49 protein-coding genes and 1 pseudogene are annotated in these 53,981 nt (G+C 58.2%); 36 read left to right on the top strand and 14 right to left on the bottom strand.

Going from position 1 to position 53,981, the window contains the following annotated elements; all coding sequences use genetic code 11:
* Positions 1–554 (top strand): AMP-binding enzyme (locus tag PMI18_RS24220; protein ID WP_007896368.1); only part of this gene is annotated, 554 nt, incomplete at its 5' end.
* Between the two features lie 246 nt (positions 555–800).
* Here the strand turns inward: PMI18_RS24220 and PMI18_RS24225 are convergent.
* A complete protein-coding gene (locus PMI18_RS24225; protein WP_007896366.1) occupies positions 801–1,676 on the bottom strand; it encodes a LysR substrate-binding domain-containing protein in 876 nt (291 codons plus the stop codon).
* Positions 1,677–1,798: 122 nt separating this feature from the next.
* On the opposite strand from PMI18_RS24225, the gene PMI18_RS24230 reads away from it, so the two are divergent.
* Together PMI18_RS24230 and PMI18_RS24235 are read left to right on the top strand one after the other, a co-directional pair.
* Positions 1,799–2,149, top strand: a complete 351-nt coding sequence (locus PMI18_RS24230; RefSeq protein ID WP_007896363.1) for a RidA family protein — start codon at positions 1,799–1,801, stop codon at positions 2,147–2,149.
* A gap of 46 nt (positions 2,150–2,195) precedes the next feature.
* Positions 2,196–3,587 carry an FAD-dependent oxidoreductase gene (locus PMI18_RS24235; protein ID WP_007896361.1) on the top strand — a complete coding sequence of 464 codons (1,392 nt, stop codon included), beginning with the start codon at positions 2,196–2,198 and terminating at the stop codon, positions 3,585–3,587.
* Between the two features lie 188 nt (positions 3,588–3,775).
* Here PMI18_RS24235 and PMI18_RS30050 read toward each other — a convergent pair whose 3' ends face one another.
* The 3 genes from PMI18_RS30050 to PMI18_RS24245 form a co-directional block, all read right to left on the bottom strand.
* Positions 3,776–3,907, bottom strand: coding sequence for a Dabb family protein (locus PMI18_RS30050; protein WP_443200863.1), 132 nt, complete (start codon positions 3,905–3,907; stop codon positions 3,776–3,778).
* A 294-nt stretch (positions 3,908–4,201) separates the two neighbouring features.
* Positions 4,202–5,311, bottom strand: a complete 1,110-nt coding sequence (locus PMI18_RS24240) for an MFS transporter (RefSeq protein ID WP_007896360.1) — start codon at positions 5,309–5,311, stop codon at positions 4,202–4,204.
* Between the two features lie 135 nt (positions 5,312–5,446).
* Positions 5,447–6,388, bottom strand: a complete 942-nt coding sequence (locus tag PMI18_RS24245) for a LysR family transcriptional regulator (RefSeq protein ID WP_007896359.1) — start codon at positions 6,386–6,388, stop codon at positions 5,447–5,449.
* A 498-nt stretch (positions 6,389–6,886) separates the two neighbouring features.
* Here PMI18_RS24245 and PMI18_RS24250 point away from each other — a divergent pair, with 498 nt between their 5' ends.
* From PMI18_RS24250 to PMI18_RS24265, 4 genes are all read left to right on the top strand, one after another.
* Positions 6,887–8,263: an MFS family transporter gene (locus PMI18_RS24250; RefSeq protein ID WP_007896356.1), complete on the top strand. Its 1,377-nt coding sequence runs from the start codon at positions 6,887–6,889 to the stop codon at positions 8,261–8,263.
* Between the two features lie 131 nt (positions 8,264–8,394).
* The gene (locus tag PMI18_RS24255; protein WP_007896355.1) at positions 8,395–9,291 is read left to right on the top strand and encodes a LysR family transcriptional regulator; all 897 of its coding nucleotides are present in this window, start codon (positions 8,395–8,397) and stop codon (positions 9,289–9,291) included.
* A 126-nt stretch (positions 9,292–9,417) separates the two neighbouring features.
* Complete coding sequence (locus PMI18_RS24260; protein ID WP_007896354.1) at positions 9,418–10,083, top strand: RraA family protein; 666 nt, start codon at positions 9,418–9,420, stop codon at positions 10,081–10,083.
* Between the two features lie 228 nt (positions 10,084–10,311).
* Positions 10,312–11,658 carry an MFS transporter gene (locus PMI18_RS24265; RefSeq protein ID WP_007896353.1) on the top strand — a complete coding sequence of 449 codons (1,347 nt, stop codon included), beginning with the start codon at positions 10,312–10,314 and terminating at the stop codon, positions 11,656–11,658.
* A gap of 178 nt (positions 11,659–11,836) precedes the next feature.
* On the opposite strand, the gene PMI18_RS24270 is transcribed toward PMI18_RS24265, so the two are convergent.
* Positions 11,837–12,760: a LysR family transcriptional regulator gene (locus PMI18_RS24270; protein WP_007896352.1), complete on the bottom strand. Its 924-nt coding sequence runs from the start codon at positions 12,758–12,760 to the stop codon at positions 11,837–11,839.
* 267 nt (positions 12,761–13,027) lie between these two features.
* Here PMI18_RS24270 and PMI18_RS24275 point away from each other — a divergent pair, with 267 nt between their 5' ends.
* The 7 genes from PMI18_RS24275 (at position 13,028) to PMI18_RS24305 (ending at position 19,304) form a co-directional block, all read left to right on the top strand.
* Positions 13,028–14,002: a threonine ammonia-lyase gene (locus tag PMI18_RS24275; RefSeq protein ID WP_033035907.1), complete on the top strand. Its 975-nt coding sequence runs from the start codon at positions 13,028–13,030 to the stop codon at positions 14,000–14,002.
* A 65-nt stretch (positions 14,003–14,067) separates the two neighbouring features.
* On the top strand, positions 14,068–14,532 hold the full coding sequence (locus tag PMI18_RS24280) for a RidA family protein (protein ID WP_007896350.1): 465 nt from the start codon (positions 14,068–14,070) through the stop codon (positions 14,530–14,532).
* Positions 14,533–14,722: 190 nt separating this feature from the next.
* Positions 14,723–15,610: a transporter substrate-binding domain-containing protein gene (locus PMI18_RS24285; RefSeq protein WP_238542586.1), complete on the top strand. Its 888-nt coding sequence runs from the start codon at positions 14,723–14,725 to the stop codon at positions 15,608–15,610.
* 544 nt (positions 15,611–16,154) lie between these two features.
* Positions 16,155–17,069 (top strand): glutamate/aspartate ABC transporter substrate-binding protein, encoded by a 915-nt coding sequence (locus tag PMI18_RS24290; protein ID WP_007896347.1) that lies wholly within the window; start codon positions 16,155–16,157, stop codon positions 17,067–17,069.
* A gap of 86 nt (positions 17,070–17,155) precedes the next feature.
* Complete coding sequence (locus PMI18_RS24295) at positions 17,156–17,902, top strand: amino acid ABC transporter permease (RefSeq protein ID WP_007896346.1); 747 nt, start codon at positions 17,156–17,158, stop codon at positions 17,900–17,902.
* Positions 17,902–18,573 (top strand): amino acid ABC transporter permease, encoded by a 672-nt coding sequence (locus PMI18_RS24300; protein ID WP_033035905.1) that lies wholly within the window; start codon positions 17,902–17,904, stop codon positions 18,571–18,573. Before PMI18_RS24295 ends, PMI18_RS24300 begins: the two co-directional genes overlap by 1 nt.
* Positions 18,570–19,304 carry an amino acid ABC transporter ATP-binding protein gene (locus PMI18_RS24305; RefSeq protein WP_007896343.1) on the top strand — a complete coding sequence of 245 codons (735 nt, stop codon included), beginning with the start codon at positions 18,570–18,572 and terminating at the stop codon, positions 19,302–19,304. Before PMI18_RS24300 ends, PMI18_RS24305 begins: the two co-directional genes overlap by 4 nt.
* A 38-nt stretch (positions 19,305–19,342) precedes the next feature.
* On the opposite strand, the gene PMI18_RS31705 is transcribed toward PMI18_RS24305, so the two are convergent.
* Positions 19,343–19,468 (bottom strand): hypothetical protein, encoded by a 126-nt coding sequence (locus tag PMI18_RS31705; protein WP_274517912.1) that lies wholly within the window; start codon positions 19,466–19,468, stop codon positions 19,343–19,345.
* A 137-nt stretch (positions 19,469–19,605) separates the two neighbouring features.
* Here PMI18_RS31705 and PMI18_RS24310 point away from each other — a divergent pair, with 137 nt between their 5' ends.
* The 18 genes from PMI18_RS24310 (at position 19,606) to PMI18_RS24395 (ending at position 39,295) form a co-directional block, all read left to right on the top strand.
* A complete protein-coding gene (locus tag PMI18_RS24310) occupies positions 19,606–20,145 on the top strand; it encodes a thiamine pyrophosphate-binding protein (RefSeq protein WP_007896342.1) in 540 nt (179 codons plus the stop codon).
* A complete protein-coding gene (locus PMI18_RS24315; RefSeq protein WP_007896341.1) occupies positions 20,133–20,729 on the top strand; it encodes a thiamine pyrophosphate-dependent enzyme in 597 nt (198 codons plus the stop codon). The genes PMI18_RS24310 and PMI18_RS24315 overlap by 13 nt, the downstream gene beginning before the upstream one ends.
* A 65-nt stretch (positions 20,730–20,794) precedes the next feature.
* On the top strand, positions 20,795–21,958 hold the full coding sequence (locus PMI18_RS24320) for an acyl-CoA dehydrogenase family protein (protein ID WP_007896339.1): 1,164 nt from the start codon (positions 20,795–20,797) through the stop codon (positions 21,956–21,958).
* Between the two features lie 18 nt (positions 21,959–21,976).
* Complete coding sequence (locus PMI18_RS24325) at positions 21,977–23,179, top strand: CaiB/BaiF CoA transferase family protein (RefSeq protein ID WP_007896338.1); 1,203 nt, start codon at positions 21,977–21,979, stop codon at positions 23,177–23,179.
* Between the two features lie 37 nt (positions 23,180–23,216).
* Complete coding sequence (locus PMI18_RS24330; protein ID WP_007896337.1) at positions 23,217–23,966, top strand: electron transfer flavoprotein subunit beta/FixA family protein; 750 nt, start codon at positions 23,217–23,219, stop codon at positions 23,964–23,966.
* Entirely contained in the window at positions 23,967–24,923 is a 957-nt protein-coding gene (locus PMI18_RS24335) for an electron transfer flavoprotein subunit alpha/FixB family protein (RefSeq protein WP_007896336.1), read from the top strand. It begins immediately after the preceding gene.
* A 25-nt stretch (positions 24,924–24,948) separates the two neighbouring features.
* Complete coding sequence (locus PMI18_RS24340) at positions 24,949–25,791, top strand: FAS1-like dehydratase domain-containing protein (RefSeq protein ID WP_007896334.1); 843 nt, start codon at positions 24,949–24,951, stop codon at positions 25,789–25,791.
* Entirely contained in the window at positions 25,788–26,603 is an 816-nt protein-coding gene (locus PMI18_RS24345) for an HpcH/HpaI aldolase/citrate lyase family protein (RefSeq protein WP_007896332.1), read from the top strand. The genes PMI18_RS24340 and PMI18_RS24345 overlap by 4 nt, the downstream gene beginning before the upstream one ends.
* Before the next feature lie 61 nt (positions 26,604–26,664).
* Positions 26,665–28,056: an aldehyde dehydrogenase family protein gene (locus PMI18_RS24350; protein ID WP_007896327.1), complete on the top strand. Its 1,392-nt coding sequence runs from the start codon at positions 26,665–26,667 to the stop codon at positions 28,054–28,056.
* Positions 28,057–28,347: 291 nt separating this feature from the next.
* Positions 28,348–29,340 (top strand): SphA family protein, encoded by a 993-nt coding sequence (locus PMI18_RS24355; protein WP_007896326.1) that lies wholly within the window; start codon positions 28,348–28,350, stop codon positions 29,338–29,340.
* 59 nt (positions 29,341–29,399) lie between these two features.
* Positions 29,400–30,626, top strand: a complete 1,227-nt coding sequence (locus PMI18_RS24360) for an MFS transporter (RefSeq protein ID WP_007896324.1) — start codon at positions 29,400–29,402, stop codon at positions 30,624–30,626.
* A gap of 31 nt (positions 30,627–30,657) precedes the next feature.
* Positions 30,658–32,109, top strand: a complete 1,452-nt coding sequence (locus PMI18_RS24365; RefSeq protein ID WP_007896323.1) for a carotenoid oxygenase family protein — start codon at positions 30,658–30,660, stop codon at positions 32,107–32,109.
* 330 nt (positions 32,110–32,439) lie between these two features.
* The gene (locus tag PMI18_RS24370) at positions 32,440–33,291 is read left to right on the top strand and encodes a fumarylacetoacetate hydrolase family protein (RefSeq protein ID WP_007896322.1); all 852 of its coding nucleotides are present in this window, start codon (positions 32,440–32,442) and stop codon (positions 33,289–33,291) included.
* A 3-nt stretch (positions 33,292–33,294) separates the two neighbouring features.
* Entirely contained in the window at positions 33,295–34,116 is an 822-nt protein-coding gene (locus PMI18_RS24375; RefSeq protein WP_007896321.1) for an IclR family transcriptional regulator, read from the top strand.
* Between the two features lie 21 nt (positions 34,117–34,137).
* Positions 34,138–35,793 carry a bifunctional 3-(3-hydroxy-phenyl)propionate/3-hydroxycinnamic acid hydroxylase gene (locus PMI18_RS24380; protein WP_007896320.1) on the top strand — a complete coding sequence of 552 codons (1,656 nt, stop codon included), beginning with the start codon at positions 34,138–34,140 and terminating at the stop codon, positions 35,791–35,793.
* A gap of 16 nt (positions 35,794–35,809) precedes the next feature.
* Positions 35,810–36,658: a VOC family protein gene (locus PMI18_RS24385; protein WP_007896319.1), complete on the top strand. Its 849-nt coding sequence runs from the start codon at positions 35,810–35,812 to the stop codon at positions 36,656–36,658.
* Between the two features lie 76 nt (positions 36,659–36,734).
* Positions 36,735–38,213, top strand: coding sequence for an aldehyde dehydrogenase family protein (locus PMI18_RS24390; RefSeq protein WP_007896316.1), 1,479 nt, complete (start codon positions 36,735–36,737; stop codon positions 38,211–38,213).
* An 83-nt stretch (positions 38,214–38,296) separates the two neighbouring features.
* A complete protein-coding gene (locus tag PMI18_RS24395; RefSeq protein WP_007896313.1) occupies positions 38,297–39,295 on the top strand; it encodes a helix-turn-helix domain-containing protein in 999 nt (332 codons plus the stop codon).
* A gap of 76 nt (positions 39,296–39,371) precedes the next feature.
* On the opposite strand, the gene PMI18_RS24400 is transcribed toward PMI18_RS24395, so the two are convergent.
* Together PMI18_RS24400 and PMI18_RS24405 are read right to left on the bottom strand one after the other, a co-directional pair.
* The gene (locus PMI18_RS24400) at positions 39,372–40,727 is read right to left on the bottom strand and encodes a dicarboxylate/amino acid:cation symporter (RefSeq protein ID WP_007896312.1); all 1,356 of its coding nucleotides are present in this window, start codon (positions 40,725–40,727) and stop codon (positions 39,372–39,374) included.
* A gap of 106 nt (positions 40,728–40,833) precedes the next feature.
* Positions 40,834–41,889, bottom strand: a complete 1,056-nt coding sequence (locus PMI18_RS24405) for a tartrate dehydrogenase (RefSeq protein ID WP_007896310.1) — start codon at positions 41,887–41,889, stop codon at positions 40,834–40,836.
* Between the two features lie 138 nt (positions 41,890–42,027).
* Here PMI18_RS24405 and PMI18_RS24410 point away from each other — a divergent pair, with 138 nt between their 5' ends.
* Positions 42,028–42,939 carry a LysR family transcriptional regulator gene (locus PMI18_RS24410; RefSeq protein WP_007896307.1) on the top strand — a complete coding sequence of 304 codons (912 nt, stop codon included), beginning with the start codon at positions 42,028–42,030 and terminating at the stop codon, positions 42,937–42,939.
* Between the two features lie 54 nt (positions 42,940–42,993).
* Here the strand turns inward: PMI18_RS24410 and PMI18_RS24415 are convergent, their stop codons facing one another.
* Genes PMI18_RS24415 through PMI18_RS24425 form a run of 3 tightly spaced genes read right to left on the bottom strand, consistent with a single transcriptional unit; the run spans position 42,994 to position 48,733 of the window.
* Positions 42,994–44,391, bottom strand: a complete 1,398-nt coding sequence (locus PMI18_RS24415; protein WP_007896304.1) for an efflux transporter outer membrane subunit — start codon at positions 44,389–44,391, stop codon at positions 42,994–42,996.
* On the bottom strand, positions 44,388–47,534 hold the full coding sequence (locus PMI18_RS24420) for an efflux RND transporter permease subunit (RefSeq protein ID WP_007896301.1): 3,147 nt from the start codon (positions 47,532–47,534) through the stop codon (positions 44,388–44,390). The genes PMI18_RS24415 and PMI18_RS24420 overlap by 4 nt, the downstream gene beginning before the upstream one ends.
* Positions 47,535–47,536: 2 nt before the next feature.
* Positions 47,537–48,733, bottom strand: a complete 1,197-nt coding sequence (locus tag PMI18_RS24425) for an efflux RND transporter periplasmic adaptor subunit (RefSeq protein ID WP_007896299.1) — start codon at positions 48,731–48,733, stop codon at positions 47,537–47,539.
* A gap of 113 nt (positions 48,734–48,846) precedes the next feature.
* Between PMI18_RS24425 and baeS the strand changes: the two genes are divergently transcribed.
* The gene (gene baeS / locus PMI18_RS24430; RefSeq protein ID WP_007896296.1) at positions 48,847–50,265 is read left to right on the top strand and encodes a sensor histidine kinase efflux regulator BaeS; all 1,419 of its coding nucleotides are present in this window, start codon (positions 48,847–48,849) and stop codon (positions 50,263–50,265) included.
* Between the two features lie 3 nt (positions 50,266–50,268).
* Entirely contained in the window at positions 50,269–50,952 is a 684-nt protein-coding gene (locus PMI18_RS24435; RefSeq protein WP_007896293.1) for a response regulator, read from the top strand.
* An 18-nt stretch (positions 50,953–50,970) separates the two neighbouring features.
* Here PMI18_RS24435 and PMI18_RS24440 read toward each other — a convergent pair whose 3' ends face one another.
* The 3 genes from PMI18_RS24440 to PMI18_RS24450 all read right to left on the bottom strand — a co-directional run bounded on the left by PMI18_RS24440 (position 50,971) and on the right by PMI18_RS24450 (position 53,473).
* The gene (locus PMI18_RS24440) at positions 50,971–51,420 is read right to left on the bottom strand and encodes a hypothetical protein (RefSeq protein ID WP_007896291.1); all 450 of its coding nucleotides are present in this window, start codon (positions 51,418–51,420) and stop codon (positions 50,971–50,973) included.
* A gap of 107 nt (positions 51,421–51,527) precedes the next feature.
* The gene (locus tag PMI18_RS24445) at positions 51,528–52,793 is read right to left on the bottom strand and encodes a HAMP domain-containing sensor histidine kinase (RefSeq protein WP_007896288.1); all 1,266 of its coding nucleotides are present in this window, start codon (positions 52,791–52,793) and stop codon (positions 51,528–51,530) included.
* On the bottom strand, positions 52,790–53,473 hold the full coding sequence (locus tag PMI18_RS24450; RefSeq protein ID WP_007896287.1) for a response regulator transcription factor: 684 nt from the start codon (positions 53,471–53,473) through the stop codon (positions 52,790–52,792). The genes PMI18_RS24445 and PMI18_RS24450 overlap by 4 nt, the downstream gene beginning before the upstream one ends.
* A gap of 222 nt (positions 53,474–53,695) precedes the next feature.
* Here PMI18_RS24450 and PMI18_RS24455 point away from each other — a divergent pair.
* Positions 53,696–53,981 (top strand): annotated as a pseudogene (locus PMI18_RS24455) (outer membrane protein assembly factor BamA); the annotation flags it as partial.

Here is a 53,981-nt window from a genome sequence, read left to right as displayed (position 1 = left end):
ACTCGTGGCCAGGCCAGGCGCGCACGCTGTTTGGCGACCATGACCGCTTCGTCGATACCTACTTCAAGACCTTCCGGGGCATGTATTTCACCGGCGACGGTGCGCGTCGTGACGCAGACGGTTACTACTGGATCACCGGTCGCGTGGATGACGTGCTTAACGTATCCGGCCACCGCATGGGCACCGCCGAGATCGAAAGCGCGATGGTCGCGCACCCGAAAGTCGCCGAAGCGGCGGTGGTCGGTGTGCCGCATGACATCAAGGGGCAGGGCATTTATGTCTACGTCACGTTGATCGGTGGCGAAGAGCCAAGCGAGCAACTGCGACTTGAGCTGAAAAACTGGGTGCGCAAGGAGATCGGCCCGATTGCTTCGCCGGATGTGATTCAGTGGGCGCCAGGGCTGCCGAAAACCCGTTCGGGCAAGATCATGCGTCGGATTCTGCGCAAGATTGCGACGGCGGAATACGATGGGTTGGGGGATATTTCGACCCTGGCCGATCCGGGTGTGGTGCAGCATTTGATTGATACGCACAAGACCATGAACGTCGCGTAAACACTGGTATTGAGTCACTCAAGCCCCGCCCGGCATTGCGCCTGGCGGGGCTTTTTAAGGCTTGGTCAAAGGCAGTCATTATTGGCCGTTGTTGATGTGGTGCCTGACAGATCGCCATCGCGAGCAGGCTCGCTCCCACAGGGGATCTGCGCCTGGCACAAATCTTATGCTCACAGGAGATCAACTGTGGGAGCGGGCTTGCTCGCGAAGAGGCCCGCACTGCCAACACGAAAACACCAGACAATCTCACTCGCCCAACCCTTCTCGAACCATGTCAAAAAAGGTCGTCAGGATACGTCGCGAACTCTGTGCCCGCAGACAAACCAATGTCTCGGTGAAGTGCCGCTGACAGTCAACGATCGGCAAGCCGCGAACCCGGGAGTCCGAGCCCAGCTCGGCTGCCGAGACGACCCCGACGCCCATGCCAATCGCCACGGCCTCGCGTGCCGCTTCACGCCCTTCCACTTCGATTGCCTTGCAAATGTGCAAACCCGCCGCCGCCATCTCCTCCTCCAGCGATAACCGTGTGACCGAACCTTGCTCGCGCAAGACCATGGGTGTGTTGTCCAGGTCGGCAAGGCAGATGGAATCCCGTTGCGCCCAGGGATGGTCATGGGCGACGAAGGCGAGCATTGGATCGCTGCGCAGGTGCAGCGTCATCAGGCGATCGTCCTCAATGTTGCGCCCCAGCAAGGCGATGTCGGCCTGGTGGCTGAACAACCGCTGCAGGACCTCGTCGGTATTGGCGGTTTCGATCTTCACCTCAACGCCGGGGTAACGGCTGCAGAAGCGTGAGACATAGGGCAAGACGTGCACCGGCGCATCCACGGCAAGGTTCAGGGTTCCCGTCGACAGGGTGCGGTAGTCCGTCAGCATGTCGTGGGCATCAATACTGATATCGAACAGGCGCTGGGTCAGGCCGAACAACCGCTCGCCCACTTCCGTCAGGCGCACCAGGCGCTTGTCGCGGTAGAACACCATCACCCCGTAATAATCCTCGAGCTTGCGCACCTGGTCGGATACCGCGGGTTGTGACAGGCAGAGTTGCTCGGCCGCCCGAGTGAAGCTGCCATTCATTGCAACGGCGTGAAACGCCTTGAGTTGGGTATGGGAAATCGTCATCGGCGCACCTCGCTATAGGTTCAGCTTATCTTGCCATACGATAAATCGATTTTATTTATGGACGATGAACTGCAAGCATGATTTTCACAAGTGCCGTCCTTCGTACCCATCAGGAATGCTTTATGGAAATTGAACGTTTCGCTGTGGCAAAACGCCGTTCGGACATGGTCCGGTACGACAACCATCTCTACATCGGAGGCCAGGTCGCCTCGGACCTCAGTGGTGATATCGGGGCGCAGACCCGCGAAGTGCTCACCGGTATCGAGCAGCTTTTGCTCAGCGCCGGCAGCAGCCGTGAGCGGGTGCTTTCGGTGCGCATCCTGCTCGCCCATCGCGAGGACTATGAAGGGCTGAACAGGGTCTGGGATGCGTTTTTCCCTGAAGGCCATGCGCCCACACGCGCTTGCACGCTGGCTGAGCTGATCGACCCCGGTTGGCGCGTGGAAATGATCGTGGTCGCCGCGTGCGGCTGATTGTGTCCTGAACCCTGCCTCTAACCGATCCAACGGAGATGACCCCATGCGCCCCTACTGGCTGGACCAGGCCCTGAAAAACCAACCCGCTACGCCCTGCCCTCCGCTGCAACAGAACACCCGCGCCGACGTCTGCATCGTCGGCGGTGGCTATACCGGTTTATGGACCGCCATCATGCTCAAGGAACAGAATCCCGAGTTGGACGTGGTCATCGTCGAATCCGATATCTGCGGTGCCGGTGCCAGTGGACGCAATGGTGGCTGCGCGCTGTCCTGGTCGGCCAAGTACTTCACCCTTGAGCGTTTGTTCGGCGTCAAAGAGGCGATACGCCTGGTCAAGGAATCGGAGCAGAGCATCTACGCCATCGGCACCTTTTGCGAAAAATACTCGGTGGATGCCGACTACCGTCTCGACGGCACGCTCTACACGGCGACCAACCGCGCCCAGGTCGGCTCGACCGACGGGGTGATCGCCGCACTGGAGCGCCATGGCATTAACTCTTTCTCCAAATGTGCGCTACCTGACGTGCAACGCATGGCCGGCTCGACTCGGCACATCGAGGGCTGGTTCTCGCCAGCGGCGGCCAGTGTGCAACCGGGCAAGCTGGTCCGTGGGCTGCGCCGGGTCGCACTGGAACTGGGCGTGCGTATTTTCGAGGGCACGCCGATGACCGGTCTGGAAGAGGGAATGCCGGCCATCGTCAATACGCCCAAAGGGAAAGTGACCTGCAACCGGGTCGTGCTGGCGATGAACGCCTGGATGGCCCGTGCCTTTCCACAGTTCTCGCGTTCGGTGGCCATCGTCTCCAGCGACATGATCATCACCGAGCCGCGACCTGATCTGCTCAAGCGGATCGGCTTGACCAGCGGAGTCACCGTACTCGACTCGCGGATATTCGTGCACTACTACCACAACACTCCGGACGGCCGAATCATGCTCGGCAAAGGGGGCAACACCTTCGCCTATGGCGGGCGCATCCTGCCGGTATTCGACCAGCCATCACCCTACGCAGGGCTGCTGCGCAACACGTTGACGGCGTTCTTTCCGGACTTTGCCGATGTCGGTATCGCCGCGACCTGGAATGGTCCTTCCGATCGCTCAGTCACCGGGGTGCCTTTCTTCGGCCGCATGGGCGCAAGCGGCAATATCTTCTATGGTTTCGGATATTCCGGCAGCGGTGTCGGTCCGTGCCATATGGGTGGACAGATCCTGTCGTCGCTGGTACTGGGCCTGGACAACCCTTGGACACGCTCGCCGCTGCTGCAAGGTCCGCTTGGCCATTTCCCACCGGAGCCGGTCCGCTACCTGGGTTCATTGATGGTGCGTAATGCCATTCGGCGCAAGGAGCAGGCCGAAGACCACAACCGCCCTCCTCGTCGACTGGATGTGCGTCTGGCGAAATTTGCGGCAGCCGCCGGCAAGGCGGACAAGGGATAACGCCTCGAACCAAACGGAATTTACGCATCAACAGGAAACTCCACCAGGTTCTTCGCCGAGCGTGGCCGACAGTATGCTAACCGCTGGTTGCTGTCGGAGGTGAGTGGATTCAACCGGTCGATAGCTGCCCTTGATGACAGGCAGCTATCGGGAGGGTTGGTCGCCGACGACTAGTGCGTCGGCGGGATCTACGAGCACACGTAGTCGACCTGATGCCGCGCGAGGCGTGTATTGCCCAGCTCGCCCCTCACCCGCAAATGTTCAGGGTGGGAGGCATAGGCATCCAGTGCTTCCTGCGAATCAAACTCGCTGTAGAGCACCACGTCGAAGCGCGGCCTCTACAGGACCCAGCCACAAAGCGGTACCTTCAGGTCCAGGTTAAGGGAAGATGGCAGCAGCCATTTACCCGACTCGGCTTATGGCGCTTCATTGCGCTTCGGCAAGGCGCTGTAGCCCGAAGGCGACTGTTCAAGCGTTTAAGCAGTCGCCGAACGTTCGAGGAAAACGTCGCGGGGCATCGATACGCTTGGCTTCGATTAGGTCGCACTCAACCAAGGCAGCTCGTTGCTGCGCAGAATCACCGATGCCGCCGTGAGTGCTCAGCGCTGTTCTTTTCAAACCAGCCGAATGAGCAAAAACACCAAAAGCACATTCAATACGGCCAGCGAACTCAGGCCCGCTAGCACGCCGCTAGCGCCCCAGGTCTGCAACAGGTATCCGCCAGCGAGCGGGGTCAAGGCCTGACCGATGAGCGAAGGCCGAGCCATGCGTCCCATCAGCAAAACATAATGGGTGGGCGACATCAGGGCCAGTGGCAGCAGGCCTCGCACGATCGCCCGCAAACCATTGCCCGCGCCGTAGATTACCAACCCCAGCGCGGTCATTGCCGGCGCGATGGTCACCAGCAACAGACCGATTGCCACGAATACCACGCTGATCAACGTCGTCCAGATAGGGTGTCGCTTTCGCGAAAACACTTGTAGAACGCGTGAGCCGACCTGGCTCGGCCCCAGCAAGGCGCTCAGTCCGATGGCGGCTGCAAGCGAGTAGCCCTGCCCCTGCAACAATGAAATCAGCTGGACAGATATCGCCGTCATGATCACTGCACCCAACGCGAAAATCAGCGTAAGCAACAGGTAGATCCGCCGGTCGATTGAGAGGTTTTCATCACTCATTGCATGGCTTTTTGCGAGTGGCCCCGCGCCACGCGCCAGTACCCAGAGATAAAGCGGTGCCACGGCAATGACCAATAACACCCCATAAGCCACGCACGTCGCGCGCCAGCCAATGTGCTCGATGACCAGCGCGACCGCAGGCCATGACAGCGTTGTCGCAAACCCTGAAATAAGCGTGATCCCGGTAATCGCACTGCCCGCCCGCTCCCCGTATAGAGAACCTAAAGCGGCGAATAGCGCTTCATACAGCCCCAACGCCATACCGACGCCAATCACTGCCCAAGACAAAAGAAACATCGGCAACGAGGTCGAACTCGCCATCAGAAACAACCCGATGGCGACGCCCAGGCCGCTACTGGCCAGGATGGGGCGGCCGCCGTAGCGGGCGATAAGCCGGCTGGTCAATGGTGCCAGCAGCGCGGACACCAGAATGCTCAGAGACAGCGCGCCATACACCCATTGGCTGGCCCAACCAGTCTCTCTCATGATCGGATCGGCCATGACGGCCATCAGGAAGAACGAACCTCCCCAGACCAGCACTTGCAGCATCCCCAATATAAAAATGCCGAATACGCCAGGTAGTCGCGTTTGATGGTTCAAGACAGTGTCATCAGTGGTGAGAAAAAGCAGAAGTCGTGAGCAGTTGCGCAACTACGGGTAGGGGTTAACCGATTGGCCGATGGCTCAAAGCATGTGTCCAGCCCAGATCTTGCGATTGACCAGGTCGGCAGCAATTTCGATGAAGGCGTCTCCGACGAATTTGGCAGCCGGGCTGACGCGCCTGTCCGCCGGAAAAACCTGAACCAGTTTGCGCATGGGCACCGGATCGATCAGCGGCGCCGCACACAGCATGCCGGCTTCGACTTGGGCGTAAATCGACGCCAGTGGCAACGCCGTCATACCGAAGCCATTGCGAACCAGATCGATCATCGCGCCGAACGAGTCAGCCTCAACACTGGTCTTGAGCTTGATCCCGACGTCTCTGGCACAGTTATCCAGGATGACCCGAAGGCCATGTCGGGCGCTTGGCAATACCAGTTGCTGCTCGGCCAGGGAGGCAAAGGTTACCGGCGTGTCGATGCGCAGGTTGGCGCTGGCGGGGCCGACCAGCAGCAGGTTTTCCATCATCACCGGCACAATCCTGAGCGTATGCAGGGGTTGCGGATCGTAGGAAATGGCCAGTTCCAATTCGCCGCGCTGCACCCAGTCCAGCAGATAGCCGCTGTAGGCCGAGGAAAATCGGACGGCCAGATTGGGATGCGCCTCGCGGATCTTGCGCACCAACGGTACGGTGACAATCTCGGCAACCGTCGGCGTCGTACCGATGACCACCGTTCCACGAAAAGACGATCGGCCACCGACAACCGAGCTTCTGATCGATTCCATTTCCTCCATGATTCGGGTGGCATGAGCCAGCACTTCCCGACCGACGTCGGTAATTTCCATCCCGCGCCCGTGTCGTTCGAACAGGTAGGCGCCGAGCTCTTTCTCCAACATTCTGATTTGTCGGCTAAGGGCCGGTTGCGCGATGTGAAGCCGATCCGAGGCCTTGCTGAGACTGCCGAGTTCGGCCACATGAATCAGGGTTTTGAGTTGAACGACATCCATTACCAGGCCAGTCAGCATCGGGGTCGGCGCGATATGCGTCGAAAGTGCTGTGAGTGTAATCGCATTTGCGCACCTTGGAATGCCCCGCGAACCGCGTGTCGTGAGGCCTCAAGGCTTTCGAGCTGCCTGTATGCCCCAGCCCGCCGGGGCTGCACGCCAAGCTATAGAATTTAGGTATATCAGTTAGGCCTGCCTGACGGCTTATTACCCTCCTCACTCTGCGGTAGCGTGCAATCAACGTCGGCGCCAAAGAGCGCTCGACTCACTACAAGAATAAGATTCGAGGGCTCGCGCCATGATGTTCAACGCTTCGTATTACCTGACCTGTCCGATTTCCCCGGGCCACATACAGCTCGCCACGCTCGTGCATCCTCCCTCCTCCTTCTCTTCAGAAAATCCGGCCGTGAGCGGGTTCGCGCCTCGTCGTTAAGCCCAACAACCCATCGAGCCAGTCACGTTCGGACGCGCATCAGCGTGCTCCTCGTATCGCCTCGCCTTGAAGAAAGGGTGAACAACATGTCCGCATCAATCACAGACGCCAAAGATCACGCCGCCGAAACCGCTCCGATGAAAGCGCCAAACCGCGTAAAAGCCATCATGGGTGCCTGCTCGGGCAATCTGGTGGAGTGGTACGATTTTTTCATTTACGCCTACACCGCCATTTACTTTGCCGCTTCGTTTTTCCCCAAGGGGGACACCACCAGCCAACTACTGGCAACTGCCGGGGTTTTCGCCGTCGGCTTTTTCATGCGCCCGCTCGGTGGCTGGATTTTCGGCTGGATCGCTGACACTCGCGGCCGCAAGGTTTCGATGATTATCTCGGTGTTCATGATGTGCGCCGGCTCGCTGCTGATCGCCGTCATGCCGACCTACGCGACCATAGGGGTCGCGGCACCGATTCTGCTCGTGGTGGCCAGGCTGATCCAGGGCCTGTCCGTCGGTGCGGAATATGGCACCGGCGCCACCTACATCAGCGAAATCGCGACACCGGGCCGCCGCTGTTTCTATGGATCGTTCCAGTACTTCACCATCATTGCCGGGCAGTTGTTGGCCTTGATGACCGTGGTCATTCTCCAGCAAACCCTGACCGGCGATGAGTTGCGTGAATGGGGCTGGAGGATTCCGTTTTTCATCGGCGCCCTGAGCTCGATCGTGGTGGTGTATCTGCGGCGCGCCATGCATGAAACCGCGACCAAAAAAGACATGAACCGCAAAGACGCCGGCTCTCTGCGCGGCATGTTCAAACACAAACGGGCAGTCGCCCTGGTCGTGGCGTTCACCATCGGCGGTTCGCTGTACTTCTATACCTTCACCACCTACATGCAGAAGTACCTGGTGATCTCCGCCGGTTTCAGCCCGGAGACGGTGAGTTTCATCATGACCGCCGCCCTGGTCGGTTTCATGCTCTGCCAGCCACTGTTTGGCTTGCTCGCTGACCGTATCGGGATCAAGGCGCACATGCTGATGTTTTCCGGATTGGCCATGCTGCTGGTGATCCCCCTGCTCTATTCGCTGCAGTCGGTTAGCAGCCCGTTTACAGCGTTCCTGCTGGTGTTTGGCGGCCTGGTCATTGCGTCGCTCTACACCCCGATTGCCGGGATCGTCAAAGCTGAACTGTTCCCGCCTGCGGTGCGTGCGCTGGGCGTAGGCTTTCCGTATGCCGTCGGCAACGCCGCATTCGGTGGCACTGCCGAGTACGTGGCCCTGTCACTCCGATCACAGGGTGTCGAGGCGTATTTTTTCTTCTATGTCGCGGCGGTAGTGACCATCACCTTCATCGCGGCGATGTTGATGCCGAATCTTTCGCGCTATGGGTACATCAGCGGTAGCGGTGAGATCGAAGAGCGCACTGGGCTCAAGGGTTGTTCAAAACCGAGTGCTGCCAGGGTCTGACCCTTACAACGGCACGATTGAAAAGCGCCCATCGGGTACCCGGCCATGGCCGGGTTTTGCTGTTTATCAGCTGCGCCAACTCGATGCTCTCAGTCAATAATGGAGCACTTTTTCTCAACTGAGCCCGAGTAATGATCACGTTCAAGCAACTGGAAGCTATTTACTGGATTGTGGAACTGGGTAGCTTCGAATCCGCCGCCATGAAACTGAACATGTCCCAGTCGGCCATCTCCAAGCGTATTCAGGAGTTGGAGGATGCCTTCGACATGCCGATTTTTGATCGTTCAAAACGCAGTGCGCGCCTCACGGAAAAAGGCACGGAGTTGTTCGAGCAGGCCACGGAGATTCTGCGCCAGCGCGATTACCTGCTTGAACGCATAAGCTCCAAGGAAGTGCTGGTCAGGCGCTTTCGCATCGGCGTCACCGAGCTGACCGCCATGACCTGGCTCCCAACACTGATCGAAGGTATACGTAGCGCTTATCCCAAAGTGGCACTGGAACCCTCGGTCGAGCTCAGCACCGAACTGGTGGCTAAACTGGAGAACGATCAGCTCGACCTGATCATCGTTCCCGACATTTTTGCCGACGCGCGTTTCGTCAGTACCCCCTTGAGCTCGGTGGAGAATGCCTGGATGTGTGCACCTTCGCTGCATCAGGGCAACGAAATCATGAACATGCAAGCCATTTCCTCGTACACCGTCCTGACTCAGGGCGGCGGCTCCGGCACCGGGTTGATCTATGAACGCTGGTTTGCCCAGAATGATGTTCGGGTCAACCGTACGATCAAAAGCAACTACCTGATCGCTCAGCTGGGCCTGACCCTGTCCGGTGTCGGCATCAGCTACCTGCCTCGCCAGTGTCTCTCGCCGTTGGTGGATCAGGGCCGCCTGCAGGTCATCGAAACCGAGCCGGCGCTGCCTCCCATCCACTACATCGCCGTGCACCGCGCTGATCGTCTTCAGGGCCTCAGTGTCGAGGTTGCACGTCTGGCAGCGCGTTGCTGTGATTTCAGCCGCATGGTGTGGTAACACAGGCGCTGGATACGAGAAAAAAAGCGATGCTTTTGCATAGATAAATATCGCTAATAGTGCCGAGCGACCTTTCTTACTATGAACGCATAGCCCACAAGGGTTCAGTCGTTTATGGAGGTCGCAATGTCATTGCCCGGTTCACGCATCTTCCCTTCTCCGCCCCAGGCTCCACGTTCACTTTTGGAAGCCTTTCAGAACGTAGTCACACCACATATCAGCGACAATCTGGGGCGTCACATCGGTGCCCGAGGTCTGACACGCTACAACCTCAAAGGCAAACTGGTGGGCACCGCCCTCACAGTGAAGACTCGCCCCGGCGACAACCTTTACATCTACAAGGCACTGACGCTGATCGAACCGGGACATGTGCTGGTGATCGACGCCCAGGGTGACGCGACCAATGCGGTCATCGGTGAGCTGATCAAGCTCTATGCCCAGCAACGTGGCTGTGTCGGTTTCGTCGTCGACGGCGCCATCCGCGATGTCGCCAGTTTTGAAGACACGCCGTGCTATGCCCGCAGTGTGGTGCATTGCGGCCCCTACAAAAGCGGCCCCGGTGAGATCAATGTCCCGGTGTCCATCGGCGGGATGATCATAAACCCAGGCGACATCATTGTCGGTGACGAAGATGGACTGGTTGCCTTCTCTCCCGAACACGCCGAACAGGTTCTGTTCAAGGCGCGAGAGCATGATGCCCACGAACAGCAGGTCAAAGCCGAAATCGCCACTGGCGCCATCGACCAGTCATGGCTGGACAAGGTGCTGGAAAAGGCCGGTCTGGCGAACTGAGTTCCGCTAAGAAGCGATCCTGAATTCCCTTTAGCACGTTATTGACTGCGCTATTTTTGCCGGGCTTTCAGCCCGGTTTTTTTTGCGCGCACATTTCATACAGCGCGAATCAGGCCTCACAGTTTCATCAATAAAAGCGATCTTTTGACAGGAGTATTTGTCGCTTTTTTTACGGTTTCATAATTATTACTTTGGCCGGACAACACCGACAAAAACAAGGTCCGCCCCATGTCTATGCCTGAAGTCATAAAACCAGCCGTGCGCAGCAAATACCGTTGGGTGGTTGCGGCCCTGATTTTTTTAATTTACACCATTGCTGCCGCCGACCGAGCCAACCTGGGTGTCGCGCTACCGTTCATTCGTAAAGAGTTTGAAATGAGTAATGCCGAGGCCGGCGGGTTGATGAGTTTGTTTCTGCTGGCCTATGCATTGGCACAGATCCCTTCCGGTTTTGCCTTTGGCCGTTTCGGTGTCCGCAAGATCCTGCCGGGCGCCATGGTACTGACCTCATTGCTGACCGGCCTGGTAGGAACCGCCGGCTCACTGTTGGCTTTGAAGCTGTACCGCCTGGGTCTTGGCCTTGCTGAAGGGCCATTGCCGATCAGCATGACCACGACCATCAACAACTGGTTTCCTGCACGGGAAAAAGGCACTGCGTCAGGGATCTTTCTGTCTGCGGTCAAGTTCGGACCGGTGATCGTGCCACCACTCTGTGCCGTGATCATTTCGGTATGGGGCTGGCGAGAGATCTTCTACTTCTTTGCCGTGCCCGGCATCGCACTGGCAGTCGTCTGGTATTTCATGGTCACCGACCATCCCTCCCGGAGCCGGTTCGTCAACGCAGCCGAACTCAGCTACATCATCGAGGAAACCGGCAACACTGAAGCCCCCAAGCAAACCCGCCCCCAGAAGACTCCAACCTGGGTAAGCAAACTCGATCGAGTGATACGTGCCCGCCATGAAACGCCCCTGGAGACCAATCGGCAGGTGTTCAAGTCCTGGAACATCTGGGGCTGTGCCACCAGCTACTGCTTCCAGCTGGGCGTATCGAGCGTGCTGCTGGCCTGGATTCCGACCTACTTGATGACCGTCAAACAGTTCTCGATCATGAACATGGGGCTGGTGTCGGCTGCGCCATGGGTGGGCGCCGTGCTCGGCAACCTGCTGGGTGGTTTCTGCTCGGACCGACTGATGGGCGGGCGGCGCAAACCCGGGATGCTGCTGTCTGCGCTCGGCACGTCGCTGATGATGTACCTGCTAATCAATTCGCCCGCCGAACCCCTGCCCTACGGCTTGTTGCTGATGCTGACCGGCGTTGTGCTGAGCCTGGGTTTCTCTTCCTACATGGTTTATCCGATGGGGCTGACGACCAAAAAAACGTTCCCCATCTCCAACGCCGTCGTGAATATGGTCGGTCAGTTGGGCGCGGCGGCCACTCCTTTCATTACCGGGCTATTGCTGGACAACTATGGCTGGAACTATGTGTTCGCCTGGCTGGCGGTCGGCTCATTTATTAGCTTCATCCTCTTGCTGACCATTTCCGAGCCACGGCAGAGATCGAGCAACCCTGGCTGAACCGCGCCCGGAATAAAGCCGCGCCGCTCGTTTGAGCGGCTTCTGTCTGAAAGATTTTGTCATCGCTACGAGGGGGCATGAGAAAGCCGACGGCGAAGATGCCGGCGGTTGCGAGCAGCTGGCTTGTTGTGTCGCCTTTGGGAAAATCGTAGCCGCAAAGTCGATGGCGGTATGATCCCTACAAATGCACAGTTGACTCGATGGGAGCAGGGAACTGTTCGCGCACGATATCGACAAGCGCGTCGACCAAAGGATTACTGCGGGCAGCATTCCAGGCCAAAGCACTGGTTACCAGCCGAAATTTTTGTTGCAGGGGTCGTATCACGACGTTTTTGGGCGCCAGCTTTTCGAGCGCATACGGCACCAGTGCAATGCCCTGGCCGCAACTTACAAAGGCTATCTGCGAGCCGATCGAGCGGACCTCATGCATGATTTTCGGGCGGAAACCGCATTGCTGACAGCAGCTAACGATGTAGTCAAAAAAAACAGGACTGCCGCTGCGGGCGAACATGATCTGTACCTCTGCAGCCAAGTCTCGCAGATCCACAGAGGCTTCATTAGCTAGCGGATGATTTCTGGAAAGCGCTACCGCAAGCTGGTCCTGGACAAGAGCAATCGAGCGGATGGGCTCGTAGTAACCACCTTCGATTCGTGCGAAAGCCACGTCGATGTCGCCAGACTCCAATGACGGGATGGCCTCCCCGCTATCGATTTCCCGAATAAACACTGAAATATTCGGGAACCGCTCCTTGAGCTGCTCAATGAGATCAGGGAGCACCTCAAGCAAGGCTGCGTTGATTGCGCCTATCGTCAGAACTCCCGTTTGCCCTGCAACGGCTTCATGTACTGCAAGCTCCAGGCGTTCCAACTGCTCTGCGAATTTTCGTACTGCCGGCATGATCGCCATACCCGTTGGGGTGAGGATCGCGCCCTTACTGGTGCGCTCAAACAACTTTACCCGTAAGGAATTTTCCAGAACCTTGATCTGTTCGGTCAACGGTGGCTGGGACATGCCCAGCCTTTTGGCGGCACGACCAAAATGCTGTTCCTCGGCGACCGCAAGGAACAGCCAGAGATGACGGATAAGTCGAAAATTGATCATAGAATTCCTGAATCAAACTCGCAAAACGGGTGTGAGCAGTAGCGCATTCGGCGGGTTGGAAAGCCAGGCGAGCATGCCCCGACGTTGCACAGGCACTCCCGATACGACTGGCGTATCGGGACGTTAGCATATTCGTAATGTACCTGTGGATCATGGCCGTAAATACTTGGCCCCATCGTCAACACAGGGTTTCACAGCCTGCAGAGCAAGGGCTCGTGAGCATGCCCTTGGCAGCCAACCAGGTTACTCACCACAAGGAATCTCGCCGTGCAAAAGTTTGATTTGGACCTGATTCTGAAGGCACAACGCCGACTTCAAGGACAAGTAGTGCGTACCCCACTTCTGAGCTCTGCGATGCTGAATGATATCGTCGGCGCGGATGTTTACGTGAAGGCTGAATGCCTGCAAAAGACCGGGGCGTTCAAGTTTCGCGGTGCCATGTTCAAACTGGCCGAACTGGCACCCAGTGACAGAAACAAGGGCGTTATCACGTATTCGGCAGGCAACCATGGCCAAGCAGTTGCTGCGGCCGCTCACCAGTGGGGCTGTCCGTCAGTCGTCGTGATGCCCGAGCATGCGCCAAAAATCAAGCAGGATAACTGCCGCTGGTGGGGGGCAGAGGTTGTTCTATACAACAAGGACGTCGAGGATCGTGAGGACGTTACCCAGCGGCTGATTGAACGCCGCGGCCTGACCTTCGTCTCGCCTTTCGATGACCCCTTTATCATGGCGGGCCAAGGCACCATCGGTCTCGAAATCGCGGAGCAGTTGGCTGAAGTGGGAGCAAGTCCCGACTCCGTGTGGTTGGGTTGCAGCGGCGGCGGCTTGGCATCCGGGACTTTGACCGCAATGCGCGCCAAGTGTGGCCATTTCGAGAGCGTTCTTGTCGAGGCAGAAGGCTATACGAAATGGCAAACAGCGCTGCAAAAGGGGGAACCGGTGAAGCTCAAGCTATTGCCCAAAACGCTGCTCGACGGGATTGCCGGTCCCGCTGTCGGTGCACTCCCCTTCGAAGTATTGAAACCTATTCAACCGCGTACTGAAGTCGCTTATCTGGAAGATGCCTTCCAAGGCATGCGTGCAGCATTTCAGTACCTCAAACTTGTCCTTGAGCCGGGCGGTGCAGCCGCCCTCGGAACGCTGATAAGAGAAAAGGCGCGTTATGAGGGCAAAACTGTCGTGGTGGTTTGCTCTGGCGGGAACGTTGATCCAGACGTCTTCCTACAAGCCTGGGCCAACTGAGTCATTCATTTTTGAAGCGTTTGGCATCGCCAGAGGCGTGAAGAAAACCATTGGAGACTTTGATCATGAATAGTGTTCTGGAAAAACTGGCCGCATTGGGTTTGGAGTTGCCGAAGTTCAATACGCGAGGCGGCAACTATCAGTTGTACACCCGTTTCGGGAACCTGATTTATACGGCGGGTCAAGTATGCCTGCAAGACGACGTCTTGCTATACAAAGGAACCGTAGGAACGGAAATTGATATTGATACCGCCCAGGCTGCGGCGCGAGTCTGCGCACTCAATCTTCTTTCCATTGCCAATGAAGCGAGCGATGGCCAACTCGACCGCATACGTGTTTTGAAGGTTAATGGTTATGTTAAGTGCCTTCCTGACTTCGAGCAGCAAGCGAAGGTGATTGATGGGGCTTCAAATCTTTTTATAGAGCTTTTCGGCCAAGAGCGCGGCGGCCATGCCCGGGCAGCGGTAGGCGTTGCCGCCATCCCGCGAGGGGCGCCTGTAGAAGTTGAAGCAATCTTTGCGATCGACTGATCACAGCAGACGAAGCGTCTCAATACGATCTGGCTATGAAAGCTGGCTGACATAATAAAAACACCCTGCAGTTCTAGAAATCTGCCGTTGATGTACAACAAGTAGAAAATCATGCAGTTGCCACTGAGCTCATCTTGGCTCGGGCTTCATTTCTGGAGGTTTTATGCGTATTCGCAATATTGCCAAACTGATGGCATTGTCTGTTGCATTTCTGTCCCACGAAGGGATGAGTGCAGAGCTATCCGGCACACTAAAAAAAGTAAAAGAATCAGGCACAATCACATTAGCCTACCGTGATGCGGCGATTCCTTTTTCCTACCTCGCCGACGCCTCTGGTGTACCGGTTGGCTACTCCCAGGATATTCAATCCAAAGTTGTCGAAGCATTGAAAAAAGACCTCGACCTACCCAACTTGAAAATACAGTACAACCTTGTCACTTCACAAACCCGAATACCGCTGATTCAAAATGGCACCGTCGACATTGAATGTGGTTCAACGACAAACAATGCCGAACGTCAGCAGCAGGTCAGCTTTTCTGTTGGCATATTTGAGATCAGCACCCGACTGCTGACAACCAAACAATCGTCTTACAAAGATATTGATGACCTTAAAGGACGCAATGTAGTAACCACTGCGGGTACAACCGCCGAGCGACTGCTGCGCTCAACGAACGTTGAAAAACAGTTAGGCATGAACATTATCTCAGCCAAGGACCACGGCGAATCATTCCAACTGTTGGAAACTGGCCGTGCAGTTGCTTGGCTGCAGGACGACGCGCTGTTGGCGGGTGAACGTGCAAAATCGAGGAACCCGGATCGATGGACTATATCCGGTGCTGCGCAATCTCGTGAGATTTACGGATGTATGTTGCGCAAGGGTGACGATGCGTTCAAGCAAGCAGTGGACGGTGCTATCAAGGCTCTTTATGCATCAGGTGAAATCAACGAAATCTACAGCAAATGGTTTCAGCACCCCATACCCCCTAAAGGCTTGAGCCTGGATTATCCGATGCCCAATGAGGTCAAGGAACTTTATGCCAACCCTACAGATCAGCCCGCGCCTGCAACAATGCCGTAAGCCTCCGCTGGAGACACTCAGGTGATCGCGTAAAGGCAGAAATCGCAACCGGGGCATTCAACCAGTCGTGGATTAAAAGTGTCTTGATCAAGGCCAATTTTGCTTAAACACGAAAGATCGGTAACAGGAGGCAGTCACCATCGGCCCCTCGATACAATAAAACTATATTTGGTTTGTATCTCTGCCATTTATCTTCAACGCGCCAGCTATAGCGCCTTGGCATAGCTGCTATTCATCACGAGCCATATCACGCGCTGCGTGGCAATGGTAGTTTGAATCCGTCATATGTCAAAATAACAACAACAGGATACGGCAATGATCACAGCTATCAGCAAACACCTTCTATTGCTACAAAAAGGCACCACACTGGCACAATACTGGGTACTCCCCAGCCTCGCGCAAAACGAATAGCATTTCACTCACATCATTAAAGCCTGCCAAAAATTAAGTAGAATCGATGCTGGCAAACTCGGCGCGTTCAATTGCCGTATTAGCTGGCGTATGGGTCTAGAAGAACCCGTTAAGCTAATTTGAGGATTTCCTGATGCGTATGTTCACTAAACTGTTGAGCGCCGCGATAGCAGCAGCCATCATCAGCCCATCATTAATGGCTGCTGAACTCACCGGCACGCTTAAAAAAATCAAACAGTCGGGCACCATTACGGTCGGCCACCGCGACTCATCGATCCCCTTTTCCTACATCGCGGACACCTCCGGGATGCCGATCGGCTATTCCCAAGACATCCAGCTTAAAATTATCGAGTCCATCAAAAAAGAGTTAGGTATTCCCAACCTGAAAGTGAAGTACAACCTGATTACCGCCCAGAACCGCATCCCCCTGGTTCAGAATGGCACCGTAGACCTGGAGTGCGGTTCGACGACAAACAATGCCGAACGCGCACAACAGGTTGACTTCTCAGTAGGCATATTTGAAGTAAGCACTCGCCTGTTGTCCAAGAAAGACTCCGTCTACCAAGACTTCGACAACCTGAAAGGCAAGAACGTGGTCACCACCGCCGGGGGTACATCCGAACGCCTGCTTAGGGCAATGAACGCTGAGAAGCAGATGGGTATGAACATCATCTCGGGGAAAGACATTGGCGAGTCGTTCCAAATGTTGGAGACCGGTCGTGCCGTTGCATTCATGCAAGACGATGCCCTGTTGGCAGGTGAAAGGGCCAAAGCCAGGAATCCCGGTGAATGGGCAGTAACAGGCACCGCACAATCACAGGACATGTACGGTTGTATGATGCGCAAGGGGGACGAAACTTTCAAAAAAGTGGTGGATGACACGATTAAAGCCATCTTCTCCTCGGGTGACATCAACGCTATTTATGATAAATGGTTTAATCAGCCCATCCCCCCGAAAGGCCTGAACCTTAACTTCCCCATGAGCCTTGAACTCAAAGAGCTCATTGCCAACCCTATCGACAAGCCTGCACCTGCCGCAACTCTTTAACTACCTCATTGATCTGCTCATGTCCGCCATGCGCGGACATGAGGCATGTTGCATGCACAAAAATATTTGTTTGGAAGGTGTTTTCTATGAATTACAACTGGGATTGGGGCGTATTTTTAAAATCCACTGGAGTGGGACATGAAACCTATTTCAGTTGGTTTATTTCAGGTCTGGGCTGGACCATCGCGATTGCAGTAGTCGCCTGGATAATAGCGTTGCTGTTGGGCTCAGTGCTCGGTGTCATGCGAACCGTGCCAAATCGCATCGTGTCGAGCATTGCCAGCCTGTATGTGGAGGTGTTCCGAAATGTCCCACTTTTAGTACAACTATTTATCTGGTATTTCCTGGCACCCGATCTGCTGCCTGAGCACCTGCAGGAGTGGTACAAGCAGGACCTGAACCCGACCACCTCGGCCTACTTGAGCGTCGTCGTATGCCTCGGTCTTTTCACGGCCGCTCGTGTCTGTGAACAAGTCCGTACAGGCATTCAGGCGCTACCCCGTGGCCAGGAAGCCGCCGCTCGCGCCATGGGCTTCAGGCTGCCACATATTTACTGGAACGTGCTGCTGCCTCAGGCGTACCGGATCATCATTCCGCCGCTTACCACCGAGTTTCTGGCCGTATTCAAAAACTCATCGGTGGCTTCGCTGATCGGCCTGATGGAACTGCTGGCGCAAGCCAAACAAACAGCTGAATTCACCGCCAACCTGTTCGAAGCCTTCACCCTGGCCACGCTCATCTACTTCACCTTGAACATGGGACTGATGCTGCTCATGCGCAAAGTCGAGAAGAAAGTCGCCGTACCCGGCCTGATTTCCATAGGTGGTAAATGATGGAATTCGATTTCAGCGACATCACTTCTGCCCTTCCCGGCTTGTTGAACGGCATGCTCATGACCTTGCAACTGATGGCGATGGGCGTCGTCGGAGGGATCATCCTCGGCACGATCCTGGCATTGATGCGCCTGTCCCACAGCAACGTGTTGTCGCGCATTGCCGGCACCTACGTGGACTACTTCCGTTCCATCCCACTGCTGCTAGTGATCACCTGGTTTTACCTCGCGGTCCCGTTCGCGCTGCGCTGGATCACTGGCGAAGACACGCCGATCGGCGCGTTCACCTCGTGTGTCGTGGCCTTCATGATGTTCGAAGCAGCGTACTTCTGCGAAATCGTCCGGGCCGGCGTGCAGGCGATTCCCAAAGGCCAGATGGGCGCTGCCCAGGCACTGGGGATGAACTACGGCCAGATGATGCGACTGATCATCCTGCCGCAAGCGTTTCGCAAGATGACCCCGCTGCTGCTTCAACAGAGCATCATCCTGTTTCAGGACACCTCGCTGGTTTACACCGTTGGCTTGGTGGACTTCCTCAACGCCTCTCGTTCGAGTGGCGACATCATCGGTCGCGCCAATGAATTCCTGATCGTTGCGGGCCTGGTGTATTTCACTATCAGCTTTGCCGCCTCGCGGGTGGTCAAGCGTCTACAAAGAAGGTTCGCTGAATGATTTCTATCAAGAACGTCGACAAATGGTATGGAAACTTCCAGGTACTTACGAATTGCAGCGTTGAGGTCAAAAAAGGCGAAGTGATTGTGGTGTGCGGGCCGTCCGGTTCTGGCAAATCCACCCTGATCAAATGCGTGAACGCCCTGGAACCGTTCCAGAAAGGCGACGTGATCGTCGATGGCACGTCCATCGCTCACCCGAAGACCAACCTGCCGAAACTGCGTTCGCGCGTGGGCATGGTGTTCCAGCATTTCGAACTGTTCCCGCACCTGACCATCACCGAAAACCTGACCATCGCGCAGATCAAAGTGCTGGGCCGCAGCAAGGAAGAAGCCACCAGGAAAGGCCTGCAATTGCTTGAGCGGGTCGGTCTCTCGGCCCATGCCCACAAGCATCCGGGCCAGCTCTCCGGCGGCCAGCAGCAGCGCGTGGCAATTGCCCGGGCCTTGGCGATGGACCCGGTGGTGATGCTGTTCGACGAACCGACCTCTGCCCTTGACCCGGAAATGGTCAACGAAGTGCTCGACGTGATGGTGCAACTGGCCCACGAAGGCATGACCATGATGTGCGTGACCCATGAAATGGGCTTCGCTCGCAAAGTGGCGAACCGGGTGATCTTCATGGACCAGGGCCAGATTATCGAAGACTGCCCCAAAGAGCAGTTCTTCGGCGACATCAGCGTCCGCTCCGAACGAGCGCAGCAGTTTTTGGGCAAAATTCTGCAACATTAAACGAGTGATCCTGCGTCCGACTTGTCGGGCGCAGGCCGTCATTTTGAGCGCCGGTTCGCGCCCGCTGATCGTCCGTCGACCACCGTGCCGCGGATAGACTTCATCTCTTCCATGATTCGCGTCGCGTGAATCAGCACGTGCCGGCCAATGTCGGTAATCTTCATCCTCGCCCAGTCTTCCCGTCCCCCCCCAACCTATGCTCAATGGGCATATCTCAAAGACAAAAACGGTAGTCGTCGTTCTCCTCCAGTGCTCCCAGAATGAGTGAAAACACAAAAGCAGCACTGCTTGGGAGATAGGCATGTCAACAGAAGCTGAACAAACCGTGGGGCAGGATTGGCAGGAGGACGTGTTCCGCGTGCTCAAGGCCCACGACGTCAAACACGTGGTCTTCGTACCGGATGCAGGCCATTCGGCGGCGATCCGCATGTCGTACGCAGACCCGGACATCAAGGCCGTTGTCCTCACCACTGAAGAAGAAGGCATCGGCTACCTCGCCGGCGCCTGGTTGGGTGGTGAACGTGGCGCCCTGCTGATGCAATCGAGCGGTGTCGGTAACTGCATCAACACCCTGGCTCTGCAAGTCTGTGCCGGCTTCCCGCTGCTGATGGTGGTCACCATGCGCGGTGACTGGGCCGAATTCAATGCGTGGCAGAACCCCATGGGTCAGGCCACCGAAGCCTCCCTGAACCTGATGAAAGTCATGACCTGGCGTGCCGACGTTCCCGAAGACGTCGCCCCATTGCTGCACGGTGCCGCGACCATGGCCTTCAACGGTGATTCCGCCACTGCCCTGCTGCTCGGCCAGCGCCTGATTGGAGAAAAGAAATGGGTCAAGTAAGCGCAAACCACACATTGTGCCGCCGCGAAGTGGTCAAGGCCTTGCTGGCCGACCGCAAAGACGTGCTGGTCGTGACCGGCCTGGGCTCGGCGTCCTATGACGTCATGGCGGCCGGTGACAACGATCTGAACTACTACCTCTGGGCCGCTATGGGCAGTGCGATCACAGTGGGCCTGGGCCTGGCGAATGCCCAACCGGACAAGTCGGTGGTGGTCGTCACGGGTGACGGTGAGTTGCTCATGGGCTTCGGCGCACTGGCGACCGTCGCGCTGCAAAAGCCCGCCAACTTGACCATTGCTGTGTTGGACAACGGTCACTTTGGCGAAACCGGCATGCAGGTCAGCCACGCCGGATTTGGCATCTCCCTGGACCAGGTGGCGAAAACTTGCGGCTTCAGCTGGACCGATGAAATCCGCGACATGGAAGGCGTACACAACTTGCGCGAGCGCTTTGCAACCCGCGATGGCGTCAAGCTCGCAACGATCAAGATCAAAGCGGAAAACCCGCCACGGGTGCTGCCACCGCGCGATGGTCACTACATCAAGAATCGCTTTCGCGCTGCCTTGGGTTTCAACCCGATCTGATTGCTCTATGCCGGACCCGGTCACGCAGGGCAAAAGCCGTGCGTGACGCACTGAGGAGAATAATAATGACCGACCGCAACGCTGAAGAACTCAATGCCATCCGCGAAGGCGTACGTGCCCTGTGCGCCGAATTCGATGCCGCCTACTGGCGCAAAGTCGATGAAGAAAAAGGGTTTCCGGAAACCTTCGTCAAGGCCCTGACCGACGCCGGTTGGCTGGCTGCGATGATCCCTGTCGAATATGGCGGCTCCGGCCTGGGGTTGGCCGAAGCTTCGGTGATCCTTGAAGAAGTGAACCGCTGCGGCGGGAACTCCGGCACCGTGCACGGCCAGATGTACAACATGTTCACCCTGCTGCGACACGGCAGCGAAGCGCAGAAAAGCTACTACCTGCCGAAACTCGCCAGCGGTGAATTGCGCCTGCAATCGATGGGCGTGACCGAGCCCACCACCGGCACCGACACCACCAAGATCAAGACCACCGCCGTACGCAAAGGCGACAAATACGTGATCAACGGGCAGAAAGTATGGATCTCGCGCATCCAGCATTCCGACCTGATGATCCTGCTGGCGCGCACCACACCGTTGGCCGACGTACAGAAAAAATCCGAAGGCATGTCGATCTTCCTCGTGGACCTTCGCGAGGCCATCGGCAACGGCATGACCGTGCAGCCGATCGCCAACATGGTCAACCACGAAACCAATGAGTTGTTCTTCGACAACCTGGAAATCCCCGCCGACAGCCTGATCGGCGAGGAAGGCAAAGGCTTTCGGTACATCCTCGACGGCTTGAATGCCGAACGCACCCTGATCGCCGCCGAATGCATCGGTGACGGTCGCTGGTTTATCGAAAAGGCCAGCGCTTATGCCCGCGACCGTGTGGTGTTTGGGCGCCCGATCGGACAGAACCAGGGCGTGCAGTTTCCGATCGCTGAAGCGCACATCGAGATCGAAGCGGCCGACCTGATGCGCTGGCGTGCCTGCGAGGAATACGACAGCGGCATCAACGCCGGGGCCAGCGCCAACATGGCCAAGTACCTGGCGGCGAAAGCCTCCTGGGAAGCCGCCAACGCCTGCTTGCAGACTCACGGTGGCTTTGGCTTCGCCTGCGAGTACGACGTCGAGCGCAAATTCCGTGAAACCCGCCTGTACCAGGTCGCGCCCATCTCCACCAACCTGATCCTGTCCTACGTGGCCGAACACCTGCTCGAGCTGCCGCGCTCTTTCTAATAACAGAGAGATAACACCATGAGCCAGCCCAAAGGCATCCGCCCGCTCGATGGCATTACCGTCGTCAGCCTTGAGCATGCCATTGCCGCGCCCTTCTGCACCCGACAACTGGCCGACCTTGGCGCCCGTGTGATCAAGGTCGAACGTCCCGGCACAGGCGATTTCGCCCGGGGCTACGACCAACGCGTCAACGGCCTGGCCTCGCACTTCGTCTGGACCAATCGTTCGAAAGAAAGCCTGACCCTGGACTTGAAGCAAGACTCGGCCACTGAGGTGCTGGACAGTTTGCTGGCCACCGCCGATGTGCTCGTGCAGAACCTGGCACCCGGTGCGGCCGCGCGAATGGGGCTGTCATTCGAGGCTTTGCATCAGCGCTTTCCGCGGCTGATTGTCTGCGACATTTCCGGCTATGGCGTCGGTGGCCCCTATGAGAAGAAGAAAGCCTACGACCTGTTGATTCAGAGCGAAGGCGGTTTTCTGTCGGTGACCGGCGGCCCGGGCGAGGAAGAAATGGCCAAGGCCGGTTGCTCGATCGCCGACATCGCGGCCGGCATGTACGCCTACACCGGAATTCTTTCTGCACTGCTATTGCGTGAACGCACCGGCGAAGGCAGCCACCTGGATGTGTCGATGCTGGAAAGCCTGGTCGAGTGGATGAACTACCCGATGTACTACGCCTACGGCGGCGCCCCTCCGCCACCTCGCGCCGGTGCCGCGCACGCCACTATTTATCCCTATGGTCCCTTCCCTATCGGCGACGGCACCACCGTGATGCTGGGTTTGCAGAACGAGCGTGAATGGCAGCTGTTTTGCGAGAAGGTGCTCCTTACACCCGAACTGGCCAAAGACGAGCGTTTCTCGGCCAACTTCAAACGTGTCGAAAACCGTCACGCGCTACGGCAACTCATCGTTGAAGCGTTCTCCACGCTCAACTTCGATGCCGTGTTCGATCGGCTGGAGCATGCGCAGATCGCCAACGCCCGGGTCAATGACATGCAGGGGGTTTGGGACCATCCACAACTCCAGGCACGTGATCGCTGGCGGGAAGTCGAGACCTCTGCCGGCAGCGTCCCGAGTCTGCTACCGCCCGGCAGCAACAGCGCTTTTGAACCGCGTATGGATGCTGTGCCGGGCCTTGGCCAACACACCGAACAGGTGCTCAGGGAACTGGGGCTGGGGACGGACCGCATTGAACAAATGCGCGCAGCCGGGGCTATCTGACAGCAACGATCAACTATTTTCGAGTGAACACTGCCCAATGAAGATCCTGGTAGCTGTCAAACGCGTTGTGGATTACAACGTGAAAGTTCGCGTCAAGGCGGACAATTCCGGTGTCGACCTCGCTAACGTCAAGATGTCGATGAACCCGTTCTGCGAAATCGCCGTGGAAGAAGCCGTACGCCTGAAAGAGAACGGTATTGCGACTGAAATCGTCGTCGTCTCCATCGGCCCGTCCACCGCTCAAGAGCAACTGCGCACCGCGCTGGCTCTGGGTGCCGATCGCGCCATCCTCATCGAATCCGCTGAAGATCTGACGTCCCTGGCGATCGCCAAGTTGTTGAAAGCTGTTGTCGACAAGGAACAGCCGCATCTGGTGATCCTCGGCAAACAGGCCATCGACAGCGACAGCAACCAGACTGGCCAGATGCTCGCTGCACTAAGCGGCTACGGTCAGGGCACCTTCGCTTCGAAAGTCGAAGTGTCCGGCGACAGCGTTGCCGTGACTCGCGAAGTCGACGGCGGCGCGCAGACGGTTTCCCTGAAACTGCCGGCCATCGTCACCACCGACCTGCGTTTGAACGAGCCGCGCTACGCGTCTCTGCCAAACATCATGAAAGCCAAGAAGAAGCCTCTCGAAGTAGTGCCTGCGCACGCTTTGGGCGTTTCCACCGCCTCCACCCACTCGACCGTGAAAGTCGAAGCGCCGGCTGCACGCAGCGCGGGTATCAAGGTCAAGTCGGTGGCTGAACTGGTCGAGAAACTGAAAAACGAAGCGAAGGTAATCTGAATGACGATCCTGGTGATTGCTGACTATTCAACTGACCAGCAGGACAACAAAGTAGTAGCTCCGGCCACGCTGAACACCGTTGCGGCTGCCGCGAAAATCGGTGGTGATATTCATGTACTGGTTGCCGGTGCAGGTGTTGGCGCTGTAGCTGAAGCCGCTGCAAAAATTGCTGGCGTATCCAAAGTACTGGCAGCCGACAACGCCGCCTACGCGCATCAACTCCCCGAAAATGTTGCACCGTTAGTGGTCAGTCTAGTGATCGAACAGCACTCGATTTACAGCCATGTCCTGGCCTCGGCCACGTCCAACGGCAAAAACATCCTGCCACGCGTTGCCGCTCAGCTGGACGTTGACCAGATCTCCGAGATCATCTCGGTCGAAAGCGCTGATACCTTCAAGCGCCCGATCTACGCCGGTAACGCCATCGCTACCGTGCAGTCCAACGCGGCGGTCAAAGTGATCACCGTTCGCGCCACCGGTTTCGACCCGGTTGCAGCTGAAGGTGGTTCGGCGGCTGTTGAAGCCGTTGCCGCTGTACACGACGCGGGTACTTCCTGCTTCGTCGGCGAAGAACTGGCCAAGTCCGATCGTCCGGAACTGACCGCTGCCAAAGTCGTCGTTTCCGGTGGTCGCGGCATGCAAAACGGCGACAACTTCAAGCACCTGTACGCCCTGGCTGACAAGCTGGGTGCTGCCGTCGGTGCTTCCCGCGCTGCCGTCGACGCAGGTTTCGTACCCAACGACATGCAGGTCGGTCAGACCGGCAAGATCGTTGCGCCACAGCTGTACATCGCCGTCGGTATTTCCGGCGCGATCCAGCATTTGGCCGGCATGAAAGACTCCAAGGTGATCGTTGCGATCAACAAGGACGAAGAAGCGCCGATCTTCCAGGTGGCCGATTACGGCCTGGTGGCGGATTTGTTCGAAGCGATTCCAGAGATGGCCGCCCTGGCCTGATCAGCGACCGACAGGAGCGAAATATATGAGCAATATCGATTTTTCAGCGTGGATCGGACGTCGTCAGGAAAGCCAGGATCGGATCAGCTTCAACCTGGTTAAACGCATTGCCGCAACCTTGAGCGAAGTGGCACCGCTGCCTGGCGAAGCGCTGCCGCCACTGTGGCACTGGGCGTTCTTTCAAGAGCCGGTCGCAGCCAGCGAACTGGGCCCGGACGGTCATCCGGCGCTGGGTGGTTTCTTGCCTCCGGCGCACAACCGCAATCGCATGTGGGCCGGCAGCCGAATCGAGTTTTACCAGCCTTTGAAGGTAGAGGCGGATGTGAGCTGCGTTTCGACCATCCTCAACGTCGAAGAGAAGCTCGGCCGCACCGGTTCGTTGCTATTCGTCACGGTGCGCCATGAGTATTTCCAGGACGGCCAACGCGCCCTGCAAGATGAACAGGACATCGTCTACCGCGAACCGACACCACCCAAACTGAGCGGCACCGAAGCGCTCCCCGAGGGCCAATGGCAGGAACCGGTCGAGCCCTCCGCGACCCTGCTGTTCCGCTATTCCGCGGTCACCTTCAATGGCCATCGGATTCACTATGACTGGCCTTACGTCACAGAAACCGAAGGTTATCCGGGACTGGTGGTGCATGGTCCATTGATCGCCACGTTGAACCTGCGTGCCTTTACCAAAGCGCACCCGTCAGCGCGCTTGAAGTGCTTCACCTTCCGAGGGGTCCGACCGCTGATTTCGCCGCAACCTTTCGAGGTCGGCGGACGCTTGATTGACAGTGGCAAGGCGCAGGTCTGGGCAGGCAATCAGGACGGCATCGCACAGATTGGAGAAGTCGAGTTCAGCCAGGGAGAAACACCATGAGCCCTTCGATTGTGCGCTCCGCCCTGTTTGTGCCGGCCACCCGTCCAGAGCGCATCCCCAAAGCCATCGCCAGCGGCGCGGACCGAGTCATTGTCGACCTGGAAGATGCCGTGCAGGAAAACCTCAAAGAGCAGGCCCGGGATAACCTTGAGCGCTTCTTGAGTGAACACCCCGAAGCTCAGGTGTTGGTTCGGGTGAATGCCCCGGAGCACTGGGCGCACACTGCGGACCTGGATCTTTGCCGTCGGCATGCCGGCGTGACCGCCATTCTGCTGCCCAAAGCAGAAAGTGCGGCGCAGGTGTCCACCGCCTTTAGCACCGGCAAACCGGTCTGGCCAATCATCGAGAGCGCCAAAGGCCTGGCTGCACTCCACTCGATTGCCGGCGCCCAAGGCGTTGAGCGCTTGTCGTTCGGCAGCCTCGATCTGGGCCTGGACCTGAACCTGACCACCAGCAGTCGTGCCGCAGAAGAAGTGCTCAGTCACGCCCGCTACGCCGTGTTGCTCTGCACGCGTGTCGCTGGACTGGCCCCGGCGCTGGATGGTGTCTTTCCCTCAATCGCAGATACCGCGGGCCTGCACAATACCGTTCAATTTGCCCGCGACATGGGCTTTGGCGGCGCACTGTGCATCCATCCGAGCCAGGTGGCGATCATCCATCAGGCGTTAAAGCCTAGCCCTGAAGAACTGCTCTGGGCGCAACGCATTGTCGAAGCCGCCAGCTCAGGTGACGGCGTCTTCGTGCTGGATGGGCAAATGGTCGACGCTCCAGTCATTGGTCGCGCGTACTCCATTCTGGCGCGCGCGACCTGACTCAACGGCGGCACTTTTGCTTTGAAGCTGCGTACTCATTCCTACCTCATAGGACGGTGTCATGATTAACGTTTCTGGCCTTACCCATGCCATTTCGATCAACCCCGCCAACGGCGAGCAGATTGGTCACTACCCTTTCGAATCCGCCTCGACACTGGACGCCGCCCTCACCCGCGCCGCTGCCGGGTTCCGCGTTTGGCGCAGCAAACCCGTTGATCAACGCTCGCAATTGTTGATCGCCTTGGCACAGGCATTGCGCGACAACGCCGCCGCGATGGCCAACATGATCACCCTGGAAATGGGTAAACCCACCACACAGGCGCGCGGTGAAATTGAAAAGTGTGCGCAGCTCTGCGAGTGGTACGCCGAACACGGCCCCGCCATGCTGACCGCCGAACCGACACAGGTCGAGGGTGGCAAGGCACGCATTGAATATCGTCCACTGGGGCCGATTCTCGCCGTGATGCCGTGGAACTTTCCCATCTGGCAGGTGCTGCGTGGCGCCGTTCCAGCGTTGATCGCTGGCAACACTTACGTCCTCAAGCATGCGCCCAACGTGATGGGCTGCGCCTATCTGCTGCAGGATGCCTTCAAGCGTGCCGACTTTGCCGAAGGTGTTTTCGAAGTCATCAATGTCACGCCGGACGGCGTCTCGACCGCAATCGCTGATCCACGCATCGCCGCGGTGACGCTCACCGGCAGTGTTCGCGCCGGCATAGCCATTGGCGCACAGGCCGGTGCAGCCTTGAAGAAGTGTGTATTGGAATTGGGCGGCTCCGATCCGTTCATTGTGCTCAACGATGCCGACCTCGACGAAGCGGTCAAAGCTGCCGTCATCGGCCGCTATCAGAATACCGGGCAAGTCTGCGCGGCCGCCAAACGCCTGATTGTCGAGCAAGGTGTCGTTGAGAAGTTCACCCGCAAGTTCGTTGAAGCAACCCGCGAGTTGGTCGTCGGCGATCCATTGGCCACAGACACCTACATCGGCCCCATGGCTCGCTTCGATCTTCGTGATGAGCTGGATCGTCAGGTCCAGGAGACGCTGGAAGAAGGCGCGACATTGTTAATGGGTGGCAAGAAGGCTGAAGGCCCTGGCAACTTTTATGAGCCCACCGTATTCGCAGATGTCACCGACCGGATGACCTCGTTCAAACAGGAGTTGTTTGGGCCGGTCGCCTCGATCATCACCGCGCGCGATGCAGCCCACGCGCTAGAGCTGGCCAATGACAGTGAGTTCGGACTTGCCTCAACCATTTACACTCGCGATGTCGAGCTGGCCCAGAAGCTGGCGGGCGAACTGGAAACCGGCGGTGTGTTCATCAATGGCTACTGCGCAACCGACCCACGTGTCACCTTCGGCGGCGTGAAGAAAAGCGGTTTCGGCCGAGAGCTGTCACATTTCGGGGTCCGTGAGTTCTGCAATGCACAGACGGTGTGGCTGGACCGCCGCTGATTGCATCGACGATCAATGTTTTGCGACTCAATCAACATCCCAACGACTCTATCTGGCTTACCTGCGAGCCGATGGAGGTTCGCGCCGGCACCGACACCTCGCTTACGCGGGTCGGTGCCGGTGTTCGGTGCGGCGAAACCGCACTTCGCTTATCTGTTCGTCCCCTCCTGCATCATGGCGCGCTCAGTCAATTCTGGCCGTTGTGCTCAAGCATCACAAACACCCAAGAATTAAAGTCGAAGCGCCAGGGGTAGCTACCCCGCTCACAATTCCAAGAATAGAGCCACTTCGATGAGCCTGACAAAATCCCTGCCAGCATGCCTGGCACTCAGCTTCGCATCGTTTGCCGCACATGCAGCAGATGGCCCTCCACCACCTTCGGTGAATGAGCCGAGCGGTATCAACCTGGGCGGCACCAGCTTTTACGACGGTTTCGCGGGGCCGCCCGGCTTATCACATCTGACCTATCTGAAATTCAGCACTGCACGCAGCATCAAGGACAACGCAGGCAAGGATAATGGCGCCTTCGATAACCCGAAGATCAACATCATCACGCTGATCAATCAGCTGAGCTATTACTCACCTGACTCCATCGCAGGCGGTGCGCACCTGGGTTGGAGTCTGTTGGTGCCAATCGTCTCCCTGGACGGTGACTTTGGTGACAACGGCGCCAAGCTCCAGGATAACGGCACCGGCCTTGGTGATATCGTCGTGGGGCCTCAGATCCAGTTCGATCCAATCGTAAACGCCCAAGGCAGGCCCATCTTTGTGCAGCGCCTGGCCTTCGATACCATCCTTCCAACCGGTAAATACGACAAACATAAAGACCTGAACCCAGGCTCCAACTTCTTCTCTCTGAACCCTTACTGGGCAGCGACCTGGATGCCAGCTCCTCGTTGGGAGGTGAGCTGGCGGCTGCATTACCTGTACAACTTCAAGAACAACGACCCCGCTAGTAGTTCAACGCAATCCTTCGAAGGACAGCCTGTACGCGACACCCAAGCAGGACAGTCGGCGTGGGCCAACTTCACAGCCTCCTATGAAGTGGTCCCCAACGTATCGGTCGGCCTCAACGGGTATTACTTCAGGCAACTATCAGATGACGATGTCAACGGGAGTCGGCTGAGCAACTCTCGGGAAAAGGTTTTGGGCATCGGCCCAGGCCTGTTCTGGAAAATCAGCGATGGCCAAGGCTTTTGGCTGAACACCTATAAAGAGACCGGCGTCGAGAACCGCGCCCGAACGGATTACGCCGTCCAGATTCGTTACGCCCACAAGTTCTGACTGACGTGTGCGCCCGCCCATGCATGAGGAGCGGGCTCCTTTACCCGAGGTGATGCTTCATGAACGCGCTCGAATCCATCGACAGCAAAAAATCATTGGCCGCTGTTTGCCTGATGATGGTCATATCTCTAGGAACGCTACAGGTCCAGCCTATCCTGGGCGGAGCTTTTATCGACCAACTCGACTTGCCTCTTAATGCAATAGGCGCCATTTTCGCAGCAGAACTTATGGCAATGGCGGTCGCTTGCGGCGTTTGCGCCATGTTGATGGTGAACGTCGATCGGCGCCGCTTCGCCTTGGTTGCCTTGTTGATCCTGGCATCAGGTAATCTAGCCAGCACTCAGTTCCACAGCCAGACTTCGTTACTCATTTGCAGAATGATCTGTGGCGCAAGCGGTGGCGCTGTCATGGCGGTTGTCTACGCCACGGCAGCCCTGCGCACATCTAAAGATGCCACTTTCGCGGTCATCAATATCGGCAACCTCCTCTGGGGCATGCTGCTCGTGACCTCCATGCCTATGATCCTGAAATCATACGGCGTGAATGGTGCGTTTTCCCTATTGGCTATCACCAGTGTGCTCGCGGCGGCGGGTTGCTTGAGAGTGCCCAAGCGCTACCCTGAAACACATCGCTTGGCGATCGGTTCGGTCCAGCCATTTGGTCTCACATCCATCCTGTTAATCATGCTTTTTGTGCTTCTGTTTTTTGGGCATTCCGCTCTGTGGGTTTACCAAGAACGCATCGGCAAAAGCATTGGCCTGGAGCCGCAGCAGATTGGGGGGATTCTGGGGGGCAGCATCCTTGCCGGTGCCCTTGGGGCAGGTCTTGCCGGGCTAATCGGACGGCGCCTGGGTTTGCTGTTTCCGCAGCTATTAAGCTTCGGTACAGCCTTGTTGGCGACACTGGTCATGGTCTATGGCAATAGTCCCATTGCTTTTGTCGCCACTGCCTGCCTGATCCATATGGTGTGGTTTTTCAGCCTGCCTTACCTGCTTTCCATGGCGGCCGAACTGGACCCTTCCGGCCGACTGGCCGGACTAGGTAACGCCGCCATTTTTATCGGCCAGGGGCTCGGCCCGTTTGGTGCAGCACTTGTCGTCGGTGAGGGACATTTCCGGGCAGTCGGATGGCTGGCTGCCTCAGCCTATTTGATAGCCCTGGTTATCTCGTGTCTGGTCGTTGCGCGCTTTCGTCGAGGCGTGAAGCCTTCCGGGCCAGCAATCCCCTCAGTCAGCCTGAAATCACCCGGGAGGATGGTGGCTGCTGATGACCCATCCCATCAATGAACAAAGATGCCCATCTTTAGAGGTTGTCCTGATGATCAGCCAATTTCCCCAAACCCCTGAATTTTCCGGCGCTCTTTATACGCCCAGCCGCGTGGAAGCAGAGGTGTTCGACCTCGAGATTGAAGGCGCCCTTCCCGCCTCGATCCGTGGGACTTTTTATCAGGTCGCGCCAGACCCGCAGTACCCGCCCTTGCTGGGCAACGATATCTTTTTCAACGGTGACGGGATGGTCAGCGGCTTCAACTTCGCCGACGGCAGGGTCTCGATGCGACGCCGCTACGTGAAGACTGATCGTTTGATGGCTCAGCGCCGTGAAGGTCGTTCGCTCAATGGTATCTATCGAAACGTCTACACCAACGACCCGCTCGCGGCGAAGAACAACACGACCGCGAACACCACCGTGGTGCCGCACAATGGCGTCCTGCTTGCGCTCAAAGAAGATGCCATGCCCTGGGCAATGGATCTCGAAACGCTGGAGACCCTTGGCGAATGGAATTTTGCCGACCAGGTCAAATCAGCGACATTCACAGCCCATCCCAAGCTCGACCCGGCAACAGGAAACCTCTTGGCATTCAGCTATGAAGCCAAAGGGGACGGCACGCCTGACCTGGCCTATTTCGAAATCTCGCCAGACGGGAAACTACTGCATGAGATCTGGTTCCAGGCACCTTATGCGGCCATGGTTCATGATTTTGCGGTGACCGAACGCTACGTAGTGTTCCCGCTGATTCCGTTGACGGTGGACGTCGAACGCATGAAAAACGGGGGGCCGCATTTTCAATGGCAACCCGATCTACCCCAGCTTTTCGCCGTGGTGCCACGCAATGGACGCGCGGAAGATGTTCGTTGGTTCAACGGCCCGAAGGACGGCTTCCAAGGCCATACGCTCAATGCCTTCGATGACAATGGCAAGGTTTATGTAGACATGCCGGTTACCGGCGGGAACATCTTCTACTTCTTTCCACAGGCGGACGGTCATGTGCCGCCACCCGAAACGCTGGCGGCCTGCCTGATGCGCTGGACCTTCGACCTGAACGGTACGCAGGACGACATTCAACCGCAGCCATTGACTGACTACCCCTGCGAGTTTCCAAGGTGTGATGACCGCTACATCGGTAGAAAGTACGAACACGGTTTCATACTCGCCTTTGATCCAGAGCGCCCATACAACCCTGCGAATGGACCGATGCCGTTTCAATTCTTCAACCTGCTGGCTCATGTGAACCTGAAAACAGGAACCACCGACGCCTGGTTCCCCGGTGACAGCGGATGCTTCCAGGAGCCCATTTTCATTCCGCGCGCCCCTGATGCACAGGAAGCAGATGGCTATGTCGTTGCCCTTCTCAATCTCATCGCAGAAGGTCGTAGTGAGCTCGTGGTTCTGGATTCTCGTGACATGGAGAGCGGTCCCATTGCACGAATCAAAATCCCATTCCGGATGCGCATGTCGTTGCACGGTTGCTGGGCACCGAGCAAAAAATGAAGCAATGAACTGTCCGCTGAAATGAACAGAAGTCTGTGATTACCCCAGCTGGAATGCGGCTTCTATTCTTCTGAGTCACAGCATCGCCGACCGCATGACATGTCCCGTATTGCCTGTTCCTGAGGGTCGGTAAAGCGCTGCCTACAACACACGAAAATGCATTATTTCTGTATTTTGGGATTTGTTAAAAATCCCACTTTACAGGATTAAATTACACAACTAGATTGAACCTCAGCCGCCGCGACTTACCCACGGCCATAGTCGCATGAGCAGTGCCGAGCCTTTTTTCACTCCGTGCGCATGCACTGATCCTCTATCAAGGAGCACTCAATGAAACTCGCGAGCTTTATTGTTCAAGGCCGTAGCACTTACGGTGTTGTCGACGGCGATCAGGTTGTTGACCTGGAATCGCTCAAACACACCTTTGGCACCGATCTCAAGCAAGCCATTGCCAACAACCGTCTGGCCGATCTGACCAGCGTCGTTCTGGCGAGCCTGCCGCGCATCCCTCTGGCTGAAGTGACCTTTCTGCCCGTTATCCCGAACCCGGGCAAAGTGCTGTGCATTGGCATCAACTACGCCACTCATGTGCGTGAAACCGGTCGTGAGATGCCGACCTACCCGATGATTTTTACCCGCTTCGCCGACAGCCAGACCGCCCACCTGCAACCCATCATTCGGCCCGAAGCCTCGCACAAGCTTGATTTTGAAGGCGAACTGGCGGTGGTGATCGGTAAACCGGCGCGTCACGTCAAACAAGCCGACGCGCTGGACTACGTAGCCGGTTACGCCTGCTACAACGATGGCAGCGTTCGCGACTGGCAGAAGCACACCATTCAGTTCATACCGGGCAAGAACTTCCCGAACACCGGCGGCTTCGGCCCTTGTCTGGTTACCAGCGACGAGATCGGTGATCCGCAGGATTTGCAGCTGACCACCCGCCTGAATGGCGAAGTGATGCAGCACACCAGCACCAGCGACATGATTTTCGATGTCCGCAAGCTGATCGAATACTGCTCCACCTTCACCGAACTGGCTCCCGGCGACGTGATAGTCAGTGGTACCACCGGTGGCGTCGGCGCTTTCCGTGAGCCGCCGGTATGGATGAAGCCGGGCGATGAAGTCGAGATCGAGATTTCACGAATCGGCATCCTGCGCAACAGCATCGTCGACGAGCACTAAGCAATGGACAGACTATCTGAATCACAACAACTGCCAGATCAGGATACCGACACCAAAGGATCGAGCCTGGAACGCATGCTGCGGGTACTCGATCTGTTTACCGAAGAGAGTCCGATCTGGGCTGTCGACGACATGGTCTGCGCATTAGGGTTTACTCGCTCTACCGTCTACCGCTATGTGCGTGAACTGGCCGAGGCGAACTTGTTGTTCCAGGTCGAAGCCGGGCGTTACGCGCTGGGTGCCCGGATCATTACCTGGGACCGCCAGTTGCGGTTAAGCGACCCCCTGGTGCGCGCCGCACAATCACTGGAGCCGGGCTTCCCACGCTGGAGCGAGCAGCAAGTCTGGCTGATCTGCCGACTGTTCAAAGACCAGGTGGTCTGTATTCATCAGCACGGCGACTTGTTCAGCGAGGTCAGCTATTCACGCGGTTCACCGAGGCCGTTGTTCCTGGGCGCGACCTCCAAGGCAATCCTCGCCAACATGAACGCGCGCCAGCACAGTCAGCTATTTCTTGAAAACCCCGATGAGGTGCGCGCCAGCAACCTTGGCCAGACCTGGGAACAGTTCCGCCGTTCGCTGCAGCAATTACGTCGTCAGGGATATGTTGCCAGCGCAGGCGAGGTCGACCCGGGCGTCTACGGGTTGGCCGCCCCCATATTCGATGGCGATGGCAAAGTCGTCGGCAGCATCAGCTGCGTTCGCCCGATTCAAGAACGTCACAGTGCTCAGGAAGAAGGACAGGGACAGCAAATCCTTGCCCTGGCGCAGAAGCTGTCGCAGCGCATGGTGGCACTCGCCAACCGTCCCAAGCAATTGGACTGAGCCCTCCGTAAGGGAAAAACAATGACAACCCTCAACAGTATCAACACCGACGTGCTGATCATCGGCGCCGGTCCTACGGGACTGACCCTGGCTAACCTGCTTGGCCAGGCCGGTGTGAACACATTGATCATCGATCGCAAACCCGGGACCGTGACCGAACCTCGTGCCGTCTCGATCGATGATGAATCCCTGCGCACCATGCAGGCCGTCGGCCTGGATGAAGCCGTATTGCGTGATGTGGTGCCTGGCTACGGCGTGCACTATTTCACTCGACCCGGCGGCCGCTGCTTCGGCAAAGTCGAGCCTACTGGCAAGTTGTATGGGTTCCCCAAGCGCAATGCCTTTCGCCAGCCACTGTTCGAGGGCACCCTGAAGACAGGCCTCGAACGCTTTGCCAGCCTGACGGCGCGGTTCAGCCACGAGCTGCTGGAATTCAGTCAAGACCACCATGGCGTGCGCGCGCTGATTCGTGACGCCGATGGCGAGATGATGGAAGTCAACGCTGCCTATCTGGTCGCCTGCGACGGCGGCCGTAGCCCGGTGCGCAAGCAACTCGGAATCGAGATGGTTGGCTCGAGCTTCTCCTCGCGCTGGCTGGTGGTCGACACCGATCAAGATGACGATCCATTCTGGCAAACACGCGTGTACTGCGATGCACGCCGTCCTGTCGTAGAAGTGCCTGGCCCCCACCGTACCCGCCGCTTCGAGTTTCTGCTCAAGCCGCACGAAACGGATGAACAAGTGCTCAGCGACACTCGCCTGCAAGCGTTGCTTGAGCCCTTCAAGGGCAACACCCCGGCATCCATCGTGCGCAAGACCGTATACACCTTCCACGCCCGGGTTGCCGAGCGGTGGCAAGTGGACCGCGTGTTTCTCGCCGGCGATGCCGCCCATCTGACCCCGCCTTATGCCGGACAAGGCATGAACAGCGGTGTTCGCGATGCCCATAACCTGGCCTGGAAACTGATTGGCGTGCTGAAGGGCAAAATGGCTGATACGGCTCTGCTGTCTTACGAAAGCGAGCGTCGCGATCACGCCTGGGCACTGATCAGACTGGCCTTGAACCTCGGCGTGGTCATGGCGCCGGCAACCGTCTTGCGCGCTCGCTTGATCAGCGGTGCATTCGCGTTGATCGGCCTGCTGCCACCGTTGCGGGACTACTTCCTGCAAATGCGCTTCAAGCCTAAACCCCGATTCACCAAAGGGCTGGTACTGACCGAAGGTGAAGCCGGAAAACTGTCCTGCGGGCACATGTTCCCTCAACCGATGCTCACCGATGCCCAGGGCCAGGCATCTCTGCTCGATGATTCGATCGGCGCCGGCTTCGCCTTGATTCAGTACGGCGACCACACCCGTCAACGCATCGATGAACTCCAGCATGGCTTTTGGTTCCACCTTGAAGCCAAACGCATTCTGATCCTTCCCGAGCATGTCAAAACCGTGCCTTCGATACCTGGCTGCACGGTGCTTCATGACCGCCAGGGGTTGCTCAAAGAAATACTGGGCGATTCAAACAAGTTTTTGCTGCTGCGCCCGGACCGCTATATCGCCGCCATCTTCGACAAGGCCGGCGAAACGAAGGCTGCCGAGTCGTTGCAGTCGTTGTTCGGCATTGCCTCGGCGATCCCCCCCGAAGCCGAAGACGCGCATCACGCCAGTCTTTCATTGACCCCTTAAAGTCACGGAGGTGTTTATGCAAACCCTACAGACCTGCACCCCTGCGCGCCTGTGCTACCTGCACCTGGCGAGCAAAGAGCCGCAACGACAAATCGATTTCTATCGGCGGATGCTGGACATGGACGGCCTGGCGCAACCCGATGGCAGCTGGATACTCAGTGGCCCACAACGCGCCATGCTCGTGTCGCCCGCCGATCACAGTGGCCTGCTCGCGGCGGCCTATGACCTGGGCGATCAGGCTCGACTGGGAGAACTGCGCGCTCGCCTGATCGAGCACGACTGTGCTGTCGAAGACATCGACTCACCGTTGCTCGAACCGGGTGCCTTTCTGATTCGTGACCCTCAGGGCCGGCAAACGATATTTGGCGTATCTCGCACTGATTCCGGTGTCGACCGACAAGGCATGCCGGGCCGCCTGCAGCACGTGGTATTCCAGACCACTGAACTGGAGGCCATGATCGATTTCTACGTCAATACAGTCGGGTTTACCGTCTCGGACAATGTCGTCGATGAGCAGACCGGCCAGCTCATGGTGTGCTTCCTGCGCTCGGATGATGAGCATCACTCGCTGGCGTTTTTCCGCGGTTCGAACAACGAATGGGATCACCACTGTTACGAAACCAACGAATGGAATGACATCCGCGACTGGGGTGATCGCTTCGCCAAGGAACGTATCACCATCTTCTTCGGCCCCGGCCGACATGGGCCGGGCAACAATCTGTTCTTCATGGTGGTCGACGCCGATCGTAACCGCCTGGAGTTCTCGGCCGAACTCGAAACGACCGATGCCGCCCGCCAACCCGGTGTCTGGCCGCAAGGGGAATACACGCTCAACTCCTGGGGACGCGCCTGGATCAGGAGCTGAGCACTTTTTTACAGACAAGGTTTTGCATCATCAACTTCCTTAATCGACGCGGCCACCTGCCTCCAAAGGTAAGACTATGACGACTCGACATTTCGCCCCCTACACCATCAACGGCGACCAATACATCAACGGCACCTGGCGTGCCGGTCGCTCCTCACGACGCCTGGATGACCGCAATCCCTTCAATGGCGAACAACTGCTGGAAATGCCGCTGGCGTCGATTGCCGATCTCGATGATGCCTATCAGGCTGCACATCGTGCGCAAACGGCGTGGGCACAGCTGCATCCAACACAGCGCAGCGCCCAACTGGAGAAACTGGCTCAGGTCATCCAGAGCCGCCGCGATGAAATCATCGACTGGCTGATTCGGGAGTCCGGCAGCACGCGCATCAAAGCAAGTATGGAATGGCAATTCACCCTGAACCTTGTTCGTGAGTGCGCAACGTTGCCGATGCAGGTTGAAGGACGGATTCTGACCAGCTACAAGCCCGGCGAACAGAGCTTTGTCTTTCGTGAACCACTGGGTGTGGTCGGTGTTATCAGTCCGTGGAATTTTCCTTTGTATCTGAGCATGCGTTCGGTGGTACCGGCACTCGCGCTCGGCAATACCATAGTGCTCAAGCCCGCCAGCGACACGGCGGTGACCGGAGGCCTGCTGATTGCCCATCTGTTCGAAGAAGCAGGCTTCCCGAATGGATCGCTCAATGTCGTGGTAGGCGCAGGTTCGGAGATTGGCGATGCCTTCGTCGAACACCCGGTACCGAGCCTGATCTCTTTCACCGGCTCAACGGATGTGGGTCGCAATGTCGGCCGTATTGCAACCGGTGGCAAACACATCAAACGCGTTGCGCTGGAGCTGGGCGGCAACGCTCCGCTGGTGGTCCTGGATGATGCGGATATTGATATCGCGGCGCACGCTGCAGTGGTTGGGCGCTTCCTGCATCAAGGCCAGATCTGCATGAGCGTCAACCGGGTGATCGTCGACCGCTCGTTGTATGCAGACTTCACGGCGCTGGTCGTGGAGCGAGTGCGCAATCTCAAGACCGGCGACCCGGCCAACGCAGACACGGTGATTGGACCCGTGGTCAATCAGAACCAGCTCGATGGCCTGCTCCGCAAAATCGATGCCGCCGAAAACGCGGGCCTCAAACGGCTCTGTGGAGGCCCGGCATCCGGGCTGGTGCTGCCTGCCCATGTCTTCGGTGAGGTGAGGGCCGATCAGGAACTGGCGCGCGATGAAACCTTCGGGCCCTTGCTGCCGCTGCTGATCGCAGAAAACGAAGCCCATGCCCTGGAACTGGCTAACGCCAGCGAGTATGGCCTGTCCAGCGCGGTGTTCACCCGGGACATGGCCCGCGGCTTGAACTTTGCCCGTGGCATCGTGGCGGGCATGACCCATATCAACGACATCACCGTCGATGATCAGCCCAATGCGCCCTTCGGTGGTGAAAAGAACTCAGGCCTCGGACGCTTCAATGGTCACTATGCCCTGGATGAGTTCACCCGTGCCCATTGGGTCACCTGGCACCCCGGAGGCCATAACTACCCCTTCTGATTATTTGCCAATACTGACTCGGCCAGGATTGGGCAAGCTCCTTTGCCCAATCGACAAAAACAATAAAAAATAGAGGCGAAAAAATGAGCAATCTAGCCTGTGTGTCCACCGATCAAATCGTTCACTCCGACCGGCTGATGAAGTGGAAAGAGTTCATGAGTGATCACCTGGGTCGCACTCCGGACTACATCAAGCGCCTTGAATCTACGTTCATCGACCCGTTGCATAACAACAACTTTCAGGGGCGGCTGGAATATGGAGACCTGGGTCAGCTGCGTTTCTGTCGAATGACCGCCAGTGCCCATCGATATTCACGCCATCTGAGCAAAGCGGTCGACTCGCTCGACACCCCGCGCATGTTGATACTGCAAATTGCCGGTGTCAGTCATTTCGAGCAAGGTCGACACAGCAGCGCGTTAGCGCCTGACGAGATGCTACTGGTCGACAGCGGCCAGCCTTTCAGCGTCACCAGTACTCAAGGCTGCGAACATTTCATCCTGCTTTTCCAGGGGACGAGCGAACTGCTCACGCAAGCGGGCGATGTTCATCTTAACGGTCGCAATGGGCTGGGCCGAATGCTGATGCATCTCGTCAGTGATGCTTACAACCAATATCCCCTGCTCAACAACAACTCGGCCGGGCTGATCGGCGACAGTATCGTGGGGCTTCTGGATAACGTTCTGAAGAATAAACAGGAAGAAAAACAACTCGAACACGACTTCCGCTTCTTCAAGCAGAACCGCCTCAAGGCCTATATCGAGCGCCACCTGGCCGACCGCGACCTGACCATCGAACGCATCGCCAACGCAGAGCAATGCTCGGTGCGCAGCTTGCACCGAGCGTTTCAAGATGAGCTTGGCTGCAGCATCAGCGAATACATCTGGCAACGGCGTTTGTCGCGTTGCGCCGAAGATCTGCGCAACCGGGAACATGCCCATCGCTCACTCACCGAGATCGCCTTTGCCTGGGGCTATGGCAGCAGTGCTCACTTCAGCAGACATTTCAAATCGGCGTTCGGCATGTCGCCTCGGCTGTTCCGTGATACCGCGAGCGACATCAGAGTGGAATCGACCGCTGCATAAGTCTGTTTCCTTGCAAGTTGCCGGGGTGCTCAGGAGCATATGGCGCCGAACGTCACAACATTCAGCGCCATCCACCTCACGCCCGAGAGGCTTTTTCAAGACTTGGCAGCAAGGAACTGGCCGGCACCGATGACGGAGCCGAGATAACTTCTGCCCGCCCTGTCTCGGACTTCTCCTCTTCGACCTCGCCATTCAGCGCCTTGTGCATTTTCACGGGGTCCAGCGCCCCGACCCATTTGGCAATGGCCATGGTGCCGACGCCGTTGCCGATGGTGTTGGTAATCGCACGTGCTTCCGACATGAATCGGTCGACACCCAGCAGCAACACCATACCCGCCACCGGAATGGTGCCCAGGGTAGATAACGTCGCTGCAAGAATGATGAACCCTGAACCGGTGACGCCCGCAGAGCCTTTGGACGTAAACATCAGTACCGCCAGCACGATCAACTGATCCGTCAGGGTGAGCGGCGTGTTCGTTGCCTGGGCGATGAAGATCGCGGCGATGGTGTAGTAGATCGCCTGACCATCCGGGTTAAAGGTCAAACCGGAGGGAATGATCATCCCGGCAACGGGCTTGGAAACACCGGCCTTTTCCATCTTGGAAATCATCTGCGGCAGCACCGATTCCGAAGAGCTGGTGCCCAGCACGGTGAACAATTCCTCCTTGATGAATTTCAGAAACTTCCACAGGCTGAAACCGCTGTAACGGCAGATCGGCCCGAGTACAAAGATCACGAACACCGCGCAAGTCAGGTAGACGCAGGCCATCAGCTTGCCAAGGGAGAACAGCGAGCCAAAGCCGTATTTGCCGATGGTGAAAGCGATTGCGCCGAATGCACCGATGGGGGCCAGGCGCATGACCATGTTGACGATGCGAAACATCCCCTGCATCAGGCTATCCAGCGTGTCGACGAAAGCTTTGCCGCGAGGCCCCGCATGCGCCAGAGCAACGCCAAGCAGGATGGAGAACAGCAAGATTTGCAGCACGTTGCCCTTGGCGAAGGCATCCACGATGGTGTCAGGGATGATGTTCATTACAAAGTCCATGAACGACGCGTGTTTCACCGCTGTGGTGTAAGTGGCCAGGCTGGAAGTATCCAGCGTGGCGACATCGATGTTCATGCCTGCACCAGGTTTGAACACATCGACGACGACCAGGCCGACGACCAGCGCCAACGTGGACACCACTTCGAAATAGAGCAGTGCACGAAAGCCGACACGGCCCAGCTCCTTCATGTTTTCCATGCGTGCAATACCAGTGACGACCGTCAGGAAGATCACCGGCGCAAGGAGCATTTTGATCAGTTTGATAAAAGCGTCGCCCAAGGGTTTGAGCGCTGTTCCGGTTTCGGGAATGAGCACCCCGACAATAGCGCCGAGGATCACGGCGATAAGAACTTGTACGTAGAGTTTACCAACTATTCTTTTCATGACAGGGCCCTGATTTTTTATTGTTGTCAGGAAATGCCAAGGGGTCCGATCAGTGATCAGCCCCTTGGTGTTGTGCCGCAGTACTACTTTGAATCAGCGAAAAATATCAGCGATTGATCAACTCGATCACGGCGTCGGTGACCTGCCGGGTGGTGGCATTTCCGCCCAGATCAGGGGTATGCAAACCGCTTTCGGTCACGGCTTCGATGGCCGACATCAGCTGTTTCGCCGCAGCCGCTTCGCCGAGATGTTCGAGCATCATGGCGGCCGTCCAGAACGTCGCGATCGGGTTGGCAACACCTTTGCCGGTGATGTCGAAGGCCGAGCCATGGATGGGTTCGAACATCGACGGAAATTTGCGCGAGGGGTTCAGGTTGGCTGTCGGCGCAATGCCCAGGCTGCCCGACAGGGCCGCGGCCAGATCGGACAGGATGTCGGCGTGCAGGTTAGTGGCGACGATCACGTCCAGCGTCGACGGCTTGAGCACCATGCGCGTGGTCACGGCATCGACCAGTTCCTTGTCGATCTTCACATCCGGAAAATCCTTGGCGACCTCGTAGAAAATCTCATCCCACAACACCATGCCGTGACGCTGAGCGTTGGACTTGGTGACCATGGTCAGATGTTTGCGCGGGCGGCTCTGGGCCAGCTGGAAGGCAAAGCGATGGATGCGTTCAACGCCGGCACGGGTGAAGACCGACACTTCGGTCGCCACTTCTTCGGGCAGCCCCCGATGGACACGACCGCCGTTGCCGGAGTACTCGCCCTCGGAGTTTTCACGCACCACCACCCAGTCGATTTGATCACCATTGAGCAGCGGGCTTTTTACCCCCGGCAACACGCGAGCCGGGCGCACGTTGGCGTATTGGTCAAAGCCCTGGCAGATCGGCAGGCGCAGGCCCCACAGCGAAATGTGATCCGGTACGTTGAGCGCACCGACAGCGCCGAAGAAAATGGCGTCGAAGGTTTTCAGTTCTTCCAGGCCACCCTCCGGGATGTAGTAACCGTTTTTCAGGTAGTTATCGGAGTTCCAATCGAAGTGTTTGAAGTCCAGCTCAAAACCGGATTTTTTCGACAGGGCTTGCAGCACCTCGACGCCAGCAGCGATCACTTCCACACCAATACCATCACCGGGTACCGCAGCAATTTTGTATGCGCTCATTGGTCAACTCCACTCTCGTTACGTTCTTGTTGTTTCCGTCGGACCGGACTGTCCAAGCGGTGTGTGAACGGAGTATATGTAGTGAACAAAGAGCTGTGAGTTACTCTAAATCACTACATCCATAACTTTGAGTTACGAATGAGCCAGACACTGGATTTGTCTTTTTTCTACCTGTTGGCCAACAAGGGAAGCCTGGCGGCGACTGCACGCGAGCTGGGTGTTACGCCGCCAGCGGTGAGCAAACGCCTGAGCGCACTGGAGGCCCGGCTTGGCATACGCCTGGTCAACCGCACCACGCGGTCGATGAGCCTGACCTCGGAAGGCGAGCTGTATTTTTCCCATGCCGCACGCATCCTGACGCAGATTGATGAGGTTGAGCAGCTGATCAGCAACAGTCGCGCAACCCCCAAGGGTTTGATTCGCGTCAACGCTTCGCTGGGGTTCGGTCGTCGTTACATCGGGCCGGCATTGGCCGCGTTCTTCGCCCTCTACCCTGAGGTGGAAATTCAGCTGGAGATCAGCGACCACCCGCTGGATCTGGCAACTCACGGGTTTGATCTGGGCATCCGTTTCGGCACGCTGCCGGATGCCACCTTCCACGCACGAAAGATTGCCTCCAATCGCCGTTTGTTATGTGCCTCGCCGCTGTATCTGGAAAAGCATGGCGTGCCCCAACGCCTGACGGATTTACAGCAACACAACTGCATCTTCCTGCGGCAAAACGAAACGCCGTACGGCGTGTGGAGTTTTACCCACGGTGGGCGCACACAAAACATCAAAGTACGCGGCGCCTTAGGCTGCAACGACGGTGAAGTGGCCTTGAATTGGGCGCTGGAAGGCTACGGAATTCTGCTTCGCGCCGAATGGGACATCGCCCGTTACGTGCGCAGTGGCCGCTTGCGCCTAGTGCTGGAGGACCAGACACCGACCCGAGCAGATGTCTACGCCGTGTACCCGCAACAGCTGCACCTGTCGGCACGCGTGCGCTGCCTGATCGACTTCTTGGTCGAGCGCTTCAAGCACATCGATCATCTGGATGAAGCGCAATAGTCTACGCACGGTTTCTTCCAAAGAGCCAAAGACGCGACTCTCCACGCTCTGCCATTAATTCCAGCCGCCGCCCAACACCTTGTACAACGTCACCCGGTTGCTCTGTTCGGTCAGGCGCAGGGTGATCAGGTCCTGCTGTGCGCTGTACAGCGAGCGTTGGGCGTCCAAGGCTTCGAGATAGCTTTGCGAACCGCCACGGTATAAGGCGTCGGACAGTTCGAAACTTTTGCGGCTGGCGTCGGTCAACGCTTGCTGAGCCGTGATGCGGCGATCCAGCGTGCTGCGTACCGCCAGGGCATCGGCCACTTCCTTGAACGCGCTCTGCACCGTCTGCTGATAGGTCTGCACCTGTATTTCGCGTTCGACCTTGGCCGAATCCAGCGTCGCGCGGTTACTACCGGCATCGAAGATCGGCAGGCTGATGCTCGGGGCAAACGTCCAGGCGCCGCTGCCGGACTTGAACAGTCCGGACAAGGCCGAGCTTGAGGACCCCGCACTGGCCGTCAGGCTGATACTCGGAAAGAACGCCGCACGGGCCGCGCCGATGTCGATATTGGCCGACTTGAGTGTGTGTTCGGCGGCCAACACATCCGGGCGTCGTTGCAACAGGCTGGACGGAAGCTCCGCCGGCACTTGAACCAGCGCCGCAGCCGATTCCAGGTTCGCGCCTGGCAACAGCTCCTCGGGAACATCGCTGCCAACCAGCAGACGCAAGGCATTGCGGTCTTGGAGAATCTGGCTTTCGTAGACCGCCGCGTCGCCTCGGGCGGACTCCACAGTGGTTTGCGCCTGCGCCACAGACAGACCAGAAGAACCACCTATTGCGTGGCTGCGTTGGGTCAATTCGTAGGTCGCCTGCTGACTGCGCAAGGTCTCTTGGGCCAGGTGCAACCGCTCGTTGTCCGCCGCCAGGGTCAACCACGCCGTAGCCACTTCGGCCACCAGGCTGATCTGCGTGCTGCGCCGGGTTTCGGTCAGCGCCAGATAGTCTTCCAGCGCTTCGTCCTGAAGGTTCTGTACCCGCCCGAACACGTCCACTTCATAACTGCTCAGGCCCAGTTGCGCGCTGTAGTCATGGGTGGTGGTCGCCGAGCCACTGCTGGATAACGAACCGGGCGTGCGACTGTGAGTGCCACTGACGCCGGCATCGATCGAAGGCAAGGCCTCGGCTCGCTGGATGCGGTACTGAGCCTGCGCCTTTTCGATGTTCAGGCTTGCCAGGCGCAGGTCGCGATTATTGACCAGGGCCAGGGACTGCAAGCGCGCCAGACGGCTGTCGGTGAAGAACTGCTGCCACTCGATATCGGCGCCTACCTCCCCCTTGGGCGTGTTGGCGGGCGGCAGCCATTGTTCGGAGACGGGCGCTTCAGGGCGCTCGTACTGCGGCGCCAGATTGATACAGCCACCGAGCAGCGCGAGGACGGCCAGCAGTGGCCAGCGAAATTTGATCATGCGTCACCTGACTGGGCGGATTGGACGGAGGTCGAAGCCGTGGAAACGCGGCCAAAGCGACGGCGAATCTGCACGAAGAACAGCGGTACGAAGAAGATCCCCAGCACCGTGGCGGTGAACATACCGCCCAGCACGCCAGTGCCGATGGCCTGACGCCCGGCGGAACCGGCGCCGGAACTCAGGGCCAGAGGCAGCACGCCGAACATGAACGCCAGGGACGTCATGAGAATGGGCCGCAGGCGTTGCCGCACGGCGATCAGCGTCGCCTCCCGCAAGCTGTTGCCCTGCTCTTGCAAATGCTTGGCGAATTCGACGATCAGAATCGCGTTCTTGGCCGCCAACCCCACGGTGGTCAACAGCCCGACCTGGAAGTACACGTCGTTGCTCAAACCACTGAAACGGGTGGCCAGTACCGCGCCAACCACACCCAACGGCACCACCAGCATCACCGAGAATGGCACCGACCAACTCTCGTAAAGCGCAGCCAGGCAGAGGAACACGAACAACACTGATATCCCGTAAAGCAACGGTGCTTGCGAACCGGAAAGGCGCAGCTGATACGACTGCCCGGTCCACTCGTAACCGATGCCTTCCGGCAATTGCTTGATAATCGCTTCCACGGCATCCATGGCGACCCCGGAACTGACCCCCGGCGCAGGATCGCCGACCACCTCCAGCGAAGCGTTGCCGTTGTAGCGTTCCAATAACGGTGAGCCATAGCTCCACGAACTGCTGGCGAACGAGGAAAAGGGCACCATCTCATTGTTGCTGTTGCGCACGAACCAGTGCTCCAGGTCGACTGCCTGCATCCGCGACGACGCCTCGCCCTGAACGTAGACCTTCTTCACACGGCCCTGGTTGAGAAAGTCATTGACGTAAGTGCCGCCCAACGCCGTGGACAAGGTGGTATTGATGTCGCTGGTGCTCAGGCTCAAGGCCCCAGCCTTGCGATCGTCGATGCTGACCTTGAGCTGCGGTGAGTCATCCAGGCCATTGCTGCGTACCCCCAGCAGTCGAGGGTCTTTGCTGGCCAGTTCGATAAACTTCTCCCGCGCCGCCACCAGCGCATCATGCCCCAGGCCACCAAGATCCTTGAGTTGCACATCAAAACCCGAACTCTGCCCCAGGCCCCGCACAGCCGGGGGTTGCATGACGAACACATTGGCATCACCAATGCTCGACAGTGCTATGGTCGCCCGCTGGGCGATGGACGCCGAATCCTGCCCGGCCCCCGACCGCTCGTTCCAGTCCTTGAGCCGGATAAAGGCGCGGGCGGCGTTCTGGCTGTTGCCGTTCATGCCCAAGCCAGAGATGCTGATCAGCGCCTCGACTTCCGGTTGTTCGAGGATATAACTTTCGAACTGTTTCACCACGGCTTGAGTACGGCTGTCCGTGGCCCCTACCGGCAACTGCACCTGAGCCATGAGAATGCCCTGGTCTTCATCAGGCAGGAACGAAGTCGGCAAGCTGAAATAACCGGACGCCATCGCCAGCACCACCAGCCCATACACCAGCAGACTCGCACGTCCACGCTGAAAAATTGCCCCCACCCATCCTTTATAGGCCTCGGCGCAGCGTTCGAAGGTGCGGTTGAACCAGCCGAAGAACCCGCGTTGAGCACCATGGCCCTGGGCATCGGACGGCTTGAGCAGGGTCGCGCACAGCGCCGGCGTCAGCGTCATGGCCACCAGCACCGAGAGCACCATGGCCGAAACGATGGTCACCGAAAACTGCCGGTAGATGATCCCCGTAGAGCCGCCAAAAAACGCCATCGGAATGAACACGGCGCTGAGGACCAGGGCAATGCCGACCAGGGCGCTGGTGATTTCATCCATCGACTGACGCGTGGCGGCCAGGGCCGACAGCCCCTGTTCGCCCATCACCCGTTCGACGTTCTCCACCACCACAATCGCGTCGTCCACCAACAGGCCGATTGCCAGGACCATGGCGAACATGGTCAGCGTGTTGATTGAATAGCCGAACAGCGCCAGTACGCCGAACGTGCCGAGCAGTACCACCGGCACGGTGATCGCCGGGATCAGCGTGGCCCGCAGGTTCTGCAAGAAGAGGAACATGATCAGCACCACCAGGACGATGGCTTCGCCCAAGGACTTGACCACCTCCTCGATGGACAGGCTTACAAAGGGCGTGGTGTCGTAGGCAATCACATTTTTCAGCTGCATTTCCGTCGGATAGAACGGCTCCAACGCCTTGAGCTTGGCCTTCACCGCTTCGCCGACTTCAAGGGCATTGGCGCCAGCGGCCAACTGCACGCCCATGGCGGCGGCGGGCTTGCCGTTGAGGGCTGAACTGATGTCGTAGCTTTCACTGCCCAGCTCGACTCGCGCCACATCCCCCAGCAGCACCACGGCGCCATCGCTAGTGGACTTGACCACGACATTGCGAAACTCTTCGGCGGTTTGCAGTTTGCTGCGGGCACTGATGGTGGCATTCAGTTGCTGCCCGGACACCGCTGGCAATGCACCGAGCTGGCCGGCGGAGACTTCGGTGTTCTGCGCCTCCAGGGCGCTGCTGATGTCCGAGGGCATCAACGCGTACTTTTCCAGCAGGGCCGGGTCCAGCCAGATGCGCATGGCGTAGCCCGAACCGAGAGTCTGCACATCGCCGACGCCATCGATACGGCTGATCTGGTCCAGCAAGGTGCTGGAAATGTAATCGCCAATCTGGGTGCCGGTCACGCTTTCGTTGTCGGAAGCCAGGGCGGCAATCATCAGGAAGTCCGACCCGCCCTTGGTCACGGTCAGGCCTTCACTCTGTACCGACTGCGGCAGTCTCGACTCAGCCTGTTGCAGCTTGTTCTGCACCTGCATCTGCGCCACATCCGGGTTCGTGCCCGCGGTGAACGTCAGGTTGATACTGGCACTGCCCGCCGAGCTGCTGGAGGCCGACATGTAGGTCAGGTTATCCAGGCCTTTCATCTGCTGCTCGATGACCTGGGTCACCGAGTCTTCCACGGTCTTGGCCGAGGCGCCGGTGTAGGTGGCGGAAATACGAACCGTCGGCGGCGCGATGTCCGGGTACTGTTCCAGGGGCAACTGACTGATCGACAAGGCCCCGGCAAGCATGATGACGATGGCGATGACCCAGGCAAAAATCGGCCGATCAATAAAAAAACGCGCCATGCTCAGCCCTCCTGCGCAATGGCAACAGGCGCCGATTTCAGCGTGCGGCTGCGAGTACCGGGGTTCTGTGCTACCACTGATTCACCGACTCGGACTTTCTGCCCGCCCTCGACAATCACTTGGTCACCCGCCTTCAGACCAGCCGTGACCCACCACTGATTGTCCACGGCGCGGTCGATGGTCAACACGCGCTGTTCGACCTTGCCATTGACCACCACCAGCACCGAGGTCACGCCACTTGCACTGCGGTTCACCGCCTGTTGTGGAATCAATATCGCCTGATCGTCCCGAGCCTGTTCCAGCACCGCCCGCACGTACATACCCGGCAGCAATAGCCGGTCAGGATTGGCGATTTCTGCCCGCAAGGTCACCGTGCCAGTGCCCTCATTGACACTGACCCCGCTGAACTTCAAGCGACCTTCATGAGCGTAAGTGCTGCCGTCATCAAGCTTGAGGCTGATCCGCGCCTCGCCCTCGCCGTTGCTTTGCAGCGCGCCGCTGGCCAAGTCACGCTTGAGGCGCAACAACTCGGTGGTCGATTGGGTGACATCAACATAGATCGGGTCCAACTGCTGCACCGTGGTCAGTGCGCTGTCCTGATTGGCCACCACCAGCGCACCGGGGGTGACCGTCGAGGTTTCGATGCGTCCGCTGACGGGCGAGCTAATGCGGGTATAGGCCAGGTTGATGCGCGCGGTATCCACGCCGGCCTGCGCCACTTGCAGCTCAGCCTCGGCGGTCAGCAGACTGGCCTGGGCATCCTCGTTGTCCTGCTGGCTGATGGCATCGATCTTCGCCAACTGTGCATCGCGCCTGGCCGTGGCCTGGGCCGACTTCAATGTGGCGCGAGCCTTTGCCAGGGTCGCCTGTGCTTCAGCCAACGAGGCTTTGTAAGAGGACGCGTCCAACTGATACAACGCCTGCCCGGCCTTGACCTCGGCACCTTCGACAAACAACCGCTGCTGAACGATACCGCCAACCTGCGGCCGAATCTCGGCGACCATGAACGCTTGGGTGCGCCCGGCCAGTTCCGTGGTCAACGCCTGGCTTTTGGGCTGCACAGTGATCACTGAAACCTTGGGCGGTTCGATAACCGGCGCGGATTCGCCGGGGGAGCATCCGCTCAACACGAGCAGGACGATCAAGGAAAGTAGAATGGCGGCGGTCACCAAGGATTTGGCGAAAAGTTTGGTCGACATAAATGCCTCTGCAAGACGGGATGGCTGAAGCCAGGCGCCATACTGCGAGGCAAATGTGCAGGAAAATTGAAGATTGCCCCGCGAGCTTGAAACTTCGTCGCGCCGGGGCCTAAATGGGCGGGCCATTCACCGACCTGCCCGAGCCCATGAAACTGAGTATCTCCACCAAGCTGTTTATTGCGGTACTGGCCAGCGTGCTGTTTGTCATCCTGAGCATGGGGCTGGCCAACGGCTGGAGCTTTGGCAAAGGCTTTCTCGACTACCTCAACGAACAGGCCCTGTTGCGCATGACCCCGGTGCTGCCACGCCTGGCCGGCGCCTATGAGCGCGAAGGCAGTTGGGAGTTCCTGCGCAACCAGCCGGATCGCTGGTTCGAGCTCATGCGGCCGGAGCCGGGTGTAGATTTCACCGACCCGCAGCGGCCGAACCTGCCCACGTCCGACCTGACCGGCGCGGTGTTTCGCATCGCCTTGCTGGACCAGCAAAAACAGCTGGTCATGGGCTACTCAGCGATTGCCGACGACGCCCTGATGCGCCCTATCGAGGTTGCCGGTAAAACCGTCGGTTGGCTGGCGGTAACACCGTTTCAGAACGTGACCGAAGCCGGTGGCGAACGCTTTCGCCTGTACCTGTTGCGCACCAGCCTGGGCATGGGCGTAATCTCGTTGCTGCTGGCGATGCTGATCGCCTGGTGGATTGCCCGCACCCTGCTTGACCCGGTCAAGCGAGTGGCCGCCGCCACGCACCGACTGGCCGCCGGGGAATACAGCAACCGGGTGGCGGTGTCTTCCAATGACGAAGTCGGTCAACTGGCCCGTGACTTCAATCAGCTGGCGTATACGTTGGAACGCAACGAAAAAATGCGCCGGGAGTTCATGGCCGATGTTTCCCATGAATTGCGCACCCCGCTGTCGGTGTTACGTGGTGAACTGGAGGCCATCGAGGACGGTGTGCGCACCCTCGATCAATCCTCGATGAAATCGCTGCAAGGCGAAGTCGGCATGCTCAGCAAACTGGTGGATGATCTGTATGAACTGTCCCTGGCCGATGTGGGCGCACTGACTTACCGCAAGAGCGAATGCGATCTCAACGAGCTGCTGGACGGTTGCGTGGCGATGTTCCAGGAACGCTGCAATGCGCGGCATTTGCGCCTGGAGCTGGAACTACCGACCTCGCCGCTGCGGTTGGAGGCCGACCCCAAGCGCTTGCAGCAACTGTTCGCCAATCTGCTGGAAAATGCCGTGCGCTATACCGATGAAGGGGGCATGCTGCGCATTCGTGCGGCCTGCGATGGCGACGTCGTACGCGTTGATTTCCTTGATTCCGGCCCCGGGGTCGACGCGGATCAGTTGCCGCGACTGTTCGAGCGTTTTTACCGCGGCGAGACCTCACGCAATCGCGCCAGTGGTGGCGCCGGTCTGGGGCTCGCTATTTGTCACAGCATCGCCCTGGCCCATGGCGGCAGTATCAGTGCCGATCACTCTCCTTTGGGTGGCCTTTGGCTGACCCTGCGCCTGCCACGGAACGCCTGAACAATGGTCAACGACAGCCCGATCCTCATCGTCGAAGACGAACCCAAATTGGCCGCGTTGATGCGCGATTATTTGATCGCCGCTGGCTATGCGACCCAGTGCCTGGACAACGGGCTGGAGGTGGTACCGGCGGTACGTGCCCACGAGCCGCGGCTGATCCTGCTCGACCTGATGCTGCCTGGACGTGACGGTCTGCAAGTATGCAAGGAACTGCGCAGCTTCAGTGCCGTGCCCATCATCATGATTACCGCCCGCGTCGAGGAAGTGGATCGCCTGCTCGGGCTGGACCTGGGCGCCGACGACTACATCTGCAAACCCTTCAGTCCTCGCGAAGTGGTCGCCAGAGTCAAAGCCATCCTGCGGCGCAGCCCGCATCTTTTGACCTCGGCAGCACCGCGTCTACAGATTGACGAAGCACAGTACCAAGCCTCCCTCGACGGTGTGGCACTGGACCTGACGCCTCTGGAACTGCGCTTGCTCAATACCCTCGCCCGCTCTCCGGGACGCGTGTTTTCCCGGGATCAGTTGCTCGACAGGATCTATTCTGATCACCGAGTGGTCACCGACCGCACGGTCGACAGCCATGTCCGTAATCTGCGACGCAAGCTCGAACAGGCCTGCCCGGGAGAGCATCCGATCGAGTCGTTGTATGGGGTTGGCTATCGGTTTCAGCTCGCCGACGCCTGAGCGTCGGCGAAATGGCCGTTATTGATCCGCCGCATAGATAATGGTTTGCGCGCTGTCGGATGTAGCAAGGCGGCGGGTGAAGTAGGTATCGCCTTCATCTGTCTGGATCTCGTAGTCGACCTTGCTGGCGACACGGCCCGATGCACCGCAATGCTTGATGATTTTCAGCACACGCTGAAACTTCACGCTCTGAGTACCGTTCTGGGCAGGGCCAGTGAGTACATTGACCGTTTGAAACCAGCCTTCATTCTTCTTGTTCGACACCAGGGTGCCGGTGAGTGCCTCAAAGCGCTCCAGACGGGTAAAGCCCCAGAGTGTCTGTTCCTCAACCGCTTTGCCTTGGGCTGTGGAGCCAGTGAATACAAACAGATTGATGGCCGGATTGTCTTCGCAAAAGAAGTCATAGGGCACAAGCCCGTCGACCATTTTCTTGCCCGGAACGAAACCCTTTTTATGAACCAGAAACATGACCACCTCCACTCTAAAACATCAGCAAACGCTGAGTAAGTTTGAGCGGGAAGTCTACTGAGGCGGGGCGTACAGAGCCGTCAAGCCAATGTAATATCGTGTAAAGATCACGCCCGATGGGGCAAGCTGATTTCCACCATCAACCCACCGGATGGCTGGTTGCGCGCCATGATCGTGCCGCCGTGTATTTCCACAGCCCTTGAAGCAATCGCCAGGCCCAGCCCGAAACCGGCACTGGCCTCGTTCAGGCCGCGCTCGAACGGGTGGAAAATGTCCTGCAGTCGCTCGTTTTCAACACCCGGCCCCCGATCGGTAATCTGCACCGTCAGGTAGTCTGCATCGGGATTGACCTCAGCCACTACAACAACAGCCGTGTTCGGCTTGGTATAGCGCACCGCGTTTCGAATGACGTTCTCGAAACACCGATACAGCAGTTCGCCGCTGACACGACTGACAAAGGCCGGACTCGCCTGCAGGCTTACCCGGCAACCTTTCATTTGCGCCTCGAATTGAGCGTCCTCGACGATCACCGACAGCAACTCGACGATATCGATTGGCTCGCGCTCGATACTCTCGGGCCGACCCTGCATGCGCGCCAGGGTCAACAACGCCTCGATCAGCGTATCCATACGCACCGATTCGCGCTGGATGCGCTCCACCATTTCCTGGCGTGCCGGATCTTGCTGCAACAGCCCGATGGCCGCTTGCATGCGCGTCAACGGTGAACGCAGTTCGTGAGAGATGTCGTGCAACAGGTGTTGCTGGGCCTCCACCAGCAGTTTCAGCTGGTTGGCCATTCGGTCGCAGTCCTCGGCCAGATCGACGATTTCATCGCGGCGCCCACCCATCATCGGCTTGACCCGGGTTTCGAAGCGCCCCTGGGCCACGTCGCTCATTGCCCGCCGAAGATAGGCCAACGGCCATGCCAGGTAGTACGCCAGATACCCGCTGAACAGCGCACTCATCACCGTGCCGATGATCAGCGGAATCGAGCGCCCTGGCCCTCCTCTATCACCTTCTTTGCCAGGGGACTGTGAAGACCTGAGCGACAGCGTGGCACCGTCCTTGCTGATGACCGATCGCTCATAAGCCGGATGCAGAACCGGCGATCCCGCCAGCAGTTGACCTGCACTGTCATACACGCCAATGGTCTGGTCATCCGGATGCTCCCACACCGTCAGCAACTGCCGGCCGGACTCGACACCAAACTGTCGCAGCAGCTGTTCTTCGCTGGCCAGGATCGCCTCCAGATGAGGGTCTCTGGGCCCGAAACTGCCCAGCACCAGAATGCCCAGCCCGACCAGAAACGTCAGGCTGGTGGCCAGCCAAAACGCCAGGAACAGCTTCCAGAACAGCCGGCTGGGCTTGGTCATTCGGCGATCAACAAGTAACCGAGGCCACGCACGCTCTGAATCCAGGCCTTGGTGTCGGGGCGCGGGCCCAGCTTCTGGCGAATGCTGCTGATGTGCACATCGATGCGCCGGTCGTAGCGGGTCAACGGACACCCCAAGGCATTGAGCGACAGATCCTGTTTGCTCACCACCTGCCCGACACAACGGGCCAGCTCTTCGAGCAAGCTGAACTCGGTACTGGTCAACCCCGGGTCGCGCCCCAGCCAGAGGGCCTGGCGCTTGCCGGGCCACAAAACCAGCGGGCCGGTCCTGATCACTTCGGTGGTTGGCTGATCCGCCGGCTGCGTCCGGCGCATGATTGCCCGCAAACGCGCCACCAATTCCCCCGGCGAACTGGGCTTGGGCACATAGTCATCGGCGCCCAGTTCCAGGCCGGTGATCTTGTCTATGTTGTCGCCTCGGGCGGTCAGCAACACGACCGGCACCTGGCTCGCAGCCCGAATGCGCCTGAGCACCTCGATACCCGACCGCCGCGGCAGCATCACATCCAGCACCACAATGCTGTAGCGCCCGGAAAGCGCTTGAACCTCGCCCTCCTCGCCCGTGTGCACCGCGGTCGCCTCAAAGCCTTCACGCTCCAGGTATTGGCTGAGCATTCCAGTCAGTTCCTGGTCGTCGTCGACTAGCAATACGGAGATCATGGGGAGCTCTTGAGTGTGTGTCCGCGCATTATCGCCCTTGCACTGCACACCGTCATCGCCCCGGGCCAACCTTTACCTAACTTGACACTTGGTTAACCGCACCAAACGCACCGAGCTTTTATGCTTCACCTCCACCAGCCTGCTCGCTCCGCGGACTCGTCTTGCTGCGAGATATCCGCGCCCGCCTACGCTGCTTGTCGATGTGTTCTGGATAAGATCTTGATGAATTTTTCGCGCCTGCTCTGCTCGGCTGCACTGCTACTCAACGCCACACTTGTGCATGCTCAAGGCTTCAAAATTTCCGATATTCGCATCAACGGTCTTCAGCGGGTTTCCGCAGGGAGTGTGTTCGGTGCCTTGCCGTTGAACGTCGGTGATGACGCGGATGAGCGCCGCTTGGTGGAGTCCACCCGCGCGCTGTTCAAGACCGGTTTCTTTCAGGATATCCAACTGGGGCACGAGGGTGATGTCCTGGTCATCACGGTGGTCGAGCGTCCGTCGGTCGCCA

Origin of the sequence: Pseudomonas sp. GM102 (assembly GCF_000282555.1) — a bacterium.
Taxonomy (GTDB): Bacteria; Pseudomonadota; Gammaproteobacteria; order Pseudomonadales; family Pseudomonadaceae; genus Aquipseudomonas.
Note: the sequence above shows the minus strand (reverse complement) of the source record. Positions and strands in the feature narration are given on the sequence as shown.

What these genes read in the sequence shown, in the direction of transcription:
- PMI18_RS24225 (WP_007896366.1), bottom strand. Translation starts at nt 1,676, where the DNA reads ATGACGATTTCCCATACCCAACTCAAGGCGTTTCACGCCGTTGCAATG.
- PMI18_RS24230 (WP_007896363.1), top strand. Translation starts at nt 1,799, where the DNA reads ATGGAAATTGAACGTTTCGCTGTGGCAAAACGCCGTTCGGACATGGTC.
- PMI18_RS24235 (WP_007896361.1), top strand. Translation starts at nt 2,196, where the DNA reads ATGCGCCCCTACTGGCTGGACCAGGCCCTGAAAAACCAACCCGCTACG.
- PMI18_RS24240 (WP_007896360.1), bottom strand. Translation starts at nt 5,311, where the DNA reads ATGCTGCAAGTGCTGGTCTGGGGAGGTTCGTTCTTCCTGATGGCCGTC.
- PMI18_RS24245 (WP_007896359.1), bottom strand. Translation starts at nt 6,388, where the DNA reads ATGCTGACTGGCCTGGTAATGGATGTCGTTCAACTCAAAACCCTGATT.
- PMI18_RS24250 (WP_007896356.1), top strand. Translation starts at nt 6,887, where the DNA reads ATGTCCGCATCAATCACAGACGCCAAAGATCACGCCGCCGAAACCGCT.
- PMI18_RS24255 (WP_007896355.1), top strand. Translation starts at nt 8,395, where the DNA reads ATGATCACGTTCAAGCAACTGGAAGCTATTTACTGGATTGTGGAACTG.
- PMI18_RS24260 (WP_007896354.1), top strand. Translation starts at nt 9,418, where the DNA reads ATGTCATTGCCCGGTTCACGCATCTTCCCTTCTCCGCCCCAGGCTCCA.
- PMI18_RS24265 (WP_007896353.1), top strand. Translation starts at nt 10,312, where the DNA reads ATGTCTATGCCTGAAGTCATAAAACCAGCCGTGCGCAGCAAATACCGT.
- PMI18_RS24270 (WP_007896352.1), bottom strand. Translation starts at nt 12,760, where the DNA reads ATGATCAATTTTCGACTTATCCGTCATCTCTGGCTGTTCCTTGCGGTC.
- PMI18_RS24280 (WP_007896350.1), top strand. Translation starts at nt 14,068, where the DNA reads ATGAATAGTGTTCTGGAAAAACTGGCCGCATTGGGTTTGGAGTTGCCG.
- PMI18_RS24285 (WP_238542586.1), top strand. Translation starts at nt 14,723, where the DNA reads ATGGCATTGTCTGTTGCATTTCTGTCCCACGAAGGGATGAGTGCAGAG.
- PMI18_RS24290 (WP_007896347.1), top strand. Translation starts at nt 16,155, where the DNA reads ATGCGTATGTTCACTAAACTGTTGAGCGCCGCGATAGCAGCAGCCATC.
- PMI18_RS24295 (WP_007896346.1), top strand. Translation starts at nt 17,156, where the DNA reads ATGAATTACAACTGGGATTGGGGCGTATTTTTAAAATCCACTGGAGTG.
- PMI18_RS24300 (WP_033035905.1), top strand. Translation starts at nt 17,902, where the DNA reads ATGGAATTCGATTTCAGCGACATCACTTCTGCCCTTCCCGGCTTGTTG.
- PMI18_RS24305 (WP_007896343.1), top strand. Translation starts at nt 18,570, where the DNA reads ATGATTTCTATCAAGAACGTCGACAAATGGTATGGAAACTTCCAGGTA.
- PMI18_RS31705 (WP_274517912.1), bottom strand. Translation starts at nt 19,468, where the DNA reads ATGAAGATTACCGACATTGGCCGGCACGTGCTGATTCACGCGACGCGA.
- PMI18_RS24310 (WP_007896342.1), top strand. Translation starts at nt 19,606, where the DNA reads ATGTCAACAGAAGCTGAACAAACCGTGGGGCAGGATTGGCAGGAGGAC.
- PMI18_RS24315 (WP_007896341.1), top strand. Translation starts at nt 20,133, where the DNA reads ATGGGTCAAGTAAGCGCAAACCACACATTGTGCCGCCGCGAAGTGGTC.
- PMI18_RS24320 (WP_007896339.1), top strand. Translation starts at nt 20,795, where the DNA reads ATGACCGACCGCAACGCTGAAGAACTCAATGCCATCCGCGAAGGCGTA.
- PMI18_RS24325 (WP_007896338.1), top strand. Translation starts at nt 21,977, where the DNA reads ATGAGCCAGCCCAAAGGCATCCGCCCGCTCGATGGCATTACCGTCGTC.
- PMI18_RS24330 (WP_007896337.1), top strand. Translation starts at nt 23,217, where the DNA reads ATGAAGATCCTGGTAGCTGTCAAACGCGTTGTGGATTACAACGTGAAA.
- PMI18_RS24335 (WP_007896336.1), top strand. Translation starts at nt 23,967, where the DNA reads ATGACGATCCTGGTGATTGCTGACTATTCAACTGACCAGCAGGACAAC.
- PMI18_RS24340 (WP_007896334.1), top strand. Translation starts at nt 24,949, where the DNA reads ATGAGCAATATCGATTTTTCAGCGTGGATCGGACGTCGTCAGGAAAGC.
- PMI18_RS24345 (WP_007896332.1), top strand. Translation starts at nt 25,788, where the DNA reads ATGAGCCCTTCGATTGTGCGCTCCGCCCTGTTTGTGCCGGCCACCCGT.
- PMI18_RS24350 (WP_007896327.1), top strand. Translation starts at nt 26,665, where the DNA reads ATGATTAACGTTTCTGGCCTTACCCATGCCATTTCGATCAACCCCGCC.
- PMI18_RS24355 (WP_007896326.1), top strand. Translation starts at nt 28,348, where the DNA reads ATGAGCCTGACAAAATCCCTGCCAGCATGCCTGGCACTCAGCTTCGCA.
- PMI18_RS24360 (WP_007896324.1), top strand. Translation starts at nt 29,400, where the DNA reads ATGAACGCGCTCGAATCCATCGACAGCAAAAAATCATTGGCCGCTGTT.
- PMI18_RS24365 (WP_007896323.1), top strand. Translation starts at nt 30,658, where the DNA reads ATGATCAGCCAATTTCCCCAAACCCCTGAATTTTCCGGCGCTCTTTAT.
- PMI18_RS24370 (WP_007896322.1), top strand. Translation starts at nt 32,440, where the DNA reads ATGAAACTCGCGAGCTTTATTGTTCAAGGCCGTAGCACTTACGGTGTT.
- PMI18_RS24375 (WP_007896321.1), top strand. Translation starts at nt 33,295, where the DNA reads ATGGACAGACTATCTGAATCACAACAACTGCCAGATCAGGATACCGAC.
- PMI18_RS24380 (WP_007896320.1), top strand. Translation starts at nt 34,138, where the DNA reads ATGACAACCCTCAACAGTATCAACACCGACGTGCTGATCATCGGCGCC.
- PMI18_RS24385 (WP_007896319.1), top strand. Translation starts at nt 35,810, where the DNA reads ATGCAAACCCTACAGACCTGCACCCCTGCGCGCCTGTGCTACCTGCAC.
- PMI18_RS24390 (WP_007896316.1), top strand. Translation starts at nt 36,735, where the DNA reads ATGACGACTCGACATTTCGCCCCCTACACCATCAACGGCGACCAATAC.
- PMI18_RS24395 (WP_007896313.1), top strand. Translation starts at nt 38,297, where the DNA reads ATGAGCAATCTAGCCTGTGTGTCCACCGATCAAATCGTTCACTCCGAC.
- PMI18_RS24400 (WP_007896312.1), bottom strand. Translation starts at nt 40,727, where the DNA reads ATGAAAAGAATAGTTGGTAAACTCTACGTACAAGTTCTTATCGCCGTG.
- PMI18_RS24405 (WP_007896310.1), bottom strand. Translation starts at nt 41,889, where the DNA reads ATGAGCGCATACAAAATTGCTGCGGTACCCGGTGATGGTATTGGTGTG.
- PMI18_RS24410 (WP_007896307.1), top strand. Translation starts at nt 42,028, where the DNA reads ATGAGCCAGACACTGGATTTGTCTTTTTTCTACCTGTTGGCCAACAAG.
- PMI18_RS24415 (WP_007896304.1), bottom strand. Translation starts at nt 44,391, where the DNA reads ATGATCAAATTTCGCTGGCCACTGCTGGCCGTCCTCGCGCTGCTCGGT.
- PMI18_RS24420 (WP_007896301.1), bottom strand. Translation starts at nt 47,534, where the DNA reads ATGGCGCGTTTTTTTATTGATCGGCCGATTTTTGCCTGGGTCATCGCC.
- PMI18_RS24425 (WP_007896299.1), bottom strand. Translation starts at nt 48,733, where the DNA reads ATGTCGACCAAACTTTTCGCCAAATCCTTGGTGACCGCCGCCATTCTA.
- baeS (WP_007896296.1), top strand. Translation starts at nt 48,847, where the DNA reads ATGGGCGGGCCATTCACCGACCTGCCCGAGCCCATGAAACTGAGTATC.
- PMI18_RS24435 (WP_007896293.1), top strand. Translation starts at nt 50,269, where the DNA reads ATGGTCAACGACAGCCCGATCCTCATCGTCGAAGACGAACCCAAATTG.
- PMI18_RS24440 (WP_007896291.1), bottom strand. Translation starts at nt 51,420, where the DNA reads ATGTTTCTGGTTCATAAAAAGGGTTTCGTTCCGGGCAAGAAAATGGTC.
- PMI18_RS24445 (WP_007896288.1), bottom strand. Translation starts at nt 52,793, where the DNA reads ATGACCAAGCCCAGCCGGCTGTTCTGGAAGCTGTTCCTGGCGTTTTGG.
- PMI18_RS24450 (WP_007896287.1), bottom strand. Translation starts at nt 53,473, where the DNA reads ATGATCTCCGTATTGCTAGTCGACGACGACCAGGAACTGACTGGAATG.